Here is a 57,671-nt window from a genome sequence, read left to right on the forward strand (position 1 = left end):
TTCCCGAACTCAGAAGTGAAACCTCTTAGCGCTGATGGTAGTGTGGGATTACCCATGTGAGAGTAAGTCATCGCCAGCTCATTATTCTAAACACCCCAATCTCAAAAGAGGTTGGGGTGTTTTTTTATATGGGAAAGGGGTAAAAGTGGCTAGGTAATAAAAATAAACTGTGTATTATCTAACTGAACAAACTTAGCCTCAATCAAGCAAAAATAATGTAGCACTCAACAGAAGAAGGCTTCTTGAAGTATAAAGAGCTAACTTTGCAAGAAAGCTCTCTTTTAATAATAATTATTTCAACTGCCTGCGAGCATGTTTAAGGGCAGTACGCAGGCCTTCTTCTAGTGTTGGATGATAAAAAGGTTTCTCTAAAATATCATTTAAAGTTAGTTCTTCTCCAATAATCCAGCTTAATAGATGAGCCATATGTTCTGTAGCTTCGGTAAATAACTCTGCACCAAGCAATTTCTGACTTTCTCGCTCTATATAAACTTCAATAGCACCCTTATTTTTCCCGAGTACGATAGCTCTTCCTTGTCTTTCATAAGATGCTTCACCTGTAACAAAATCTACTCCATTATCTTTAAGTTGTTTATAACTTTGTCCCACAATTGCCATTTCTGGATGACTAAATACAATTCCTAATGGAGTAAGTGTCTTAACTGCGTTTACCTGTGGATAATTTAAACAGTTATAAACAACTTTTTTACCTTCATGGGCAGCTTCATGTTGTAAAGGCGTAGAAGTGTATGCATCACCAGCAATAAAAATTGGATAGTTATCTAGTTGTTTAGTTTTTGCATTTACAGGTAGTAATTTAATATCTTTAAAAGACTTATCAATATTTTCTAACTTTAGCGTGTCAAGTAAGCTCGAACGACCTGTTGCAGATAACACATACTCAGTTTGGATAGATTCCTCTTTTTCATCAATTTTATAATTCAATATAACGCCATCAGAAGTAGACTTAACCTCATGAGGCAATGTCTCGAATAAAAAATTTAACTCTTTACTCAGTTCTTCTTGAGCTAGCTGTTGTAGCTTAGGACTAGTAAATATCCCGATTCTTTTACTACGAGCAAATATAGTGGTTTCTACACCCACACGATGCATGGCTTGGGCAATCTCTAAGGCAATTACTCCACTTCCAATAATAGCGATAGACTTGGGTAGGATGTTTAATTCAAATATTTGATCTGTAGTAATAAGACGATCACCTAATTCTTGTTTCCAAGTTTGATCATAATTAGGTGTAGAGCCTACTGCTAAAATAAAACTTTTTGACTGATACCGTTTACCATTTACTTCAATAGTTTTTGCATCAATAAAATGAGCTTTACCCGAAATTTTATGTTCAGTGGGCCATTGTTCGACATCTTTTAATGTGGCCTTAGTAAAACGATCACGTAAGGTTCTCACATGCTCCATAACCTGATCAGTACTAATATCTGCTGAAGCACTCAGCCCAACCTCTTGAGCATTTTGTATATCATACATACGGTTTGCAGTAGAGATTAAGACTTTACTTGGCATACACCCTACACGTGCGCAAGTGGTATCCCAAGGGCCATCATTTATAATTAAAAGATTATTAGTGTATTTTACTGCTTCTTTATAAGCGCTAATACCAGCCGTACCCGCGCCAATGATAATAAGATCGAACATTATGAATCCTAATAACTATAAATTTTTCGTATAATAAGTTACATAATAAAACACAATGTAATTTATGTTTACAGAGTGCATCCAATATGATTACACTAATAATATAAATAATTAAAAAATCTTATACCTTTAGGAAAGATTGGGGAAATGAAAAGTATGTATAAAAAACAACTTACCTTGAAGTTGTCGGCTATTGCTGTATCAATTATGTTAGCAAGTTGTGGCGGGGGAGGTGATGGTTATTACCAGAATGGTTCATCAAATAGTAATAATCCTTCATCTGGAAGTAATAATAGCGGATCTCAGCAAGCGACTGCTACAGCTTTAAAGATAGAACTAGATAAATTATCAGTTGCTGCAACGAATGATACTTTAACTGTTACTGTTAGAGCTTTAGATAAGGATAAAGGCGGTGTTGCTGGTGCTAATGTCACTTTGGAATTAGATGATCCAACAAATAACGTATCTATAGAAGGCGTATCTACTCAAACTACTGATGCGGCAGGTAATGCTATATACATTATAAAAACACCAAAAACATCGAGTTCGATAAATGAGTTGGTGAAAAATGGTTTTAAATTAAAAGTCTCTACGAATAATGGTACGCTTACTCAAGAACAGACAGTGACAGTAACAGGTAGCAACAGTACTGTCGAAGCTGATACTACGAGTATTGTATTGTTTGATGCTACAAAAACCTCTCTAAATGTTAGAGGTGATCAAACAACCGTCACATTAACAGCTGTAGATGCAAATGGTGCAACTTTAGCAAACCAAGCGATTACACTTAAAGTTAGAAATTCAGTTTTAAATGGTGTCAAATTTACTCCTAATGCGACACAAACTGATGTAAATGGTCAGATCAGCTATACTTTATCTTTTAGTGAAAATCAAAGAACTTCATCATATAGTGCTGGTCAGTTCGTAACAGATGATCTTGTTTTAGAAGCAAACTTTGGCCAATCTACAAAAATTTATACTTATAAACTTGATGTGGTTAATTCTGATGTACCAGTAGCAGTCGGCGCTATTGCCGTAGCATATAATCCGACCACAATGGAAGATTCAAGTGATGGAGTCTACTACTATAAAAATATTTCAGTACAAGTGACTGATGTGGATGGTAAACCGATACCCAATCAAGATGTAGTCATGGGCGTTAATGCTCTTGCATATTATAAGGGTCGATATGGGTTTGTTGATACTTCTAATCCAACTGATGGTAAACCAGATGAATATCTTCCTGTTATTAGAACAGCCTGTACATCACCAGTCCAAGCTGTAAATGTGAATGGGGACGTTATTAATCAATTAAAGCCGCTTAAAGAAAATTCTACAGTCCAAGTTGTATCGTATATCAACAGTGCAGGTACCGCTGCAACCAATAATAAATATACAACAGATGCAAATGGACGTTTTGATCTTAAAATTCAATATCCTAAAATTTATGCATCATGGTTAACAGTTCAGTTAACGGCTAAATCTACAGTTTCGGGAAGTTTAATTAAAGGTTCTACATCCTTAACTTTAGGTTATTTAACTAAAGATGTCAGCCTTACGGATCTTAATGGTCCAAATATGGAAAGTCCATATGGAATAGATCCAGACTGTTCAAATGGTAATTAATATAAAAAGAAGCAGCCTTTGAGCTGCTTCTTTTTTAGAGTTGTGTTCCCATACTTACCCCGACAGTAGGGCGTACTTGCATAGATGAACACGCGCTGAGAATAAGGCAGCTTACTAATAACAAAATCAATTTATTCATAAAATAACTAAGAAAATAAAAAGTAACTTAACTACTTTAGCTGAAGACTGTTTGTATATCTGTTGAATTGATGCAGTTGTATATATTTTTTTATTAAAAAAAGCTCTATCTTTAAATAAAAATAGAGCTTATGAATTTATTTATTCATTTAATCATCTAACAAATCCATTTGTTTGGCTAATTGATAAAGATTGTTTGAACGGTTTCCAGTACGGCAGAACATGAGAACCGGTTTTGGAAGTTCATTATAGTGATTTGCAAAAGTACGAACATCAAGTTCAGTAATTTGGCCAGCTACAACAGGCTGATAAACATAATCTAGGCCAGCTTGGCGTGCTGCTTCTTCAATTTGGGCACTGGTTGGTTGTTCTGGACCACCTTCCATGTCAGGACGGTTATTAATAATAGATTTAAAGCCTTTTTCTACAACTTGACCCACATGTTCTGGGCCAATTTGACCTGCGAAACCAACATTCTCTGACATTTCGTCACTCCAAAATTTAATAAAACCTCTTATGCTGTATCATAGCATTAAGCTTAACCTGAGATACAAGACACTAAAACGTTGTTCCTACATAGATAAAATTTATGTAAAAGAACAGCTCTAGATTTTTAAAAGGCGATCAGGATGTTTTTTGTAAATTCATTACTTCGACCATAATGCCACGGAGCACATATGCACGCTTATACGGTTGAGCCTTTATATGTTCCATGTGATCAGGAAATGATCGCAGCTGACTTTTATATTCCAAAAACAAATAATAAATCTGCGGTAATTCTCATGGCACATGGTTTTGCCGGATTGCGTCAATTCAAACTCATCCAATATGCCCAGCGTTTTGCTCAAGCTGGCTATGCGGTTATTTTATTTGATTACCGATATTGGGGTGGAAGTACAGGTAAGCCCCGAGAGATGATTTCTATCAACTCTCAACTAGAAGATTGGAAGACCATGATTCAATATGCTTCCACGTGTAAATTTATAGATAACCGAAGAATTGTATTGTGGGGAACCTCCTTAAGTGGGGGATATGCTTTAAGCCTAGCTTCTGAATTAAAGAATATTCAAGCCATTATGGTACAAATTCCATATGTTGATGGCGCGGAAACAGCAAAATTATATCCACTACAGCGTTATCCCCAAGCTTTAAAGTTGTCGAGCCAAGATTATATGGGTTCAAAAATGGGCCTTAACCCTAAAAGGTTGCCTGTGGTAGATCAATATAAATTGTGCTTTATGCCAACAACAGATAGCTATTATGGTTATTTATCGATTGTGAATCCGGATTATTACTGGAGTGGAGAAGTCCCGGCACGCGTGTTTTTTAATTTGATGCGTTATCGCCCAATTCAACTTGTACGTCAAATTAATATTCCAGTTTTATTTATTGCGGCTCAGCATGATTCTTTGATTCCAATTGAGTCTAGTCGTGAAGCTGCGACTAATATTGCTCCTTTTGTGAGTTATCATGAATGGGATATGAAACATTTTGATATCTATCACGGTTCATGGTTTGAAAAAGCAGTGACGACCCAATTAGAATTTTTACATCAGCATATAGGAGTGATGTAAATGATTATTGTATGTGCATCGTGCGGTGCAAAAAATAGAGTACCAGAGGAAAAACTTACCGCTCAACCGAGTTGTGGACAATGTCATCAGCCATTACTCCCGCTTGCGCCAATTGAGTTAAATGAACAAAACTTTAGCAACTACATCACAAATAGTGATCTGCCTATTTTGATAGATTTATGGGCAGAATGGTGTGGACCTTGTAAAATGATGGCGCCACATTTTGCACAAGTTGCAAAACAAAATCCACGTGTCATTTTTGCCAAGATTAATACCGAAGAGTCTCCTCGCTTAAGCCAAGCATTTAATGTGAGAAGTATTCCTACCCTTGTATTAATGAATAAAACCACAGAAGTTGCTCGAATGAGCGGCGCATTACGCGCGCCTGAATTGCAGCAGTGGCTAGATCAACAACTTCAAACGAATTTCGGGAGCTAAGGTGTCAGAAGCTTATACCAAACCAGAAGGAATTTTATCCTTACAAACGATTGCCATGCCAGCAGATACAAACTGGAGTGGTGATGTGTTTGGTGGGTGGATCGTGTCACAAATGGACTTGGCTGGAGCAATTCACGCGGAGCGTTTTAGTCGTGGTCGCTGTGCTACGATTTCCATTAATCAGATGACCTTTTTGGTTCCGGTAAAAGTAGGCTTTGTCATTAGCTGCTATACCAAAATCCTAAAAGTGGGTAATACTTCTATTCAAATGCAAATTGAAGTTTGGGATAGCCATGATGACTCTCGTGCCCCAATTCGTATTACTGAAGGGGTCTTTACCTTTGTTGCAGTAGATGTAAAAGGCAACAAACGTCAGATTCCTGAGGAAGTGAAACAGAAATTTCTTGCCTCTCAAGAATCGTAATAAAAAAGCCCAAATTTAAATTTGGGCTTTTTTATATCTTTATTTCTTACGTTTAGGTAACCATGCCCATAACATTTGGCATTGAATCGGTTCATTACCTGCATCATCAATGACCGTAACTGGAATAACAAGTTCACCTTTCTCATGATCAGCAATATATTTTTGCTGTTCGGTAGAGAGAGTCGCTGTTGCTGTTAAACCACCTTCAACCACTTTTAAATAATCAACATGTAATGATTTGATTAATAAAATACGGTTATCTGGAATATGTAAACCCGTTAGAAAACCTGTTGCAGTTTCTGCCAAAAGCGCCATAGCCGCAGCATGCACACCTTTAATATGGTTCTGCATATTTTTTTGATTCTCTAAGCGAACCATCACATGGTTTACATCTACTTCCAGATAGCGAATATTTGCTGTACCCACCATTGGCACAATGCGGCCAAATGCCTTACTCCAAAGCGTACTCCGAATACCTTTAGGGAATTTTGAAGTTGCTTTTACCAGTTTTAATAGACGATTGGATTGAGACATGGGATTACCTTAATTGGGAATGTCATGCTAAGACATTAATCTTTAAAGTTATTAAATTGTAATGGCAGACCAAATTGTTGTTCACGTAAAAAAGCCATCACTTGTTGTAAAGTGTCACGCTTTTTATCAGTTACACGGATTTTGTCGCCTTGAATAGATGATTGCACTTTGATGCCACTTTCTTTAATGGCTTTATTAATTTTTTTTGCTGTATCAGAGTCAAGGCCATCTTTTAGTTTAATCACTTGTACAAAATTTTTGCCTGATGCTGTTGCTTTCTGTGGATCAAGCGCTTGCACATCAATTTTACGTTTATAAAAGTGATTTTCTAACATGTTATAAACTTGTTCACACTGGAAATCACTTTCTGTACTGATTTTTATCTCTTTATTTTTTTCATTTAATTCGATAGAAACATCATGACCACGGAAGTCAAAACGTGTTGCAATCTCTTTTTGGGTGTTTTGTACAGCGTGATTAACTTCAAATAACTCTAATTCAGAAACAATATCGAAAGAAGGCATAGTTTAGACCTTTACAAAGTGAAAGAATATTTGAGATGCTAAGAGGGTTTTCTTCATTTGCCAAGTGTTGTTTACATCAAAGGAGTGCACAATGATCCGTAAACAAGAAATTACAACATTTGAGTTCCCAGAAAATGCTGTTATCTGGGATGTCCGTGATTCAAGTGCTTATGCAGAAGGGCATGTTAAAGGTGCGGTAAGCCGCCCAATTAATGATTTAAATGCTGATATTTTGAACCAGGTCGCTGCGGATCAGCCGATTTATATTTTATGTGGTGGTGGTAGCAAAGCTCCTCGTGCAGCTGAGAAACTAGAAGGCTTAGATGCCTCGCGTGAATATGTCGTGCTGATGGGAGGGACGCGTGCAGCTCGTGACGCAGGTTTACCTCTAGAGCAGGGCGCATAAAAAAAGCACCTTCGGGTGCTTTTTTATTGGGACCAAATTTTCTCAAGTGCACTATTGAGATTTAAAATAAGGTTTCTTAGGTTTAACTTTCTTTTGAAAACGTTGGGCATCTAATTTCTGTAATAGGCTTTTGGGAACAGGACAAGCTTCACCTAAAATTTGGGCCACTAAAACTTCACTACAAAGCGGCGCAAATAAAAAGCCCTTTGAGCCTAAACCTGCAAAAGTAGAAATACGGCTTTCCTTCTGCATTTTTCCCACAACTGGAAAATAATCTGGACTTTGAGCGCGAACTGATGCTCGTCCTTGCCATTGTTCGACTGGCGGTAATTGTTTTGCGTAATGAGGAAAAACGCTGTGGATTAATTCAAAGTTATGCACATGGTCATCAAGCAGTACTTCTTGATCGTCTCGGTTTGGGTAGAAAGAAGCCCCTAGAATAAGTTCAGACGTATTCAGTTGCATACAATAACCGCCATAGCTATAGGCTTCGTGTAAAGGTAAGGTTGCAAAAGAATTATCAACCCAGCTCACCTGTCCACGTATAGGTTTTAATAGCGGATAATTTTCAAATAAAGCAGCACTTTCTCTGGCGCAGCACACCACGACATGATCAGCCTCTAAAGTAGTTTCATTACCACTTTTTAATTGAACTTTATTTTCAAAAGAAACAAGTGTTGTAATATTGGCAATTTTCAGTTCAATACCTGGATGTTGCAAAATTTCATCACGTAATTGGTGCGGAGAAACTGCTCCAGCTTCGGTCAATATAATGTGTGGATAGTCCGATTCAAGTGAGCTTGTTTGCTGTGTGACAATATCAGCAGGATATTGATTAGTAAGATCGAGAAGATCTTGTGCATTTTTTAAAGCCATTTGTTGTATTTGAATCGGGCGAAAGGCTTGAAAATTTTTATAGAAATTTAATGCATGTTGCCAGCTTAAAGTCATGAGATGCTCATGGCTTTGTTCAATTGGGCATAGTTTCGGATTAAGCAATGCCAACGGATTGCCAGAAGCACCCGATAACGGCGCTGTACGCTCAAATAGAGTGACCTGATGCCCACGTTGAGCAAATGCCCAAGCTGTGCTTAAACCTGCAATCCCAGCGCCAATTATGGCGATACGCTGCTGAGTAAAATGGAAAGTATCGCTAACTGGTTCAAATAAAATTTCTTCACTTACAGGTGCTTTCCAAATGGCTTTAAGCATTTCCCTTTTATGTCCAAAACCGCGAGGACGAGAAATATCGATTCCGTGAGTCTTTAGCCCACGTTTGAGGACACCAGCTACACTAAATGAGGCAAAGGTAGTGCCATAGTCGGAAAGCCGAACAATATTATTTAAAACATTTTGTTCCCACATGTCTGGATTACAAGAAGGCGCAAAACCATCTAGAAACCAAGCATTCACTGCCTTCGTTTTTACCATACCTGGAAAAATATCTTGTGCATCTCCTAACCATAGGTCGATGCTGAAGCGCTCTTCTGGAAAACTTAAACGATGGCAGCCTGCAAGAGGTAAGGGATATTGCTCAATAAGTTGTTTGGAAAGCGGTTTAAGTTCATCCCATACATTTAAAGCACGAATGAGATCAGCTTTGCTTAAAGGAAACTTTTCGACGCTAATTGCATGTAAATGACTGTGGTTATTTGGACGAACTTGTTGCCATAGTTGCCAGAGCGCAAGAATATTTAAACCAGTGCCGAACCCGGTTTCTCCTACACTGAAATATTCAAAATCTTGTAAATTGGCTAATCGTCCTGATAGGTCATTGCCATTTAAAAATACATGCCGTGTTTCAAGCAGACCATTATCTTTAGAAAAATAGACATCACCAAATTGTTTGGAAATGGGAACTTCAATACCATCAATAGATTCCCAATCCAGCTCAGCAGTTTGTATACGGTTTGATTTGTTCATTCGGTTTAATAAGTCGCTCAGGATTACCACTGACGTCGACGTTTGGTGTAAACATAACTTGCAATAAAGAAGCCAAGCAGTACGCCACCTGCAAGAGTTACTGCGCCATATAAGAACATTTGAGCACTACGTTCACTTTGTAAAACTTGTACCTGAACAGACAAGTTATCGTTCTTTAGCTGCAATTCTTGGTTTTGTGCTAGCGCTTCAAGGTTTGCATGTTCTAGCTGTTTTAGACGAGATGCTTGATCTTGAACTAAAGCCTTAATTTTTGCATCTTGCTGTTGCTTGTTCTTTGCGATTTGTTCTGCTGTAAGCGGTTGTGTTGTGGTTGGTGCTGTTGTAGTCGCGGGTTTAGCTACAGTTGCAGAAGTAGGTGCTGGTTTAGCATTTTGTGTCGACGCTGCAGTTGGAGGCGTTGCTGGTGTCGCAGCAGGTTCAACTGCTCCAGCAGTTGAACATATCAAACACAAGCCAAGAAAGCTTTTGGTTGCAAGCTGCATGCGTTTACCCTTTTGGAAATGCTTTATTAAATGGTTTGACATCAACATGACTATAGATGCCTTCTTTCAAAAATGGTTCTTCTTTTAACCATTCATCTAAGGCTTCACGTGTATCAAACTCTACAATTATGGTGCTGCCATAGAAACCAGCTTGCGGGTCATTAGGGTCTTTTGGCATCGCTCCAGCAGCAACTAGACGACCTTCATCATCAAGTTTTTGCAAACGTTCGATATGTTGAGGACGTACTGCTAAACGTTTCTCTAGAGTTCCTTCGTTATCGGTACAGCTTAGAACAAAAAAAGGCATGTCATCGTATCTCTATAATCAATCCGAAACCACATTAAGCATCTGGTGACTTAAAATGTTTACGTAAAATAATGAACTGAATAATGATAAATGAAAACATGACAATCATGTCACCAAATGCAGTAAATTCGCCCCAATATTTTCCGCCGTGGAATAAAAACGCAAAGAAAACATGTAAACCAGACATCACGACAAACATAGCTGCCCAAGCAAAGTTTAAATTTTTCCAACCTTTTTCGCTTAAGGCTAAAATCGGATCAAATAAACGTTGAATAAGAGGCTTACGGTCTTTACCAAACCAAGGTGAAACTAAGAAAGCACCTGCAAAAACTAGATTCAAAATAGCGGCTTTTAAGCGGATGTAAAAATCATCGCTCAACATAAGGGTAATACCACCAAAAATGACTGTCATGAACAGCACAATCCATTGCTGTTTATCTAGACGGAACTTTTGCATGATGAACAACGCACCATACACTACCAGCATTGAAATAATTAAACCGGTAGTAGCGACAAGAATATTATTATTATCAACACCGCCAGCAGACCCGATCAGTTTGAGTAAAGGATGCTGTGTATCGGCTGGATCAACTGTCTTATATAAATAAAAGAAAATAATTAATGGAACAAAGTCCAGTAGTGCTTTCATGTTAGAGTATCTGATCAGGTTTGGTGAATGGCATAGTATAAAAGATGCAAGGCATAGATTTACATACACATAGCAATATTTCTGATGGAACTTTGTCTCCGGAATTGCTAGTGCAAGCTGCTGTCGATGTGAAGTTGCATACTTTAGCGCTAACCGATCACGATACGATGGATGGATTACAGCGTGCAAGAAAGGCTGCACAACCCCATGATTTGCAAATTATTTCTGGTGTAGAGATTTCAAGCCAGTGGTCACGACCAAGCACGAAAAAAAGCTATGGCGTACATATTGTGGCTTTAAATATGCAAGATGAAGCTCCAATTTTAGAAGCATTAGAACAACAAAAAAGAATTAGAGCACAAAGGGCTGAAGTTATTTGTGAACTATTAAAAAAGTGTATTGGCTTTGATATTTATCAAGATGTGCTCGATAAAGTTGAAAATCAACCAGACCGGATTACCAGAACCCATATTGCTAAAACCTTAGTTGAAAAGAATGTAGTAAGTCGTCCTCAACAAGCTTTTGATCGTTTTTTAAAAGAAGGGAAGCGTGCTTTTGTAAAGTTTGAAGGATTGGGTTTAAAAGAAACCATTGAGGTTATTCATAACAGTAAAGGATTTGCAGTTTTAGCTCATCCAACCCGTTATGATTTATCGGCTACAAATACCCGGTATTTGATTGAGTTATTTGCAAGTTGTGGTGGAGATGCGGTGGAGTTGCCGCCTCCAGTAGATCCTTTATCTACTCGCCAAATGATTGATCGTATGATTGACCAGCATCATTTGGCTATTTCAATTGGTAGCGATTTTCATGGTGAAAATATGCCGTGGATTAAATTAGGAAACACCCCTAAACCAGTAACCAGCAAGGCATTTGGGAGCGTTTTATCTAATTGCATTTTAGAGCAAGTTGTTATCTTGAGCTTGAATTGGAGGAGGTGTGGGCTTACCAAGTGTCCCCAAAAGCTCAATTTCGATACTACGTACCATTGCATCTAAAGGTAAATCATTACTTTGCGTACCAAATGGTTCCTCAATTTCGGTACTTAAAGCATCAAGCCCTAAAAATGTATAAGCCAGAATTCCAACCAGTAAAGGCGTTGCTAAACCAAGTAAAGATCCTAAGCTAAATGGCAACATAAAACAGAAAAAATAAACGGTACGGTTAAGTAAAACTGAATAAGCAAAAGGAATAGGAGTATTTGCAATACGGTCACAACCAGTTTGTACGACACTTAGATCTGCAACATTCTTATTCATTTGAGCATAAATAATATCTGAAATTTCCCCTTCTTTAAGCGCTTGTAATAATTCCCATTGAATAAGGCTAAGTGTATATTGCGGCGCATTATTTTGTTGGTAAAGTTGGGTAAGTGCTTGTTGGCTCATGCCGCTGGTTTGTATTAGCTCGGTGGGGTTGGCTGTTTGACGGCGTAAACGGTCACGTAATACATTGGCAAATACAATAACGTGCTGAATGACACGTTCACGGCGGGCTTGAGTTAAAATCCGGCAGTCACGGTCGAAATGTCGCGAAGTCGCAATCAGGACCCCCCATAATTTTCGGGCTTCCCACCAGCGGTCATAACATGCAGTATTCTTAAAACCTAAAAAAATAGAAAGTACGACACCAATTAAAGTAAAGCCAACTAAAGGAATTTCTGGAAAACGATAGAGGTTAATATATTCAACCCCACCAATGATTGCCGAAATCAGCATTACTACCCCTAAAGAGGGCAAAATTTTAGGTAATATCGTCCCTCGCCAAGAGAATAAAACTTTAAAAATACTGGGCTGTTCACGAACAATCATTTTATTTTAAACGTCGCTATTTTTGTTTTGATATTCTAAGCTTAGTGAAGCTTTGTCAATATCATTGAACGGCTATTGAGGTAGGGTTGAGCAGTTGTTGTTCAGCAAATGAAAAGCTACCTTCTGGCGAGATAATAAAATGGTCCAGCAGACGAATTTCAACAAGCTGACAGGCCTGTTCAAGTTGCTGTGTGAGTTTAATATCTTCGAGAGAGGGCTGTGGGGAACCAAATGGGTGGTTATGTGCTATTACTAATTGGCAAGCGTGCTGTTGTAAGGCATAACGTAAGGTTTGATTCACTGAAACAGCGCAGTGTTGAACTGAACCAAAAAATAACTTTTTAAAATGTAGTTTTCTCAACTCGGCATCTAAGCAAAGTACCGCAAAGACTTCTTGTTTTTCACCTTTTAATTCATAACGCAAATAATCTAGAACTAAATGAGAAGAATGAAGGCTTAGCTCAGTCTGACTAAAATGATAGTCGAGATAACGCCGTCCAAGCTCTTTTACGGCCAGTAATTGGGAATACTTGGTAGCTCCAATACCATTAAATTGAGCCAATTCATTGAAAGATGCATCGAAAACAGCGTTTAGACTACCAAACTGTTGAATCAGTAAACGTGCGAGCTCTACTGCTGAATGTTGACGTGAACCCGAGCGAAGAAAGATCGCGAGTAGTTCAGAGTCAGAAAGGCTTTGAGGGCCTTGTTGTAATAACCGTTCTCTTGGCCGTTCTTGTTCTGGCCAATTTTTAATAGAAGTATTCATATTCCCCAGCAATATTCTGCTTAAAAATTTATTTTGTTTGCCCAATCAATCTTGGGTCTGCGCGTATTTAATGCTATTGTGAGCGCCACTGCAACAGAAAGGTATCCTGTTCGTGAGCTTTGATTTAAGTGTTATTCCTCATAAAAACATTGTTTTAGCTGTTACAGGTGGGATTGCTGCCTATAAGAGTGCCATTTTGGTCCGTCGTCTTAAAGATTATGGTTTTGACGTTCGGGTTGTGATGACACACGGAGCTCAAGCATTTATTACACCTCTAACCTTTCAGGCTCTTTCAGGAAATCCTGTACATACCGAGCTTTTAGATCCTGAAGCTGAAGCTGGAATGGGCCATATTGAATTGGCTCGTTGGGCTGATTTATTACTGGTTGCTCCAGCAAGTTGTGACACATTAGCTAAGTTTGCTAATGGTTTGGCAGATGACTTACTTAGTACTTTATTTTTAGCAACTAAAGCGCCTGTGTGGGTCGCTCCTGCGATGAACCAGCAAATGTGGGCTGCAAAAGCAACTCAGCGTAATTTACAAACTCTGGTTGAAGATGGCGTGCATGTGATTATGCCAGATGCAGGGGAGCAGGCGTGTGGTGATGTAGGCTTAGGCCGTATGCCGGAACCAGAAGAAATTGCAAGGCAAGTGGCGGGTTATTTCCATCAAGCCCAACGTGCAATTGCTGAAAAATTTGGGTTGTTGGCAGGTAAGCGAGTTGTAATTACTGCTGGACCAACCCGTGAGGCGATTGACCCTGTCCGTTATATCTCAAATCATAGTACTGGAAAAATGGGCTTTGCTTTAGCTGCGGCATGTTATGCAGCAGGCGCAAAAGTTACGTTAATTGCTGGTCCCGTAAGTTTAGATACTCCAAACGGTGTTCAACGTGTAAATGTTGCTTCGGCTCGACAAATGTTAGATGTCAGTATGGAGTCGCTTGAGACTGGCTGTGACATCTTTATTGCGACGGCGGCTGTAGCTGATTATCGCGTCGCCGAAGTGGCAGAGCATAAAATTAAGAAAGCAGGGGATGAGCTGAATGTTTCCCTTGTAAAAAATCCGGATATTGTGGCAACCATTGCAGCTCAGGAAAAACGTCCATTTATGGTAGGCTTTGCTGCCGAAACGCAGAATGTTGAAGAATATGCAGCAGGGAAACTCGTTGCTAAAAAGCTAGATATGATTGCATGTAACGATGTTTCTCGTGCTGATATTGGCTTTGCTTCTGATGAAAATGCGATGACAGTATTTTTTGCTGAAAGTTACCATATGAAAAAACGTGAGTTAGAAAAAGCATCTAAGCAAGAAATTTCTCAACAATTGGTTGAAGCTATTTCGGATGCATTACGCCGTAAATAATTTTTGAACCAAATAAAAAAAACCGCGAATAAATCGCGGTTTTTTTATAGTCTCATTTAGACAATCAAGGGATTTCATCTTCAAATTCAGGTTTGACCTGAACAATGAAGTCTTGACGGTTAAGACCACGCCATAAGGCAAATGCTGTACCGATATAAATCGAAGAGTAAGTACCGACAAAGACACCGACAAACATTGCAACAGAGAACCAGTGTAAACCATCACCACCCAAGAACATCATTGCAAGTACTACGAGCAATAAGGTCATTGAGGTATGGATGGTACGGCGTAAAGTCTCAGTTAATGCAATATCAACGATTTCACGTGGAGTTGCACCGCGAATTTTACGGAAATTTTCACGGATACGGTCTGAAACAACGATGTTATCGTTAAGCGAGAAACCAATCACCGCAAGTACCGCAGCTAAAACTGTTAGGTCAAATGGCCATTGGAATAAAGCAAATGCACCAATAATGATGATGATGTCATGGAATAAAGACATCACGGCACCCATTGCGAGTTTGAACTCAAAGCGAATGGTGACATAGATCAACATTAAAATCAGCGCAAGTGCAACAGCGCCAGCCGAACGAACATAAAGCTCGTTACCTACCTGACCGCCTACAGAGTCCACTTTATGAACTTCTGCTGCATTGTTTGGTAATTGCACAGCTTTGGTAATCGCATTATTAAGATCTTCAACCTTAATATCTTGTACTGGCATACGAACAAGTAAGTCTTTATTACTACCTAAAGTTTGTACTACAGCATCTTTAAAACCAGCTTTATCGAGAGCCTGAATAACTTCTGCCTGATTTGCTGGCTGAGCATAGTTAAGCTCAGCTGAAACACCACCTGTAAAATCCAAACCTAAGTTAAGACCTTTGGTCGCAATAAAGAAAATGCTCGCTAAAGTAATAAGGATCGAGAAGATTGCTGCAGGTTTAGCAATCTTCATGAACGGGATGATTTTTGCATCATCCGGACGACCATATTGTTTTGAAGGCTGTTGAGTCACTTTAGTCATCATAGATCTCCTTAAATGCTCAACTTTTTCAAGTTACGGCGTTTACCATAAATGATTTGTACAATCGCACGCGTTACTGTAATTGCAGTAAACATTGAGCAAATAATACCGATCATTAATGTCACGGCGAAACCTTTAATCGGGCCAGTACCGATTGCAAACAGAATGAATGCAACAAGGAACGTTGTTAAGTTCGAGTCGAAAATGGTGTTATAGGCTCGATCATAACCCGCTACAATGGCCTGTTTAGGTGAGGCCCCCCAGAGCATTTCTTCTCGAATACGTTCACATATCAGTACGTTGGCATCGACTGCCATACCAATGGTAATGACGATACCCGCAATACCCGGTAAGGTGAGGGAAGCACCTATCCAAGACATAATCGTTAAAATCATTGCCAAGTTAAATACAAGTGCAAAGTTCGCGATTAAGCCAAATAGACGGAAGAATACGACCATCCAGATTGCAACAAGCAAGAAACCGATTTGCGTTGATAGTACACCTTTATCAATGTTTTCTTGACCAAGGCTTGGACCAACAACACGCTCTTCAACGAAGTACATTGGCGCAGCTAAAGCACCGGCACGAAGCATTAACGCAAGTTCAGATGCTTCTTGAGGTGAACTTAAACCAGTAATACGGAAAGTTGAACCTAAAACGGCTTGAACGGTTGCGGCATTAATCACGACAGACTCGGTATATGGTGTACGAACTTCTGTTTGAGCACCAGTTTTTGGATCTGTAACGTAGCTAATCTTTTGTTTATTTTCGATGAACAATACCGCCATGCGTTTTCCAACTGCATTACGGGTTGCATCTGACATCAGCTTACCGCCAGCACTGTCGAGCGTAATATTTACTTCGGCACCACCAGAGTCTTGGCTAAAGCCAGAACTTGCATTTTGAACGCGTTCACCAGTCAAGATACGGTTACGTTGCAACAACAGTTGGCGACCACTATCTAAAGACTGATAAGCAAAAACTTCCGTACCCGGAGGTAACGGTTGACCATTATATTTACCCGTATATGGATCAATATATTGATCATTTAAGTCAGATACCAAACGGAATTCGAGGTTAGCAGTACGGCCTAAAACACGTTTAGCTTCTGCTGTATCTTGAACACCCGGTAATTCAACGACAATACGGTTGCTACCCTGACTTTGTACTAAAGCTTCTGCAACACCAAGTTCGTTAATACGATTACGTAGTGTTGTTAAGTTCTGATTAACTGCATAAGCCTGAATTTCTTGACGACGTACATCAGTATAAGTGAGCTTTAAGATTGAACCTGTCGTGCTCGCTAATGCCTGTTGGGTATATTCATTACCATTACGGCGTAAAAAATCCATTGCTGCATCACGATCCGCATTGTCAGCAAACTGAACAGTGATCACATTATTATTTAACGCAAGATTGTTAAATTTAATTTTGTTTTCACGGAACTGACGACGCAAATCAGTGGCAGAGGTTTCCATACGTTGGGAAATGGCTTTGTCCATATCTACTTCAAGCAAGAAGTGGACACCACCACGTAAGTCCAAACCAAGTTTCATTGGTTTCGCCCCAATTTTTTGCAACCATTCTGGAGTTGTTGGTGCAAGGTTTAGGGCTACAACATATTGATCACCTAAGTCACGGCGTAATACTTCTTTTGCTTTCAATTGCGCTTCAGAAGAGCTGACACGCAAGAGAGCAGCATTATTTGTAAAAGTATTATCGTGGCTTGCAATATTTGCTGTTTTTAAAATTTGCTCTGCTTTTTGCACCACACTTTGATCAATTTGGGTACCAGCTTTGGCACCGGAAATTTGAACGGCGGGCTCATCCGGATATAGACTAGGCAGTGCGTATAATGTACTGACTACCAGAACAACCAGAATCAGTAAATATTTCCATGCAGGGTAACGCATTCGCTTTCTTCTTAAATGAAAAAGCCGTGCTAAAGCACGACTGTTTTATGATTAAAGGTTATTTAGAGTGCCTTCTGGTAATACAGAAATTACGCTGGCACGCTGAATTTTTACTTCTACACCACGGTTAAGTTCAACAACCGCATAGTCACCTTCAAGTTTAGTTACTTTGCCCATTAAACCGCCAGCAAAGACAACTTCGCTACCAACACCCAAGCTTTCGATTAAAGAACGGTGTTCTTTTGCACGTTTTGCTTGAGGACGCCAAATTAAGAAATAGAAGATTGCAACGAATACAACAATCATCAAAATGTTTGGTAAAAGGCCAGGGCTTTGGGCTGCTGCTGGAGCTGCATGTGCAGTAGAAATGAACAAGCTCATTTTAATTTCCTAAAGTTAAAAAATATGAGTCAGATACCTGACATAATCCTAATTCGTTTTGCAATTTACCTTGTCTTGAGGTTGAGCGCAAATCTCGCTTATTCATCGACAGGGCATGGTGGAACTTCTAATCCGCGGCGGGCATAAAAGTCCTGAACAAATTCATCAAAAGTGCCATTGTCTAATGCATCACGCATACCTTCAGTTAAACGTTGGTAATAACGTAAGTTATGAATGGTACCAAGCATAGACGCCAACATCTCTCCACACTTCTCAAGGTGGAACAGGTAAGCACGAGTAAAGTTCTTACAGGTATAGCAATCGCAGTGTGGGTCAAGTGGTCCTTGGTCATGACGATATTTACTATTACGAATACGTACCAGACCATCAGTGACAAAATAATGACCATTACGTGCATTACGTGTTGGCATTACGCAGTCAAACATATCGACACCGCGGCGTACTGCTTCAACGATATCTTCAGGTTTACCTACACCCATCAGGTAACGTGGTTTGTCATGCGGCATCTTGTTTGGAAGATAATCTAAAACCTTGATCATTTCTTCTTTTGGTTCACCAACTGACAAACCGCCAATTGCGTAACCGTCAAAGCCGATTTCAAGTAAGCCATTTAAAGACTCATCACGTAAGTCTTCATACATGCCGCCTTGAATAATGCCAAATAACGCATTTTTATTTTTAAGTTCATCGTGGTGATGAGTTTTACAGCGTTTTGCCCAGCGCAAAGAAAGCTGTAATGATTTTTGTGCTTCTTCATGTGTCGCAGGATAAGGCGTACATTCATCAAAAATCATGACAATGTCAGAGTTCAATACATGCTGAATTTCCATTGAAATTTCAGGCGATAAAAAGACTTTTGAACCATCAATCGGAGAACGGAAAGTAACACCTTCTTCCTTAATTTTACGCATAGCGCCAAGACTAAATACTTGGAAGCCGCCAGAGTCAGTCAAAATTGGCTTATTCCATTTAATAAAGTCGTGCAAGCCGCCGTGTTGCTTGATCACTTCAAGGCCCGGACGCAAATATAAATGGAAGGTATTACCTAAAATAATTTGTGCCTGAATATCTTCAATATCACGTGGCAGCATGCCTTTGACTGTACCGTAAGTCCCCACCGGCATAAAAACAGGGGTTTCAACAACACCATGTTCTAAAGTTAAACGACCACGACGGGCACGACCCGACTGACCTAATTTTTCAAACTTCATTTAAAAATCCTGAACAATAGCAAGCAATGCCGTAGGGCAGTGCAAGGGCGAAAAAACAGTTCGCTGCTAAAAAGAGGGCTATTTTCCTTGATTCTGCGACGTAGTTCTACTACTAAATGTAGCTGACTATAAAATCGGTCAAATTTCTGGGTGATCGATTGCTTTTTTACTTCGACTAAAAGTTCGGTTTATAGTCAAAATTGTCAGTAGCCAAATTATCTCGAAAAGGACGAATTGTTTTTTTAGATAAAGTCATCGTATTGATAATATTATTTGGGAACACTTCAATCTGATTATTAAATACTTCGACGTTGCGGTTAAAAATGCTGATTGCCGCGCCGACATTTTCATTTTGTTCCTGAATATCATCCATCATTTTGCTATAGAGCGTATTTGCTTTTAGTTCAGGATAATTTTCAACCACGACATTTAGGCTACGGATTAGCTCCTTACTCATTTTTTCAATCTGTTGTAATTGAGCAATATCAGTATGATCGACATTCAAACTTAGAATTTGCTGACGTAAAGCAGTTACTTGTTCTAAAGTTGACTTCTCGAACTGAGTATATTGATTGAGTGTGGTTTCTAGTGCTTCAAGTGTTTTTACTTTCTGGCGTTCGAAATTGGCAACCTCAGCCCAAGCGCGTTTGGTCGCATTGAAATAACGCACAATGTTATTGCGAATGTGGATGCCCCAAGCAATCAGTACAACGAAAATCCCCAAGAAAATGAATAAGCCTGTCATTTTTACTCCTCTTATTGTTATTCCCTCATTATGCCCTCTAACTTCTTATTTTTTTAATAAGTTGCCAGTTCAGCAGTACGAGAGATTTATTTAATTAAATTAAGCATGAATTGCTGAAATTTTTCATATTGCGGCATAGTCATGGTACGTAAGTGACCACGTAATGCGGGAATATCATGAATTTCACTATGTTTACTGATGGTTTGAAAAAGATCTTGCTCACCGAGATAACATAATATTTGCTCTTCATGATGATAAATTAAATCCCCGCTAAAATTTTGAAAAAAATCATAAATTTTTAACGTTAGACTTGGACTCATTTCTTTAGCTAACTGGTGCTGGTCGGTTCCGAAAATACTCAGTTCTTGGTTAATGAGAATGTCGCTACTTTGCCATTCGCTTAAGTATGGTTCAAAAAAGCGAGAACGTTGATTACTTACAGCAATACCTAAAGCTGGTATTTGAAAAATAAAAGCGCCCCATAAGTCTTTATGAATCTCTTTTACTATTTTTTTATCGCTGTTCTGGTCTTGAAGAATAGGTAAATTATTTACATAGTGGTATTTAAATAGCAGGACTTGATGATCTGTAATGCCGTCATTCCATGTTACTGAAGCAAACTCGGTAATTTCATTCGCTTCATTGCCTCGGTTAAAAAGTGGAAAGTGTTGTTTTAATTTGCTTAAGACTAAAATGGGTTGGGCTTGTATTGGAAGATAAGCTGGTAACTGCTGAAACTTTAGGCCATAACGTAAAGCAGTCATACGCTGTTCTAAATAATGAATAACTTCAGTTAAAGGTTTTTGCGGTTCATAGAGCAAATAGGCGAGGAAACCAGTTAAAAATGCCCATAATAGACTCCAACTATATTGAATATGAGGATGAAAAAAATATCCAAATAATAGCGTCGTAATACTGCAAATACTTAATAAATAAGACAGGGTATTCACAAAACGAAGGTTATGATCTTCACGCCATGGATGTAACGCGTTTAAGAGTTCTTGATCTGTTTGTGACTTTTGTCCAGCATCCCAAAGTCGGGCAATATTACGAAAGACCTGTGTATTTTTTTTACGTCTTATATGAAGTGTTTGTTGTATGGTATCAATTGGCATGAAGGTAATGAGTTGATTATCATAAATTGCTAACTCTAGATTATCTTTTAAATTGAAAGAGATAAATAGAAATAAGTCTTAAATAATTACTTTTATGACTTCGGTATTTGAGTTTCATCAATGAAATGCTGCAATATATTTGCAAACTGCTCAAATTCTGGCATTGAAAGAGTTTCAAGGCATTCAGCAAGCTCACGTACACTAGTGCCATATAAACTTTGCTGGCGTAAAAGATTTACATTACAGAGCCAACATAATGCAGATGTTTCAGGGTGTACATAGAAATCCCCTGGGAACCCTTCCAACATTTTCTCTAATAATAACAACCGATCAGGGCTTAGAAATTTTACTAAGTCCAATTCATTAATTCCGCTTTGTTGGTATTTTTGATTAAAACGGATATCACTTGATTCCCAAGCTACTCCTACCTGTCCAATTTTTTAATGAATAAATAAGTATTTCGGGAGGTAATTGCTGATTAAGTAAATTTCTTAACGCTTCAATATTTTTTAAAGTAATTTTGTTATGTGTATTTTGATTGTCAAAAGCACTTTGAATTTTTTGAAAAAGCAGTTTCATAAATTTTATTATTAGTCGAAATTGTAGTTAGATCAGCTGGGTTAAACCTCGAATTAACTTATAAGATTTAACCCAGCTTTAGTTTTTAAACTTCTAATTTATCAATCAGCATTGCATCGCCATAACTAAAGAAGCGATAGCGATCTTTAACGGCATGTTCGTAAGCAGCCAAAATATTTTCTCTATTTGACAATGCTGAAACTAACATGAGCAGGGTAGACTCAGGTAAATGGAAGTTAGTAATTAATCGGTCTACGATGCAGAACTCATAACCTGGATAAATAAAGATTTGCGTATCACCAGTCCATGCTGCGATTTTTCCGCCATGCGCTTGAGCTGCACTTTCTAAAGCACGTGTTGCAGTTGTACCGACAGCAATCACTTTATTACCGCGTGCTTTAGTTGCCAAAATTAAATCAATAGTTTCTTGAGGAACATCACACCATTCACTGTGCATGACATGATTCGTAATGTCATCAGTACGTACAGGCATAAAAGTACCTGCACCGACGTGAAGAGTCACAAACGTTTTCTTAACGCCTTTTTGATCTAACTCTGCTAACAACTCTTCGTCAAAATGCAAGCTTGCTGTTGGGGCAGCCACACTGGCAATTTTTTCTGGATTATGGAAAACCGTTTGATAGCGTTCAGTGTCAATTTCTTCTGCTTCACGATTGAAGTAAGGCGGAATAGGTAACTGACCATATTGCTCAAGTACTGGCAAAATTGGTTGTGAAAACTCAACGACAAATAAGTTTTCGTGACGGCCACGCACAATCACGGGAATATTGTCCGCACCAACAAAAAGCTCAGCCCCTGCTTTAGGTGAATTGCTCGCTTTAATATGGCAATACGCTGTGGTGTGGTTCAGCATACGCTCAACCAAAATTTCAATAGCACCACCTGTAGCACGTTTCCCTTTAAGTCGAGCTTTCATGACTTTAGTATCGTTGAGTACCAATAAATCACCTTCTTCGAACAGATCAATAATATCTGTGAACATATGATCGTGATATTGGCCCTTAGCATCTAAATGCAATAAACGCGAAGCACTACGTGTTTCGAGTGGGTAACGGGCAATAAGTTCATCGGGTAGTTCAAAGGAAAAGTCAGACAGTTGCATATTCAGGAAAAACACCGCAAAAATTGCGCCTAGTATAAACTTTTTCGCTTTTTAATGGCTGTGCTTCTGGCCTAAATCATGAAAAATGTTTAAATGATCTAAAAGTGAACGATAATATTCACTTAGGGTTTGACAAGTTTTGCAAACGCGCTAATATACGCAACACAAACATACTTCCTCTCCCGAGGTGGTGAAATTGGTAGACGCGGCGGACTCAAAATCCGCTGTCAGAGATGACGTGTCGGTTCGAGTCCGACCCTCGGGACCAAGATTCAGAATCTTTTGATTCTACGAAAACCCCTAAACTAACGGTTTAGGGGTTTTTTGTTGGATATAAAAAGTTCCTAGACTTTAAAAAATTGTGAACTACTTACTTTGGTTCCGAGGGTCGGGATCAAATCGTTTATAAATTTAGAGCTATTAAAGGTCTTTTAATTTTTCAATTTAAGAAGACTTTATTTAAATATGAAATGCATTTGATAAAAGCAAAATTTGAGTCGAAGTTAAGGTTTCATATTTATAAGATGATTTAAGTTAATTTTTATCTCTTTTTTAGCTAATTTTGACTTCCTATTTCTTATTACTTACAACTCTTTCTTCCAAAAAAATTGTTGTATTTTTCTAAAGCATACCCACTTTATGTATCTGAAAACCTTTAATTGAAACTTCACATTTCTATTTCGAAAAGAAAGTTGCTCTTTTAATGTACTGTGTTAAAGTTTGTAGTAGATCATAATGATTATAAGTACATTCTTCAAAAGAGCGGTTCCGACCAACAATGACAAAATCTGTGAGGCGGGCATGACACAGCGATTAGAACTACATCAGGTAGAGCAGTTAACAGCTTGTAAAATATCACTATTACTTGGATTAAATGCCGAGCAGAATTATATTGAGCAATTTTTCCGGTTTAGTCTTCGCCTGTTGAAGTGTCAAAAAGCTTTGCTTACTTTTAATCAGGAACCTTATTTTTGGCATCATTGCCCGGATGGCATGACTGCAATTTCCTTTAAACCTTCAAGACACCTAAAACAATGTTTTGCTAAACAACAGGTGATTCATCACAATCATCCTTCTTATCAAAATTTAATCAACTATTTAAAAGAGCTAAATATTGAATGTGGGCGTGCCTTAGCTGTCCATTTGGTGCAGCCTGACCAGACATCTATGGGATTTGCAGTTTTCTTCGATGACGATGAAAATTGTTTTGAAGATGATCAAATTCAGTTGCTTCTCGATTACTGTTCTAGTTTTATGCAACAAGTCGAGTTGAAGTTTAATTATGAAGAATTAAATGAACTCTATGAGCAGCAAGTCGCGCTGAACTCGAGTAAAACAAAGTTCTTTTCCATTATTTCACATGACTTGCGGGCACCATTTCATGGCTTGTTAGGTTTCTCCGAAGTGTTAGCTAAAGAACGTGAAACACTGGATGAGTCGAGTATTCAAAACATTGCCGATTATTTATACGACACTTCTCAATCGACCTATAACTTACTTGAAAGTTTGCTGACATGGGCAATGGCCGAAGGTGGTCGCTTTGTTTATCACCCAATTAATTTTAAGCTTAGACAAGTGAGCAATATTGTTTGTGATGTGCTGCATACTTTGGCTTTAAAGAAAAATATTGAATTGGTAAATGCGGTTTCCGAAGATTTAAAAATCTATGCCGATATCAATATGATGACTTCCGTGATCCAAAACTTGGTGTCAAATGCATTGAAATTTACCGATGTTGACGGCTCAGGAAAAGTATTCATTGAAGCGAAGCAGGTGGGTACAAATGTCGAAATCACTGTACGTGATACAGGGCTTGGCATGACTGAACAGCAAATGGCAAATTTATTCCATCCGCGTATTACAGCAAGCTTTAAAGGTACCGCTGGGGAAAAAGGTGCGGGTTTAGGTTTGAGCTTATGTAAGCGTTTTGTCGAGATTAATCAGGGGAAAATTAGTGTAACTTCCCAAAAAGGAGTGGGAACGACATTTAAAGTTTTATTACCCTCTGCTCAAGAAGTCCCTGAACATCATGTAGAACAACAAAATACATCTGAAGCAAAATTGGTTTAATCCCTTTTCCTACTACTACTTGAACTGCTATAACTAAAAAGAGAGTCTGAGGAAAAGAGCTTTTTTATATGAATGCGGAGCAGTTACAAAAAACATTGCGTGCCAGCCAATATGCTGAACAAGTTTTAGGGTTACATCAGGCTGTTTTAGAAAAAGATTATCAAATAGATCAATTTGCTGCACCGCTCTCAACAGAACAAATTTACCAACTTGTAGACACCACCCTTGACGGAATTGGCGATGAAATAACGTGGATGCGTGCGCTTCGTATACTGCGCAGTCGTTTAATGTTTCGCTGGATCTGGCAAGATGCCAATCAACTGACGGATGTCGTTACACTTACTCGTGAACTTTCAGACTTTGCCGATGCAAGTATTTGTGCCGCAAAGGCTTTTGCTCGTGTTGCATTGGTTGCTAAACACGGCGAACCATTAAGTTATTCAGGCAAAGTTCAAGATTTGATTGTGGTTGCCATGGGTAAGCTTGGGGCACAGGAATTAAATCTATCAAGTGATATCGACCTGATTTTTGCCTTTGATGAGCAAGGCGAAACTAACGGTCGTAAATGTATTGATGTACAGCAGTTTTGTATTTTGTGGGGACAAAAACTTATTTATTTACTTGAACATATCACCGCCGATGGTTTTGTGTTTCGAGTAGACATGCGCTTACGGCCTTGGGGCGATGGCTCAGCATTAGCGATTAGTCATGCAGCTTTAGAAAAATATTTAAGTCAGCATGGCCGTGAATGGGAACGTTACGCATGGATTAAGGCACGCGTAGTTACTGGGGGTAAAGAAGGGCAAGACTTATTAGAAATGACACGTCCTTTTGTATTCCGTCGTTATGTCGATTACACCGCTTTTGCTGCTATGCGCGATATGAAAGCGATGATTGAGCGCGAAGTATTACGTCGGCATATTGAAGATGACATTAAGCTCGGGGCAGGCGGTATACGCGAAATTGAGTTTATTGTTCAGGTGTTCCAGCTTATTTACGGCGGTTCTAAACGTGAGCTGCAAGACCGTCAATGTTTAGTCAGTCTTGAGCATATTGGTGAGGCAGGCTTGTTAGAAAAACAGGCCGTACTAGAGCTTGAAGATGCTTACCTATTTTTGCGCCGTGTTGAACATGCAATTCAAGCCTTGAATGATCAGCAAACGCAACTATTACCAGAAGAAGCAGATTTACGACAACGCATTATAGATACCTTGGGTTTTACGAGTTGGAATGAATTTATTGATGTTCTTAACGAGAAACGCCAAAAAGTAAAAGTCCAGTTTAAGCAGCTCATTGAAGACACAAGTTCCAATGCAGCTACCGAGAACTTTGGACAGTTAGAGCAGCAGCTAGATGAAGTGTTAGATGATAATGCAAAAAATCTAATTCATGAGTTCTGGCATGGTCATGCACTTAAAAAACTTCCTTCCAATGCGGTGCAGCGTTTAAAAACGTTTTGGCCCCATTTAATTGAAGCCATTTTACAGTCTGAACAACCACAAACTGCATTATTACGTTTAATGCCACTGATTGAATCAGTCATGCGTCGAACCGTCTATTTGGTAATGCTGATTGAAAGTAAAGGGGCATTACAACGCTTAGTAAAAATGGCGACAGTGAGCCCGTGGATTTGTGAAGAGTTAACGCAATATCCGGTATTGCTGGATGAGTTCTTGTCGATGGACTTTGAATTACCAAAACGTAAGGACTTGGAAGACTCATTACGTCAGCAATTACTTCGTATCGAAATTGATCAGGTTGAAGATCAAATGCGGGTACTTCGCCTGTTTAAAAAGAGTAATGTGTTAACGGTCGCTGCAAGTGATGTGTTAGCTGAAAGCCCTCTTATGAAGGTATCTGATGCTTTGACAGATATTGCAGAAGTCAGTGTTAATGCAACTCTTAATTTAGCTTATCAGACCGTAGCAAAGCGTCATGGTTACCCAAAAGATGTCGAGGGAAAACGTTGTTCACTCGATTATAAAGCTTTTGCTGTCATTGGTTATGGCAAGGTGGGTGGCATTGAACTGGGCTATGGTTCGGACTTAGATCTGGTCTTTATTCACTATCTAGATGAACAAGCCGACACGGATGGTACTAAGTCAATAACTGGTTTTGAGTTTGCTATGCGTGTCGCTCAAAAGTTTATGTCTTTAATGACCACTCAAACGCTTGATGGCCGCGTTTATGAAATTGATACACGTTTAAGACCTTCAGGTGAGGCTGGTTTATTAGTGACAAGCCTGAAAGCCTATGAGCATTATCAGTTGAAAAGTGCATGGCTTTGGGAGCATCAGGCATTAGTTCGTGCCCGTTCTATTGCAGGTGATGAAGCGCTTTGCCAAAAATTTGAAATATTTCGCCGCGAGATATTGACTCAATCTAGAGATGAGGCTTATGTTCGTGAGGAAGTGCTGAAAATGCGTCAGAAAATGAAAGACCACTTAGGTTCATCTTCTGAACAAAAAAAACATGGTATTTTTCATTTAAAACAGGACGCAGGTGGTATCGTAGATATCGAATTTATGGCACAGTATGCTGTACTTGCATGGAGCGGGACGAAACCCGATCTCGCCCATTATTCTGATAATGTAAGAATATTAGAAGATGCTGCTAAAGCAGACTGCTTATCCAGTGAAGATGCCACAGCATTAATTCGAGCCTATCTTAGTGAACGTGCCGAAAGCCACCGCTTAGCCCTTGCGAATCAATCCATGCAAGTAAGCGCAGCGGATTGGCGTAGTACCCGTGCGGTCGTTTGCAATTTATGGCAAAGATTAATAGACCCAACCGCCTCGGTTGAGTTGGATAGTGAATGATTTTATAACAATTTGGAGTGTTCCATGAATTTGGCTGATCGTGATGGTTTTATTTGGCAAGATGGACAATTAATTGATTGGCGTGATGCAAAGATTCACGTTTTAACCCATACTTTACACTACAGTATGGGCGTATTTGAGGGTGTTCGTGCTTATGAAACTCCTAAAGGTACTGCAATTTTCCGTCTTCAAGACCACACAAAACGTTTGTTAAATTCAGCAAAAATTTATCAAATGAAAGTGCCATATGATCAAGCAGCGCTTGAACAAGCACAAATCGATGTTGTTCGTGAAAATAAATTAGCTTCTTGCTATTTACGTCCACTGATCTGGATCGGTTCAGAGAAACTTGGTATTGCAGCAACAAATAACACTATTCATGCCGCTGTTGCAGCATGGGCATGGGGTGCATATCTTGGTGATGAAGCAATGGCGAAAGGTATTCGCGTTAAAACTTCATCATTTACTCACCATCATCCAAACGTGACCATGTGTAAAGCAAAAGCATCTGGTAACTACACGTTGTCAATTCTTGCTCACCAAGAAGTTGCACATTCGGGTTACGATGAAGCAATGCTTATGGACCCACAAGGTTATGTATGCCAAGGTTCTGGTGAAAACGTATTCTTGATTAAAGATGGTGTTTTACACACTCCAGATATTGCGGGTGGCGCACTTGACGGTATTACACGCCAAACAGTGATGACGATTGCTAAAGATCTTGGTTATGAAGTTGTTGAGCGTCGTATTACGCGTGACGAATTCTATATTGCCGATGAAGCATTCTTCACAGGTACTGCTGCTGAAGTAACACCAATTCGTGAATACGATGACCGTCAAATCGGTGCGGGTTGCCGTGGCCCAATTACCACTGAAATCCAAAAGACTTTCTTTGATGCAGTTCAAGGTAAAAATCCAAAATATGAACACTGGTTAACTTACGTAAAATAAGTTAATCCGTTAACATGAAAAGGCGAACGTTGGTTTCGCCTTTTTATTTTTGGGTTAGGGAGCTTTTATGCATATTGTCTATGTCTCTGATGGTAAAGCAGGGCATCGCTCACAAGCTTTAGGCTTGTTTCAGGCGATGCAAAGACAGCAGGCAAATGCAACTTTTGAAGAAGTCTCTATTAATGACTTGCCTGTTATGTCCTTAATCAAAGCGCTTTTTTCTTCAAAAAAATCTCTATTTCAACAGGCGCCCAATTTTATATTTGGTGTTGGAAGTCATACGCATTTTCGTGTCTGGTTGCTCGGTAAAATTTTCAAAAAGGCTAAGACCATTATTTTAATGAAGCCAAATTTACCGACGGTTTGGTTTAATTATGCTGTGATTCCAGAGCACGACGGTATTCCTGCGAATAATCGAGTGATTGTTACGCGTGGGGCATTAAATCCCATTCGTAATGAAAAACGCCATCAAGCTTCTAGAATTTTAATTGCATTAGGTGGTTCATCAAAACGGCATCAATGGAACCAAGAAAAAGTATTATTAAGCGTGCAAAAGATTGTTGAGAATAATCCGGATGCCGAAATCATTCTAACGACTTCACGTCGAACACCAGCAGAGTTTATTGATATTTTAAGACAGCAAAGTTTTGCCCAGCATTTACAAATATTTCCGGTTGAGCAAACACCTCAAGGCTGGATTTTTGAAGAGATGCAAAAAGCAGAAGCTGTATGGGTAACAGAAGATAGTGTTTCTATGGTTTTTGAAGCACTTACTGCGGGTTGTCGCGTAGGGGTCATAGCAATCGATCGGTTGAAAGACGATAGAATTACGCACTCGATTGATAAAATGATAGAATCACAACTAATTTCACAGAATACTTGTGTCGTACAGTTGCCACAACCTTATGCTTTTAAAGAAGCAGACCGTGTGGCAACATATCTTTTAGCGAAATAATGAGTTTGGCATTGTGTTTTATATCCTGATTTTACTGGTCTTGCTTATTGTGTTATTTAGCTATAAGTATGCGTGGTGGAAGCCAGCAGTGGATTGGAATCGACCACGTGTATTGATGTATCACATGGTACGAGACCATATTAATGGTGCCAAATTTAATAAGCTTCGGGTCAAGCCCGCTGAGTTTGAAAAGCAAGTTGCCTGGATGAAAGCGCAAGGCTTCCATTTTGTAACGATGCAGGAATTGCAAGAGAACTGGGGAAAGCACCCAGCCAAAACAGTTGCCATTACCTTTGATGATGGTTATTTAGACAACTTACAAAATGCTTATCCCATTTTAGAAAAATATCAGGCCAAGGCAACCATATATGTGGTGGTTGATCGTCATGATCGTGATTGGTCAACCTATAAAAAAGAACATCATAATAGTGGTGAACTCATGCGTGAGGGTAAGTTGAATGATGCTCAAGTCAAGCAACTGGCAGATAGCGAACTGATTGAAATTGGTTCACATACGTTAACGCATGCTAATTTAAACAAACTGGATGATACGGATTGTTTAAAAGAACTATCAGATTCAAAGCAGTGGCTTGAACAACTGATAGAAAAACCAGTAACCAGTTTTGCTTATCCATTTGGTATTTACTCAGACCGAGATGTTAAACTGGCAAAACAGTCAGGGTATAGCAATGCAGTGACCACAATGGAAGGCATTGATGATGAACAGCCAGACTTTATGCAACTACAACGTATTAAGATCAGCGGAAAAGATTCATTATTCGCCGTCAAACTTCGTTTAAAACTTGGTACGCGTGAGGGCTAATCATGAAAATTACGCTTGTGATGGCAAGTGATGAGGAAGGTGGCCTAGAAAAGCATGTACTTGAGCTGGCTGCTGGTTTATCACAAGCACATGAAGTTTCTTTAATTGCACATCAGAAATATCAAAGTCAGGTGGAAAGTTCGGTAAACTTTGTTGCTTTTGATATGAGTGGCAGTCGTTATAACCCGTGGACGAAATATCTGCTTAAAAAAACAATATTGGGGACAGAACCACAAGTGCTACATGCTCATGCTTCTAAAACGGCCAAACTGTTGCAAGGCATGATTGTAGGTTTTGATTTCCCTTGTGTGGTGACTATCCATGGTGCAAAGAAAAAGATTGATTCTTACTTGGCATTTGATCATATCATTTGTGTGAGTAAGCGACTCGCGCAGATTGTGGGGCAGCCGGAAAAACTCAGTGTGGTCTATAATGGTATTTCTTTGAATATGCCTGCTCAATCATTTGTAAAAAATAGAAAATTTATTGCCATTGGGCGTTTAAATGAAGTGAAAGGTTTCGATCTTTTACTGGCTGCTTGGCGGAACATTTCACACCAATTAACTATTGTTGGTGATGGTGAAGAACGAGAAAAGTTAGAGCAATTGATTCAAGAGTACCAATTAGCTGATCGGGTTCACTTGTATGGGTATAGCGACAATATTCACCCATTGATTACAGACCATGAGGCTTTGATTGTGTCTTCCTTGCGTGAAGGGGGGCCGTATACACTTGCTGAAAGTTTATTGCTTCAACGTCCTGTGTTAGGAACTGATGTCGGAATGATGGCTGAGTTTATTCCTGTTGAGTTTCTATGTGAACCAAATAATATTGAAGCATTGCAACAAGTGATTCAAAACTATTTGGATGTGGTAGTCCCTGAAGCAAGTTTTAAAAAGGCTTATGCTCTGGCACAGGAACAACTGACTTTTACAAAAATGATTGATCATACGGTCCAAGTCTATCAATCATTACTATAAAATTCATACCATTTATTTAGGTTTTTCAAGATATATCAACTAAAAAATATCTTGAATGTAATAATATGTTTTTTTTAATTATAAATTGTTGTTGTAATTATATAAGAGGATTTGTAAATGTTATTGTTAAATTTTCTAAGAAGTTGTGAAAATTAATATTCTCTTAAGAGTTTAGTATTAACATAAATAAAATAATCTAAATGTAACTGAAAATTTCTTAAAAGGTTTCATCTTTTTTAGAACCTTGAGATAAGTTTTAATTTTGAATTTTAAGGATCTAGCTTGAAAACGCAGCAGCTTTCTTCCTCAAAACAAGTAATTTTAGCCCTGACAGATGATAAGGCTGGTCATGAAACACAGACCCAAGGAATTATTCAACTTCTAAATCAAAATCAAGAATATAAAGTTGAGTGGATTCATTTGGAACAACCCAATCACTGGTTGTATCGTCTGCTTCGCTGGCTATTAAATTTTCACATTGATATTAATTGGTTACGTTATTTTGTGTCTGATGAGATGCTTCAACGTTTAGATGATTTGCCTGTCGCGTATATTATTTCCTCAGGAGGTAATACTTTAATACCAAATGTTCTATTAAAAAAGTACTTTTTGATTAGAAAATATAATGTAAAAAATATTGTGGCAAGTTCATTGAGAGGAATCTCACCAAAAAAATTTGATGTGATTTTTACAGTACGTGAGCAACAAGCATCATTAGAGCATTATTTATATTACCCTATTGCACCGAATAAAATGACTAGCCTTCAGCTAACTCAAGATCAAGCAAGGAAGAATCTGGAAATCAGTTCTCATGAACAAGTAATTACAGTACTCATTGGTGCTGATAGTGAAAAAGTAGGAATTTGTTCGCCATTACAGTGGGCAAAGTTACTACAAAATATTCGTTTACAATTCCCAGAGTCCCGACTACTTCTAACCACTTCAAGAAGGACATCAATGAAATTTGAAACTGAGTTGAGGAACTATTGTGAAAAAATGGAGATTTTTAAAGCACAAGATAAAATGACATGGGTAGCTAAAGGGCAAGCGTGTGATATTAAAAACTATATTAAGGCTGCAAACTGGGTGGTATGTAGTCAGGATTCTACCTCAATGATGGCTGAAATCATGATGGCTGAAAAGCCTCTTATAGTTGTATATAATCAGACTGAAATGAAGGATCCATTAATTGATTCACAGTTATCAATGCTTGAAGAAAAAGGATGGTTATTTAAACTGGATATCGAACATTTATCAGAAATCAATCAATATCTTGACCATTACCATCAAGTGGTTCATAGCCATAATTTATATAAAGCCTTAAATAATCACTTAGCTAGTGAAAAATTATAAAATACTTACTAATTTTTCTGATGATAAAATTCAAAATGATTGGTTATTTATTGTTTACTATAGTTAAATAACCAAACAATTTTTTCTTTAAACTTGTTTGTAATTAATAAGCATAATAAATTTCTTAAAAAATGGTTGGATAGCCATTGGCATGTATGCAGAGCTAATAAATTTAGTGCTAACCTCATGAATATTAAACATTTTGCAGAACATAATGCGATGATGGCCTTGATTTAATTTATCTTTTACCCCCATAGATCGACACAGCATGATATGCATTGGATGTGCAAAATTATATCCATCAGTTTGAAATGATTGAAGAAGTTTTTTATATCGCTCATTACGTTTTTCTTCGCTTAAGCGCCAACGCGGATTAGTCCAGTTATAAGCTGTTTCTGGTGTTTTGATATTTCTTTCTAAATGATTTTCCGTGATATCTGTAAGTAGGATCCGGTAAGATTCACTACTAAAGTTTTGGCGGCGTGAACGAATTCTTTTGATAAATGAACCAAAAAAGTTGAAAATAAATCCTTCAGACTGGAAAAAAAAGCGGGTAGCGATAAATTTTTTATCGAGTATATCTGGACCTTTTAAATAAATAATTGTGTCTTTATTTTGTGTTTGTGTGCATGCCAGTAAAACAACTACATCACAGTCGATAGAGGCAAATGGTAAATTGAACTCTTGTTGAGGAAGAGGTGCGAGACTTTCTCTATGTACATGATATATCTCAGAAGATTGTCCTAACGATGTGTACATAGATCCTCACAAATATAATATGGAATAATATAGCATTTATGTTTTTCACAATAATGTAACATATGCCTCTTTTGTGGCTTATAATAACCTCATTCAATCTCTTTGGGAAATTCCGATGACTCAACTACGTTATATTGCTTTAGGAGGGTGTAATACAATCGGAGAAGTTAACAATATTGGGGCTGCCTATCCTGAGCGAGTTGCTCAAGCAAAAGGGTGGCAATTGAAAAATTATGGTTACACCATGTGTAGTACTCGTGAAGGGGTGCAATTTTTTAATCATAAAGCGGATGTACGAACTGCGGATATTATTAGTATCCAATATGGAGGGGTTGATAGTTGGTTAACGTTTAAAGGTTCTCCTTTTGTTTTATACTACCCAGATAGTCCATGGCGTAAATTCTTGCGTAAACTTGTTAAAAAGTTAAAAAAATATGCACGTAAATTTCATTGGCATCGATTGGTTGGTACAGAGAATGTTGTCCCTTTAGAAGAATATATGGCAAATATTCGATATATCATTGAACATAGTCAAGCTAAATATATTTTGTTAATTGATACTTATCCGAATTTAGATAAAAGTCGTGAACCTAGAATTCGTGAATATAATCAGGCTTTAAAAGCCTTATCTGATGGTAAGCGTGTTTTATATGTTCCAAATTATGAGCGTTTGAGTTTAGATGAAACTAGAAATTATGACGATCAAACCCATTTATCGGCAGTGGGCCAACAGGTTGTTGCAGATGCCATTATTGAAGTTATAGATAAACTCAGTGCTAATGGTAGGCTGGAAACAGGTAAGTAAGAGTTGTAATAAAGTATTATCACTATTCACTCACTAAGTCTATTGTTTAAACTAAACATAGTGAATACTTTTAATTTTTAGTACCATCACAAATTGAAAGGCGAGCTTATTCTCTCTTTAACATGTTTGTCTTTTAAATTTAGGCAAAAATTTATGAAAATTATTAATACTGTTTATGGTGATGCAACAGGCGGTCGTTGGCAAGCCATGTTGAATATAGCTGATACATTAGAGCTTAATGGTCATCAGGTTGTTCTGCTGCGTGGTGTTGAAAATGAACACCTCAGTAGTGGGTCACGTCCAATTCATGTCATTCCTAATACCGGTTTTTATAGTATTAATGCTGCTCTAAAAGTTAGAAAATTTTTGAAAGAACAACAACCAGATGTAATTATTGCCCATAGTGGAAAGGCTGTTTGGCTATTTAAAAATGCTCAGATCGGCATGTCAAAAAAGATACCTGTTATTGCTGTGAATCATAGCCATAATGTAAAAAGGACGATCAGAGCTGATGCATTCATTCATATCACACCTCATATTCAAGAGCTGGTGAAATCTCTATTAACAGAAAAGCAAAAATCAATAAAAATGCATCGTGTAATTTCTAATCTGATGCATCTGCCGGAGGAGCCCGCACTTCCTCAACCTTTTAGGAACCCGGTTACTATAGCAATGCTAACCCGTATGATACCAAATAAGGGTGTCCATGTCCTAATTGAAGCTATTCATTTATTGAATCAAAAGAATATTCAGGTTAAAGCAATACTTGCTGGTGATGGAGAAAATAAAGCCGAGTATGAAAAAATGGTTCAGGATTTTGGTATTGAACATTTAGTTCAATTTCCTGGATGGGTAAATGCGCAGCAAAAAATTGAGATTTACCATACAGCAGATATTATGGCTATTCCTTCTCTAAATGATATTCAGCCACTTGGAATACTTGATGCTTTTGGTTGGGGAAAGGTTGTCTTGAGTAGTGATCATGTTGGCCCTTTACAAGTATGTAAGCATCGAGAAAATGCTTGGGTTGCCAAAGTGGGCGATGCTCAGGATTTGGCAAATGGCATTGAATATTTAATCAAAAACCCAGATCTTGCATTACAGCTCGCGCAGCAAGCCAAGAAAGAAGCATTAGAAAAGTATTGCTTTGAACAAATAGCAAAAGAGCATAATGACTTTATCCATGACGTTTATCATTACTATAACTAGTTGATTAGATGAATTAACTATTTTTAGAAAGATATTATAGTGAGTGCAAAAAATCTTAAATGAAGATATTTAATCAATTCAGAAGGGGAGACCGCGTAATATCCATTAATATTAGCAAACTTACTCTGCAGGTTTTCTGTAGGTGGCTGTTATCGGTATACCCCATTGTATAAAAGTAAGTATATAAAAAATGGAATGAGTTAAGCTAATTATGAGCTAATAATTTTTTATCTGTTAATTGAAATGGTAACTATGTTGATTTTAAAGAATCAAGTAAAAATAATTAAGATTTTTACTAGATATGAGTATATTAAATGCAGCCTTTAGTTTCGGTAATTATACCTTGTTATAATCATCGCCAGTATATTCTTGATAGTATCAAGTCTGTTATAAATCAAACTTATAAAGCTATTGAACTCATCGTTATTGATGATGGTTCAAAAGATGGTTCATTTGAGGAAATAAAAAAAATAGAGTCAGAATGTCGAGGAAGATTTAAACGGTTCGAATGTTACACACGTGAAAATAAAGGTCTGAGTGCGACACTAAATGAAGCAATACAATGGTGTCAGGGAAAATATGTATCTCTGATTGCGTCAGATGACATAATGTTCCCTGAGAAAACATTCAGACAAGTCGAATACCTTGAAAATACTCCTGTTATTGGGGTATTTAGTGCAGTAGCAATTATTGATGCGAGTGGAAATGCAGTTACTACGAGGATCTCTAATAAGACATCATTTTCATTTGAAGATATTATTCTAAATAAGCATGATTTGCCCGCATGTACACAAATGCTTCGTTTGAGTACTTTAAAAGATGTAAATGGGTATGATAAAAGTATAAAAGTTGAAGATTGGTACTTGTGGTTAAAGCTAACAAAGAATGGTGAAAGACTCGACTATATACCAGAAGTCTTTTGTGGTTACAGAGTACATGACTCTAACTTTTCTCATAATCATTTAGCAATGTATAATGATATGAAAAAAATTATACAAGACTATAAATTTCATTTTTTATATCCTCTGGCTGAATATAAAATTAATAGACAAATAACAAAAGCGCTTTTTAAAATAAATAAATCTTTTTCTGGATATTTATGGCTAAGAGTAAGTAACTGGTTTAGATATTATTTATTGAAGTTGAAAATCTGGAAATGAAGAAAATACTTTTTATTGTTGATAACTTAGGTAAGGGTGGTGCTCAAAGCATTACAAGTGCTCTCGCAAACTTTTTAAGCCGCTCTTCATTAATTAAAGTCACAGTTTGTGCACTTGATAATACGAATCAGGAATGTCATCTTGAACCATCAGTTGAACTTATTAGTTTAAATATTCGCCATGATTTTTCTTATGGTAAATTGTGGAAAAGGAAAAATTTAACAAAAGCTGAACAGGTTATGGTTGAAGAAAAAATTAATAAGAGGAATTATAATTTAATTATTTTAGGATTTCACAATGGATATTATCTTTATGACTATCTTAGACAAAAAGATAAAATCTGGTTTTGGGTACATGGGGAGATATTAGAGAGAAGAGCTTTTAAGGATATTTGGGGGCAGTTGCGTAGTTATTTACGTTACGAACGTCATAAAATTTATTTTAAACAATTACTTAAGGGGAAAAGAATTGTTATTGTCAGTAAGCATCTCGAAGAAGCATATAAAAAGATCTTAGAATCATCAGAGTTTGTAACAATTCCAAATGGTATTGAATTACCAGAAAACACAAACCGTTTTAATTCAAAAAAGTGGGATGCTTTATTTTTAGGGCGTTTAGTGAATCTTAAGCAGGTTGATCATACTATTAAGGCGTTCAATAAAGCAAACGTGAGCGGAAAACTTGGAATATTAGGTGATGGTCCTGAAATTTTACCTTTAAAAAATTTAGTGAATAAATTAAATCTACAAAATCGTGTAGATTTCCTTGGTTGGTCCAGTAGTCCGCAAGATTTTATATGTCAATCTCGGTGTGTGGTTATGAGCTCATCAAGTGAGGGAAGCCCGATATCTTTATTACAAGCTTTGAGTTTGGATGTACCAATAGTAAGTTATAACTCAAGTAGTAGCATCGCATTACTCTTTGATAATCCGATTATGAACCGCTATCTAATTCCAAAAAATGACATAGAGAAGTTAGCCATTGCTTTAAAAGAATGTATTAATCATCCTTATGACATACCAAAAGAAGTCAAAAGTATTATAGATATGGAAACAATGGCTAAGTCTTTCATAAACTTGATTCAAGATTAAGTTTATGAATTTTATTTTTGGTCCGCATTACCTTTGAGCACCATATAAATCAGTGCAACAAAGATAAGTAATGCTCCGATTAAACTACTTACACAGAAATAAAGAATACGTTGGTTCGTCGTGAGGTTAAATAATTCATTCGCAAGGATGTAGCGCATGAAAAACCATTGTGCGAGGGAGAATACAATCACGACTAAAGCATGTCGACGTACATCTGGGCGCATAGCCATAAAGCTGACCTCTAAATTAAAAGCACCTTATTATGCCACTGACCAGCATATTCGCAAAGCATAGCTTAGGTAAGTCGAATATATATCTTATTTCTTAATAAAAAACCCTGCAATTGCAGGGTTTTTTATTAAAGAGCAATTAAGCTTCTTTCTTTTGTTGTTCACGTAAGCGGATGCCCAAGTCACGAAGCTGGTTTGCTTCAACAGGAGCCGGTGCTTGAGTAAGTGGACATTCAGCAGTTTTCGTTTTAGGGAACGCAATAACATCACGAATTGAAGTCGCGCCAGTCATAAGCATTACTAAACGGTCAAGACCAAATGCCAAACCACCGTGAGGAGGTGCACCGTAACGAAGCGCATTGAGTAAGAAGCTGAATTTTTCTTCTGCTTCTTCATCAGAAATACCAAGCGCTTCAAAAATCGCTTTTTGCATTTCTAATGTGTAAATACGAAGTGAACCACCACCAACTTCAGTACCGTTCAATACCATGTCGTAAGCAACAGAAAGTGCTTCGCCTGGATTGCTCTTCACATCTTCTACGCTAGATTTAGGTAATGTGAATGGATGGTGAACAGAAGTCCATTTGCCATCGTCAGTTTCTTCAAACATTGGGAAGTCAACAACCCAAAGTGGAGCCCACTCACAAGTCGCAAGGTTCAAGTCATGACCGATTTTGACACGAAGCGCACCCATTGCATCATTTACAATTTTAGCTTTGTCCGCACCAAAGAATACGATATCGCCATTTTCAGCGCCAACACGTTCAAGCAATTGCATTACGATTGGTTCGATGAATTTAACGATAGGAGATTGAAGACCTTCAATTCCTTTTTCGATTTCATTGACTTTAATGTATGCTAAGCCTTTTGCACCGTAGATACCGACAAATTTAGTGTATTCGTCAATCTGACTACGTGTTAATGAACCTGCACCCGGTACACGAAGTGCTGCAATACGGCCTTTAGGGTCTTTAGCTGGACCTGCAAATACTTTGAACTCAACTTCTTGCATTAAGTCTGCAACATCAACGAGTTTTAACGGAATACGCAAGTCTGGTTTGTCAGATGCATAATCACGCATTGCTTCGCTGTATGGCATACGGCGGAATTTTTCAAATTTTACGCCAAGCAAGTCGTTAAATAATTTAACAGTCATACCTTCCATCAAATCCATAATGTCATCGTCGTTTAAGAACGATGTTTCAATGTCGATTTGAGTGAATTCAGGCTGACGGTCAGCACGTAAGTCTTCATCACGGAAACATTTCGCGATTTGGTAGTAGCGATCAATACCACCAACCATCAACAATTGTTTGAACAATTGTGGTGATTGTGGAAGTGCATAGAAGCTACCATTTTGTACACGGCTTGGTACTAAATAGTCACGCGCACCTTCAGGGGTTGCACGAGTTAAAATCGGAGTTTCAACGTCTAAGAAACCATGGTCGTCTAAATAGTTACGAATCAAGTTGGTTACTTTAGAACGGAAGCGTAAACGCTCTAACATTTCTGGACGACGGATGTCCAAGAAACGATATTTTAAACGGTGTTCTTCAGACACGTTAATTGTGTCGTCATTTAATGGGAATGGTGGAGTTTCAGATGCAGCAAGAACTTCGATTTCTTTGCCTAAAACTTCGATTTGACCACTCACCATATTTGGGTTTTCAGTACCTTCATAACGGCGACGAACACGACCTGTAATTTTTAATACATATTCAGAACGTGCTTTATCTGCAGTTGCAAATGCTTCTGGAGTATCTGGGTCAATAACCACTTGAACGAGACCATCACGGTCACGCATATCAAGGAAAATAACACCGCCATGGTCACGGCGACGATGTACCCAACCGCATAATGTAACGGTCTGGTCGATTTGGGCTTCAGTTAAAGAGCCACAGTAATGAGTTCGCATCATGATGAAGATTATCCAAACTATATTGGCTGAAAAGACGGATGCGTAAACCGCGCACCATCAAAAAAATAAGTTTTCGATTATGCCCTGTTGAATGGCATGCCACAAGAACTAGATCAAAAAACAGCTATAATTTAGCTAAAAATGAGCAATTTGGCAGCAAGTTTAGCTATTTAGCCCATTCTTTGTTGTCCATCTAAAAATAAGAATAATAGACATCCCAAACTAAACGTACTTAACCAACCTTGCATAAACTCATTAATAGAGCGGCCAGTAAAATAATAGGTATCAGAATGCCAAACCTCATGGGGAATATAACGGGCATAGTCCCAAAATGAAAATAAGCCTAAAAGTGTAGATAAAGCAAATAAAGACCAAGCAAAAATTTTAATTTTATAATTTACTTTCCAATGCTGTTTATGGCGCTGATAGTAATGAATACTCATCCAGCCTAAAAAAGGTAATGCCAGAGCAGAAGAACCGAGTTGAAGAAGGCGATGCAATGGATAAGGACGGCCAAACAAGTGAACAGTTTGCGATAAAAAGTCTTGAAATATAAAAGTTCTAAAGTCTGAGTGGGTAAGCCCATCCCAAATGAGATGTGTTGCTATACCAATGAGTAGAGCAATTATAATTCCAATAAAAAAGCTAAAAAAATGTCTAAAAGAATCTAGTTTTAAATCGTGTTGGATACCAAAAAAACGGTAAACCACAGGTCGGTAAAGTAAATACCAAATGACACAGAATAATAACCCTAATGCAAGGTTTGGGTAGAAAAGCCCCTTCCATTGATGAGTCAGCATACCTGATTGCATTGTAAATAAGCGGTAAAGATCGGGCGTCATACTGCCAATTGCTAAGGCGGCAATGGGTAACGTGTTTCGGCTCAATTTAGCAAGTGGAGGGGCGATAACGGCATGAGAGATGGTAAAAGGCATTATAAAACAGGAATTACTCACATCATTTAATTGGCCAGTCTAACGAATCATCTGATTAGAAATGTTTTTTATTGCAAAACAACTGAAATGTTATAATATAACAAAACAAAAGGCGTAGCGATCAGAGAATCACCTCATGTTGTTCTATAAAAATATTTTGACCATATCCATTTTGGCTGCCATATCCATACCTGTATTTGCAGCAGAAAGTGAAAATGTTGAAAAGCTAGAAACTATCCGAATTAAGGCTCACCCACTTGAGCAAACGTCACAAGATTTTGCTGTTGCAGATACTGTGGTTGATCAAAAGCATTTGACTGAAGGGGCCGCCACTATTGGGGATGCGCTCAATAGTGAGGTGGGGATTTATGCGAATCAGTTTGGGGCTGGTTCAAGTCGCCCGGTGATTCGTGGCCAAGATGGGCCACGTGTTAAAGTTCTTCAAAATTCATCTGAAAATGTGGATGTCTCAACTTTGTCTCCTGATCATGCTGTAACAGTAGATCCAGTTCTCGCAAAACAAGTTGAAGTGATTCGTGGTCCCTCTACTTTATTGTTTGGTGCGGGAACTGTTGGTGGTTTAGTCAACGTTATTGATAACAAGATCCCTACACAAATGCCTGAAAATGGTTATGAAGGACAAGTTGGCTTACGTTACAACACTGGAAGTGATGAAAAGCTGGCGAGTGCTGGGGTAACTGTAGGGTTGGGAAGCCAAGTTGCATTACGTGTTGAGGGGTTAACACGTGATGCGAATAACTATATTGCACCAAACTATATTCATGAAGGTGAAAAAGAGCGCCGTGTAGACAATACCTTTGCACAAGGTGATTCAGTGAATGTGGGGTTGTCTTGGATTTATGATCGCGGTTATACGGGTATTTCGTATAGTAACCGTCGAGACCAGTATGGTTTACCGGGGCATAGCCATGAATATGAAACCTGTAGCGCTCATTTAACAGGTAGACCACATTTACATTGTGATGCTCATGAGCATGATCATGAAGAGGGTGAAGAGGCTCATGCCCATGAAGAACATGAGCATGAACATGGCGGTCCATGGATTGACTTAAAGTCTGAGCGTTATGATTTTAAAACCGAGTTAAACGATCCATTTGCAGGCTTCCAAAAGTTACGTGCCCAAGCGAGCTATACAGATTATCAGCATGATGAGATTGAAGAAGGGGCAATCGCAACTCGATTCCAAAACAAAGGTTATGATGGGCGTATTGAGTTAGTCCATAACCCTATTGCTGATTGGGAAGGGGTAATTGGTACCCAGTTAGGCCAACAAAAACTAAATTTAACTGGTGAAGAAGCATTTATGGCACCAACCACTACCAAAAAGTGGAGTATTTTTGCTTTAGAACATAAACAATGGAAAGGTGTTCATTTTGAACTTTCTGCTCGTGCAGATCAGCAAGAAATCGATGTAGATGATAACTCTAAACAAGATTTTGACGGTTCTGCTTTTTCCTATGCAGGCGCTGCTAACTGGGAGTTTGCGCCAAATTATAAGCTTTCATTTGTAGCATCACACCAAGAGCGTCTGCCTCTTGCTCAAGAGTTGTATGCAAATGGTGCCCATTTTGCGACCAATACTTATGAGTTAGGAAATGATCAACTCAGTAAGGAAAAATCAAATAATGTTGAGTTAGGTTTGCATTTTGATCATGACAAACTTGATTACCATCTTCATGTTTACCATAACTGGTTTGATGACTACATCTATGCGCAAACCCTTGACCGTTATAAAGACTTCCGTTTAGTTCAATACACTCAAGATAAAGCTCGTTTCTATGGTGCAGAGGGTGAAATTGGTTATCAAATTACGCCAATGTACAAGATCAGTGCTTTTGGCGATTACGTGCGCGGTAAGATTGATGCCGAGGGCAATGCTCCACGTATTCCGGCTGGGCGTTTAGGTACTAAAGTTGATGCAGATTTTGGTGACGGTTTTAGTGGTTCTGCTGAGTACTATCATGTCTTTAATCAAGATAAGATTGCGGCTTATGAAACCGAAACAGAAGGCTACAACATGCTCAATTTAGGGGTAGCATACTCTGGACAATATGGTGCAAAAACAGATTATCGCGTTTATTTAAAAGCGAATAACTTGTTAGATGACACGGTTTATCAACATGCGTCGTTCTTATCAAATATCCCGCAAGTTGGACGTAACTTTACCGTCGGTGTAGATTTTAGTTTCTAAAGCTTCAACACGAAACTAAACTTGAAAAATCAAGCCAAAAGACCTAATTTGAAACCATCAAGTTAGGTCTTTTTTATGCGTATTTTTCAGCGAATTCATCAAAAGTTAAATTGGTCAGGACGTCGTTATATGGCGGTCATACTTTGCGTTGTTGCTATTGCATATCTTGCATCGGCAATTTATCACACAGTGAAACCATTGCCGCAAGGAATTAACTTTAGTGGCAAGCTCAGACATGCCGATGTTAAATTTTTAGCCGATAAAACGTATATTGATGCGAACGGGCAACAACAGGTTGATCAGCACATCTTTGATGAAATCTTGAAAATGATTGATGAGGCAAAAACCACAATTGTGGTGGATATGTTCTTATTTAATTCAGAAGTAGGCGATTCAAAACTAAAGCAACGACCATTGATGCAAGAGCTCACTGATGCATTAGTGAGTAAAAAAAGACAAAACCCTCAAATTCAGGTTGTTATGATTACCGACCCGATTAATTCGGTATATGGTGGACTAAGCCCTGAACACTACCGTCAATTACGCCAAGCTGGTGTTGATGTCATCGAAACGAATCTGGCACCTTTACGTGCTTCTAACCCATTCTGGTCAGGGTTTTGGTACATCTGTTGCCAAAATATTGGCAATAATCCAGAGAAAGGCTGGTTACCCAACCCATTTGGCGATGAAAAAATTACGCTACGTAGTTATTTGAACTTATTTAACTTTAAAGCAAACCATCGTAAAACTGTTGTCGTTGATACCGATGCGGGTTGGAAGTCATTGGTGACCTCAGCAAATCCGCATGATGGTAGTTCGCGCCATTCTAATGTGGCATTGGTGGTAAATGGAGCCACAGCTGCTGATGTACTTCAAACCGAAGCTGCTGTTGCGCAAATGTCAGGAAGTAGTTCACCATCACTTATTTTAGGCGATTTTGAAAAAGACGTTAGCAAGCCTCAAATTCAAGTGCTAACTGAAGGGGCAATCTATGAAGCTGTATTAAAATTAATTAATACGGCTAAACCTAAAGAACATCTTGATTTAAGTATGTTCTATTTGTCTGAACGTAAGATTATTAAAGCTCTAAAAAGTGCCCAAGAACGTGGCGTTATTGTTCGTGTTTTACTCGATCCAAATAAAGATGCGTTTGGTAGACAAAAGAATGGTATCCCAAACCGTCAGGTAGCGTCAGAGTTACATGCTGCTGGCATTCCAATTCGTTGGTGTGATACTCATGGCGAGCAGAACCATAGCAAAATGATCTTGAAATATAATGCTCAACAAGCTGAGTTAATTGTAGGATCTGCCAATTTTACAGCCCGTAATTTAAAAAATTATAACCTTGAAACGGATATGTTGGTTGTAGGCAAAGTTCAAGATCAAGTCTTTAAAGACGCTCAGAATTACTTCAATACCTCTTGGTCAAACCTACAAGGTAGACAGATGAGCGTGGACTATGCGAAGTATGCCGATGAGTCTAAAGTGAAGTATTGGATTTATCGTTTTATGGAATGGTCAGGTTTATCGACTTTTTAATTACTATCTTGAAGTTTTCCAAAAAAATGGCTTGTGCTTAGAGTCATCCACAACCTGAGCGAGGGAAAGCAAACATCGTTTGCTTCGAGCGCAAGACAAACAAAGTGCGTAGTTCAAACACAAGCATAGCTTTCGCCTTGCGGTACGGCAAAGATTATTAATCTTTGCTATCTGTACCTCAGGTTTTGTGGATGACAAATGCTTTTGGTTACTTTGGGCGAAACCAAAGTAACGAATTAGCTACTACAAATAGAAATTAAAGCGGTAAGACCCCGTCGTGCTAATTAAAAATAGAGAATAAAACTTTGAATATTTTAAGGCGCTGGCGGAATCAACTGATCCAACGCTTTATCATCTAACTTTTCTATTTCACTCAAATCCGTCTTAATTTTCCACTGCGACTCATCATCTACAGGATTCGGCAAACGCGCTTCAAGCCAATCACAAACCACATCTGGAGAAAACTCAGGGTGATTACACTGAATAACCCATGATAAAAAATCTTTTGCTTCACCATTCATGTAAGGTGGTGGAGACACAGGAAAGAATAAAGTAGGTAAACGTTCATTCGTCGACAGGTAATTTAAAACATGACCTAGTTCTTGAACGGTTTGCCATGCGAGAGGGTGTTGTACATCAATACTGAACTTAAACCACCAAGCGTGTTCGCCATCTGCTCCATGAGCCATGATACGGGCTTCTTGTACACTTGGAACTTTGCAGAAAAATTGATGAAGACGTTCAAAACTGATTTCAGACACAGCAATTGACCTAGCTTGAAAAATGCTAATGGTAGCACAGATACAGATTCTTCATATTTTCTTTATAGTCATTACAAACAATATCAATCAAAGCCATTTTATTCATGGTTTCTCCTTGACTCTCTCTTAATCTAGCTTCAGATCAAGATAAAAAGGAATACTCCATGAAAAAGCCTATTGTTCTCGTACTTTCAACATTAATGTTGGGTATGTCGGCAACTGCGATGGCCGATTCAAATCATCGTTGGGATAACTATCACGGTAAAGACCATAATCGCTATGAACAGCGTCATGATTATCGTTATGACCACCGCAATGATCATAGAGCTCCTGTTTGGTCACATTCTGAGCGTGGCAACCATTATGGCCGATATGTAGCCTTTAAGCGCGGTGATCGTATTCCTGTGGAATACCGTAATAGCCATTATTATGTTTCAGATTGGCATGCACATCGCTTATATGCACCACCACGTGGATACCACTGGGTGAAAACTCCTAACCAATACTTATTGGTTGACTCGAAACATCACATTTATCGAGTTCGTTAAATGTAAAATAAAAAATGGCCAGCTTAGGGCCATTTTTTTATGCCAACTCGTCATCTTGCGGTTGGGGTGTTTTTAAAGAAGTAGACGTTTTTGAATGTTTTTCTTTCATAACAGATGGGTAGTGCCAAGAAGCAAAACGGACAACTAAAATAGATAAGGCTAAAATAAGAATTGAGCCAGTAATAATGACTTGATCAAGGTCAGCTTTATGGTCATGTTGGATATCAGAAATCAGTAAACGTGTTAGGGCTGTAATGGCGACATAAATAAGAAAACGTACAGGCATATGATTGGTTTTAAAGTAAATTCCAACCATTGCCCCAAGTTCTAGGTAAATAAATAACAATAAGATGTCATCGATTGATGCATATTTTTTGACGGTCAGAATTTCAAAAACGGTATGAGCAGCAGACCAAGCAATCATACAGCCTATAATAAATAAGGCTAAATAATGAAAAGCCTCAACAGCATAATGTCCAAACCGATCAAGGGTTCTTTCAAACTTTTTGGGATCAGGCATAGTAAAATCTTTTTTGATATGAGAATGTTTAGAAATTAAACAAATTTTGTGCCAATGGAAATAGTAAATACAAAATAAAAAACGCCTGATTATTCAGGCGTTTTTATAAAAAATTTAATTACGCTTGGTTTGTAAAGTAATCTTCACTAAAGCCCATAATTAAGTCTGAACCTGCTTTGATTTTAGCAATACGTGCATCAATATCTGGCAAGATACGTTCAACAAAGTATTGAGCCAATGCAAGTTTGTTCTGATAGAAATCACCAGACTTATCTTTAGCAGCGGCAGCAATTTTTGCAAACATATAAGAGAAGCTGAGTAGACCCACTGCATGTAAATAATCAACCGCAGCTGAGTTCGGGAACTCTACGTTCTCTGCAGCTTGCTCAATAATAAACTGAGTGATTGCTTCGATTTCAGTTGCAGCATCTAAAGTTGCATCTTTAATGAAGTTCAAGTCAGTGTCTAGGTCATTTGCAAAGTCACGGATTTCAGTGATGTATTCAGCAATGAATGCACCGCCACATTTAATGGTTTTACGACCAATTAAATCTTGAGATTGAACGCCGTTGGTTCCTTCGTAGATTTGAGCAATACGAAGGTCACGAATACATTGTTCCATACCCCATTCACGAATATAACCGTGACCACCAAATACCATTTGAGCATCTAAAGTTGCTTGGAATGCTGTATCTGTGAGGTAAGCTTTTGCAATTGGAGTTAAAAGCGCAACACGGTCATTGGCTTTTTTCACGGCTTCTGCATCAGTTGAGAATTTAGTGATATCGAGCTGCTGGCCTACATAAACTGCAAAGGCACGAGAAGCTTCGTTGTTTGCACGTACATTTAACAACATACGACGTACATCGCCGTGGACTAAAATGCTATCAGCGGGTTTGCTTGGTGACTGAACACCAGCTGCACTACGACCTTGTAAACGGTCAGTCGCGTATTGAGCAGCATTTTGATAAGCAAATTCAGAAGCACCTAAACCTTGAATACCCATTGATAAACGTTCGTAGTTCATCATAACGAACATGGCAGCAAGGCCTTCGTTTTCTTTACCAACGAGGTAACCTTTCGCACCGTCAAAGTTCATCACACAAGTTGCAGATGCTTTGATCCCCATCTTATGTTCAATAGAGCCTGGACCAACATGGTTACGGTCACCTAAAGAACCGTCTTCATTTACAAGGTATTTCGGTACAATAAATAGCGAGATACCACGTGAACCAGCAGGAGCATCTGGAGTTTTAGCAAGTACCAAGTGAATGATGTTTTCTGCTAAATCATTGTCACCGCCAGTGATGAAGATTTTAGTACCTGTAATGTTATAAGTACCATCTTCATTGCGCTCGGCTTTAGTTTTGATAATACCTAAGTCAGTACCGGCATGTGGTTCAGTCAAACACATGGTACCTGACCATTCACCTGAATAAATCTTAGGTAAATACGTTTCTTTTTGCTCTTGAGATGCATAGCTACTTAAAGCCATACCTGCGCCTACTGAAAGAAGTGGGTAGAGCATGAAAGATGGGTTTGTCGCGAATAACATTTCATCGGCAAGAACGGTAAGCATTTTTGGCATGCCTTGACCGCCCCATTCTTCATCTGCACCTAAGCCAATCCAACCACCTTCTGCATATTGACGAAATGCATCTTTAAAGCCAGCAGGAGTAAAGACTTCGCCGTTTTCGTAGCGAGCGCCTTCTTCATCACCAGTACGGTTTAATGGATGAGTCACGTTCTGAGCAAATTTAGCCATTTCTTCTAAAATTGCTTCAGCTGTTGCAGCATCTACATGAGCGAGTTTCTCATTAGCCTGCCAAAATTGTTCTGCTTTAAATACATCATTTAAGATGAATTTCATATCAGCTAAAGGAGCATTGTAAATTGGCATAATCGTTCACCTTTTTTGTGCACATCGGCCTGTGCTAGATATCCTGTAAAACGAAATGGATATTGAATTTAAAATCTAAATTTATCATTGATTTTATAAAAAAAGGACCGTCAAAACTGAGCAGTCCTTTTTTGGTTTTTAACATTGCATATCGCAACTAACTATGATTAGAAAGCGAAATGTTCAGCATCTAATGCCATCAATGGGTCTAAACCACCTGCGATAACGTCTACATGAGAGCGTACACGCGGTAAAATTTTCTTGAAGTAGAAGCGAGCAGTAGTTACTTTCGCATTGTAGAAATCAACATCGGTTGTACCCGCAGCTAATTTCTCTTGTGCTACAAGCGCCATACGAGCCCATAGATAAGCTAAAGTAACGTAACCAGAGAAGTAGAGGTAATCTACAGCCGCTGCACCCACTTCATCCGGATTTTGCATTGCACGCATACCGATTTGCATAGTGAGGTCGCCCCATTCTTTGTTCAGCGCAGCAAGTGGCTCAACAAATTCTTTCATGGCAGCATTATCTTTGTTTGCTTCTACAAACTTGTGAACAATCTTAGTGAAATCACGAAGCATAGCACCTTGAGTTTGTAAAACTTTACGGCCTAACAAATCAAGTGCCTGAATTTCAGTTGTACCTTCATACAAACAAGCAATACGTGTATCACGTACGATTTGCTCCATGCCATGCTCAGAAATGAAACCATGACCACCGAACACTTGAACACCGTGCTTAGCAGATTCAGAACCTGTTTCAGTTAAGAATGCTTTTGCAATTGGAGTCAATAAAGACAAGATGTTGTCAGCAAACTTACGCTCTTCTTCAGTTTCGCCTTTTTCAACGATATCTGCATATTGAGCAAGTAAGTACACAAGTGCACGACCACCTTCAGCAAACGCTTTTTGAGTTAAAAGCATGTTACGAACGGCAGGGTGAACGATAATTGGATCTGCTTCTTTTTCTGGAGCTTTAGGACCAGAAAGTGAACGCATAGCTAAACGTTCTTTCGCGTAAGTTAAAGCACCTTGGAAAGAAGACTCAGATGCAGATAAACCTTGAACCGCAGTACCAATACGTGCTGTGTTCATGAAGGTGAACATACAGTTCAAACCACGGTTTTCAGGGCCAATTAAATAACCTTTTGCTTGGTCAAAGTTAATGACACAAGTCGCGTTACCGTGAATACCCATTTTGTGTTCAATTGAACCACAACGTACGGCATTACGTTCGCCTAGAGTTCCGTCTGCATTGACATTGAACTTAGGAACGATGAATAACGAAATCCCTTTAGTCCCTTTTGGTGCGCCTGGTAGACGAGCAAGAACGATATGGATAATGTTTTCAGCCATGTCGTGTTCACCAGCAGAGATAAAGATTTTCTCGCCAGAGATTGCATAGCTACCATCTGCATTTGGTTCTGCTTTAGTACGGATAATACCTAAGTCTGAACCTGCATGAGATTCAGTTAAACACATGGTACCTGTCCAAACACCTGAAACAAGGTTTGGTAAGTAAGTATTTTTTTGCTCTTCAGAACCGTGATGTTCTAATGTACGTACTGCGCCGTGAGACAAACCAGGGTACATACCCCATGCCCAGTTAGAGCTACCTACCATTTCTGAAATTGCGATACCTAAAGAGTTAGGTAAGCCTTGACCACCGTATTGTTCTTCTGCTGATAAAGACGGGAAGCCAAGTTCGATGTATTTTTGATAAGCTTCTTTAAAGCCTGTTGGTGTAGTTACAACACCATCATTCCAAGTACAACCTTCACGGTCGCCAACTTGGTTTAAAGGAGAAAGTTCATTTTCACAGAAGTCTGCCGCAGCTTCTAAATATTGATCAACCAATTCACGGCTTACGTTACCTTGAAAGTCAGGTAATTTTGCATAGTGTTCTTCAGCATTTAATAATTCATGCAAAACGAATTGCATATCACGTAAGGGCGCTTTGTATTGTGGCATATCGGGTTCCTCAATACTGGTGAAACCAGAGTTATAATCCTAATCTACGATAATGTGCCATAAGGCACCTTGAACTATTACATCGTGCAACAACTTGCATAACTGTACAAGCACCTCGGGGCCTTTACTTTGTGACTGCAAAGTCAAGAAAAAAATACTTGAACTATGTAAGTGCTTTGAGTGTAAACACTTTTGATGAAGTTTAGATGAGACAAATAGTCAAAATCGTAAATAGTTATGTATAAACAAAAGGCGCCTTCTGGCGCCTTTTGTTTTACTGTTTTTAGAATTATTTTGCTTAAGATGCTACTGGAGCAGGGGCATTGACTGGTGGTTGAGGACGTTTTGGCTCAAAGCGGAGGTTACATGTACCTTCAAGTGTTTTATCTCCAACTTGAACATTGACAGTTTGTCCAACAGCTTTACCTTCACATGCTTTTTGAATTTGCTCAAAACGAGCTTTACGCTCTGCACGGTGTTGTTCCCATGCTGCTTTTTGTTCAGGCGTAAATTCACGGTGTTTCATACGATGGTGGTGACCATCACGTGGGCCATCTTGCATCATGCCATGTTCTGGCTTAGGTGGTTGAGTTGTTGATTGACAAGCAGCCAAACTACCCATAGTTACAATTGCTGCACTGAATAATGCAATTTTAGCCGTCATTTTCATGGTTAAAACCCTTTAATGTTTGTTTTAAGATGACTTAAAGATTAGATAATAAAGATGAAGAAACAATGGAGAGTTTTTCTTTTCGTTGTTGGTTACAATGCAAAATATAGAGTAAAAATGAGAGAGTGCTTTTGAACGTTCTACGTGTTCCCATAGCCTTGCGGTTATTTTTAACGGTCTTGCTTACCACGCTGTTAATTGCAACTGCGAGTTTGAGTGTACTGCACTGGACGATGCAAAAGAACTTTGCCAAATATGTAGCCGATGTTGAAATGCAAAAGCTAGATCGGCTCATTACTAATCTGGGAAATGTATATACCGTTTATCATGATTGGGGGAATGCGATTCAGGCGCAAATCTTACAAATTGAAGGAACGGCAGCACCAGATGATTATGACCGTCTTTCCCAGTGGTGGTTACGCCGTCAATATGATATTGCCATTCAGCAGCATTCTTTCGATGAACACACTCTCATTAATATTTCTCCAGATGCGGGAACGGTAAATAAGAACTCTATTTTTAGTGATGAAGAACTACGTACGCTTGAGCAAAACTTACCTTCGGAATATCAACCGTTTGAAGGTTTAAGATTCCCGCTAAGTGCAAACCAGTTTCGTCCAAGCGATGATAAAAACAAATCAAAAAAAGGAAGCCTCAAAGACATTGAGACGCAAAATGGTAAGAAGCGTTTTATTGCTTTACCAGACCGGCTGGGCTTAAGTTCTCGTTTATCTTTATATGATGCCAAACACCAGTTCGTAGTGGGTGAACCGCCGTCTTCGGATCAGATGTCTTATCGCCCAATTATGGTTAATAGTCAGGTCGTAGGTTATTTAGGTCTAAAACCAGTTTTAGATAAAGAAGATGCATTAAGTATTAATTTCTTCAGTAATCAAAAGCGCTATTTACTTTTAATTTATGCCTTAACATTACTGTCGAGTTTAGTTGCAGCACTTTTAATGGCAACTTATTTTAAAAAGCCAATTCAGCGTCTATTAAATGCAACAAATGAGTTAACAAAAGGTAATTATCAACACCAAGTTGTGATTAAACGAAATGATGAGTTAGGTGATTTATCTACTCAATTAAATCATTTAGCTGAAATTTTACATCAGCATGAAGAATCACGACGTCAATGGGTTGCAGATACCTCTCATGAATTGAAAACTCCATTGGCTGTTTTGCAAGCGCAGATTGAAGCGATGCAAGACGGTATCCGAAAGGCAACACCTGAACATCTTGATGCCATGATGCGACAAGTTTCGAGTTTAAAGAAATTGACACAAGATTTGGCAGACTTGGCTCAGGCTGATGCTCAACAACTTAAATGTTATTTGAGTTCGGTTAATCCTTGGGAAGTTATACTGCAAGAAGTCGAAAATTTCAGACCTAAACTCGAACAAGCAGGGTTAGAAATTGAGGTGGAAGGTGAAGGTGCTTCTTTATTGTTAGACCGCGATCGATTTAAACAAATTATTGTTAATTTGATTGGTAATAGTATTCGCTATACCGAAACAGGTGGAAAGATTCATATTCATACAAGTCAAACGCCTCAGGAGTGGACTTTATATGTTGATGACAGTCCATTTGGTTTAAGTGATGAGCAATTATCACGTTTAGGTGAACGTTTTTATCGTGTCGATGATTCGCGTACGCGTAGTACAGGTGGAACAGGACTAGGCTTAGCTTTATCTTGTAAAATTGCGCAGGCGCTTGGTGGTACACTCAGTTTTGAACACTCACCATTAGGTGGTTTACGTTGTGTACTGACCTTTAAAAAGCAGAGTTAAATAAAAGGAAAAATGGCCCATGAAACATATTATGTTGGTTGAGGATGAAGTCGAGTTAGCGCATCTGGTGCGTGATTATCTTGAGGCTGCTGGATTCGAAGTAAGCATGTTTCATGATGGTCAGGATGCTTACACGAGCTTTCAACAACGTAAACCTAATTTAATGATTCTGGACTTAATGGTTCCAAGAATGGATGGTTTAACGATTTGCCGTAAGGTACGTGAACAGTCAGATTTACCGATTATTATGGTGACGGCACGTACCGAAGAAATTGATCGTGTCTTGGGTCTAAACATGGGGGCAGATGATTATGTGTGCAAACCTTTTAGTCCAAAAGAACTGGTTGCTCGTGTGCAGGCCGTTTTACGCCGTTTAGAACGTAAGGCTGAGCCAGAGCAAAATGATTCTTTCCGTATTGATAAAGCACAGCAAAGAATTTGGTATCAACAAAAATCTTTAAGTTTAACGCCAACAGAATTTCGCCTACTTGAGTTATTTTTAGAACATGTGGGGCAAGTTTATTCACGTGCACAATTATTAGATCATATTAATCCGGATAGCTTTGATGTTGCCGACCGAGTTATTGATAGCCATATTAAAAACTTGCGTCGAAAAATCACGGAAGTGGCCGAAACTGGTAACCGTCATGAGTGGATTCAAGCTGTTTATGGAGTAGGTTACCGCTTCGAATATCCAGAAGAATAATTGCTTAGAAAAGTTATGCTGTGGATAACCACAATGTTATCCACAGAAAATGTGGATAAAAAATTAAGAAGAACAGCTCACCGCTACATCAGGTACATCGCTTGGTAACGGACCTAAATCTTCCGGTTTTTCCAAATCTGGTTGTCTTGTATAGGGATGGTTGAGTAGCTTAAATAAGCGGTCAACCTCACTAAAATCATCTCGCTCCGCTGCCTCAATAGCTCGCTGTGCCATATGGTTACGTAAGATATAAATTGGATTTACCTGCTGCATGTTTGCATCAAGCTCATCAATATCTTGATATTCACGGATGTTTTGATACTGCGTAAGGAATGCATCAAATTGTCGAATATCAAGGCAGTCATCACGTAAAGCTTTGTATTCTTTATTTTGAAGGCGAATGAAGCTTTGGGTGTAATCGAGCTGCTCCGCTTGCAGAATACGCAAAAAGCTTAAGCCGCATTCAGTACTGTCTTTATGAAAATGAGGAAGCCCCATTTTTTGACATAACCCAGTGGTGTAATGCTCAATAAAAGTCGGCTCAAATTCTTCTAGGCAAGCGGCCAGCGCTTCTTTGAACTGCTCTTTATGCTCAGGTTCGGCAAGTGGAATGAGATTATTTAACCAAGTCCATAAGTTCCAGTGCGCAATACTAGGTTGGTTTTGATAGGTGTAACGCCCTTGGTAATCGGAATGGTTGTTAATCCAATTTGGTCGGAAACGTTCCATAAAACCGTATGGACCAAAATCGAGTGTAGAACCCGTAATATTTAAGTTATCGGTATTCATCACACCATGAGCAAAACCGACCAACTGCCATTTGGCGATCATAATGGCTGTATTTCTAATCACAGCTTTAGCAAAAGCTAAAATAGGTTGCTCTTCTTGTTGGCATTCTGGATAGTGCCATTCAATACATTTTTGTGTGAACTCGGCCAATAGCTCAGGTGCATATTGATTGATCCATTCAAAATGGCCTAAACGAATATGACATTCAGATGTTCTAAGTAACATTGCGCCAGGTTCTAGCTTTTCACGCTGTACACCTTGAGTGGAGCTTGTAAAACCTATTGCGTGACTAGAGGCAACCCCTAAAGCATTTAAAGCATGTCCTGCTAAATATTCACGAATAACAGAGCGTAAAACTGCTCGCCCATCTCCCATACGCGAATAGGGTGTAGGGCCTGCACCTTTTAAATGTAAATCTATAGTTTGGCCTTTTTTATTAAGAATCTGCGCAATGAGTAAGCCACGTCCGTCGCCTAGTTGACCGGCCCATTGCCCAAACTGATGGCCTGCATACACCATAGCCAAAGGCGGGAATTCCGAGAAGGTACGCTGACCACTGCAAATTTCTACCCAAGCCTGTTTTTCTTCATCTGTCCATTGTAACTCTTCGGCTAAAGCTAAATTAAAGTGTCCAGCCTTTGCACCACGAAGCGGAGAAGGTTGCTGGATATGAAAAAGCTTAGGATTGAGCGATGAATAAAGCGGATTAAATTGCATAGGCTGGACTAAATATTTGAGGCAAAATTCACTATACCATAGTTAAAAACAAGCCAAAAAAATAGCACCTGCAAAGTATGGCTCTACAGGTGCTATTTCGGGATAAAGACGTATTAGTCTGGTACGACGTTTGTGTTCTTTTTAATGTTACGCATTAAAGTTTCTAAACACTCACGGTGATGACTCAAACGATGTTCAAGCAATTGGAAATCAACTTTTAACTTGTGATCCATTTTGTGAATCTTTTCAGCCATTGCTGCTTTCTTTGCTTGTAACTCTTGTTCTTTGAGTTTCGCCCAGTCATTTAAAGTATGCGTAAATGCTTCATACTCTTGAGCAATACGTTGCTTCATTTGACTAATGTCGGCATTTACATCATGACCATAAATAGCCAAGTCTTGTTCAGCATATTTAAACTTCATTGCCAATTCTGCTTTTTTAATATTAAAGCTTGGAATACGACGTAGGTTCTTTGCTAAACCGATCTTAGAGCATGTCCAAATGAGCCATTTTGTTGGATCATATTGCCACCATTTCACACCATTACGATAATCGTACTGGAAAATATGGTGATAGTTGTGGTAACCCTCGCCCCAAGTTGCAATCGCTAACCAGAAGTTATCGCGTGCTGAGTTTTCATCAGTATAAGGACGTTTACCGAACATGTGGCAAAGTGAGTTGATGAAGAATGTAACTTGATGACTAATGATTAAACGTAATAGACCACCAAGAAGTACAACACCCCATAAATCGCCAGTTGCCCAGCCAACCAAACCTAAAATACCAACGTGAACTGCTACGACCATCAAGGCATAGTATTTATGTTGGAACATCACCAGTTTGTCATTGAGTAAGTCTGGTGCATTTTTAAAATCTGGTTCAGATGGAGAATGATCGCGGATCATCCAACCCATATGGGCATACCAAAAGCCACGTTCAATTGAATATGGATCTTCATCTACATCGTCGACATGACGGTGATGGGTACGGTGACCAGATGCCCAAAACAGAATACTGTTTTGTACAGCAAATGTGCCGCCAATCATTAAAAGAATTTTAAGTGGTAACGACGCTTCATAAGCACGATGTGCCCAAAGACGATGGTAACCAGCAGTAATCCCCATGCTACTTAAAGCTAAAAGAAAAAATAAGCTTACCCATGCGCTTACACTAAAATCATAATAATACGCATAAATCGGGATTATGATTGCAGCAAGAATTGGTAAACCAATTAAGGTAATGCTAGCGGTCCAGTTAATTGGGGCCTTGAGTGGGGCGGAAGTCATATCCGGCAGCGCTCCTAGAAACCTTGTCATACAAGGTAAAAAGACAAATCGACATAGCAAAACCAATCTTCAAGATATATTGCTATTTTGCACATCATATTAGCACGTGCTTAGTGAGAATCACTAGCATTATTGTACAGATGTATTGAAAGAACCGTAACAGAATTAAACCATGCCTGACAACATTTCAGATAGGAGAAGTTGTGTAATGAAAATACAGCGATTGAGAAAAAAGAATAGCATTGATATTGCAAGGAAATTGCCATTGAAATGTCTTTTCATCGCAATCAGCCTTGTATTGGCAGCATGTCAAAGCACGCCGCAACCAAATAATCACAAAGGCCAAGTAAAACCAACACATCGTGTACAAACGCCAGTTGTGAAAAAGAAAGTGAGTCCAGATGGTGTTCAAGATATAGATTGGCAAATTACCCAGATAAATGGTCATAAGGCAAAATTCTTTAACCAGTGGCCGACTCTTTCATTGAACTCTACAGTCAAAACAGTAACTGGTCATACAGGATGTAATCGTGTTTTTGGACGATATACTTTTGATTTCAGCCAAAAGAAACTTGATATGGAAGTTAACGCAGGTCATTCGAGTTGTGATGGCGCGTTGGCTCAAGAAGCAGAATTGGTCGATTCTTTACAACGTATTAAACGCTTCCAGTTGGTAGGTAATACCTTATATCTACTTGATCAAAGCGGTCAGCGTTTGATTCAGGCCGAGAAAAAATAAAAGGTGGTCAGTACCACCTTTTTTATATTTAAAGAGCTTCAAGCATTGTGGTTGGAGTATCTGTAATTAAGCCCTGAATATCTAAATCCCGTAGTCTTTTTGCTCTTTCTACATCGTTCACTGTCCAGACACTAATGTTCAAACCAGCTTGATGCGACAATTGAATCATTTCATCTGTTGCAAGTTGATCATGCCAGCCAATATGACAGCACCCATATTGATGAGCAAGTTCAATCGCTGTTGCTCCAACCGGAAGTTCAACTAACAATCCGCGTTTAAATTGAGAGTTGATATCACGTAAAGCGGTTAGAATTTGAAGATCAAAACTTGTGATGGTCACGACTTTCTCGAAACCTTGTAACTCAGTCTCAAGCTTTTGAATTAACTTTTCTGCTAATGCCATATCTCTTACAGCTTTAACTTCAACTTCAATATGATCAAAGTTATCAAGTAAATTTAAAACGCCTGTAAGAGTAGGGGTTGGTTCAGAGGTTGGCCAGTTAGGCCAATTTTGACGATGATCAAATGATAATGCTTGAGCCAAAGTTGATAGCTCTACAATTTGGTCGACACCTGCCGTGCGCAAAAAATTATCATCATGAATGACGACCAACTCTTGATCTTGCAGCTGACGAATATCAAATTCGACACCACGAATACCTAAATTTTTAATGTGCTGAAAACCACCTAATGT

Annotated in this window: 52 protein-coding genes, 1 tRNA gene and 2 pseudogenes (1 of these 55 running past the window's edge); 25 read left to right on the forward strand and 30 right to left on the reverse strand. The window is 38.6% G+C overall.

The genetic code is table 11. The features are described from left to right. Window positions 1–291: 291 nt before the first annotated feature. On the reverse strand, window positions 292–1,665 hold the full coding sequence (locus C1642_RS04480; RefSeq protein ID WP_103235974.1) for a dihydrolipoyl dehydrogenase: 1,374 nt from the start codon (window positions 1,663–1,665) through the stop codon (window positions 292–294). Between the two features lie 147 nt (window positions 1,666–1,812). On the opposite strand from C1642_RS04480, the gene C1642_RS04485 reads away from it, so the two are divergent. Continuing rightward, window positions 1,813–3,291: a hypothetical protein gene (locus tag C1642_RS04485; protein ID WP_086374501.1), complete on the forward strand. Its 1,479-nt coding sequence runs from the start codon at window positions 1,813–1,815 to the stop codon at window positions 3,289–3,291. A 287-nt stretch (window positions 3,292–3,578) separates the two neighbouring features. Here the strand turns inward: C1642_RS04485 and C1642_RS04490 are convergent, their stop codons facing one another. Next, a complete protein-coding gene (locus C1642_RS04490; RefSeq protein ID WP_001293924.1) occupies window positions 3,579–3,914 on the reverse strand; it encodes a TIGR01244 family sulfur transferase in 336 nt (111 codons plus the stop codon). Window positions 3,915–4,106: 192 nt separating this feature from the next. Between C1642_RS04490 and C1642_RS04495 the strand changes: the two genes are divergently transcribed. From C1642_RS04495 to C1642_RS04505, 3 genes are read left to right on the forward strand one after another with little or no spacing between them, the layout of a single operon-like run. Continuing rightward, the gene (locus C1642_RS04495) at window positions 4,107–5,003 is read left to right on the forward strand and encodes an alpha/beta hydrolase (RefSeq protein WP_103235975.1); all 897 of its coding nucleotides are present in this window, start codon (window positions 4,107–4,109) and stop codon (window positions 5,001–5,003) included. After that, window positions 5,004–5,441 (forward strand): thioredoxin TrxC, encoded by a 438-nt coding sequence (gene trxC, locus C1642_RS04500; protein WP_000587649.1) that lies wholly within the window; start codon window positions 5,004–5,006, stop codon window positions 5,439–5,441. It begins immediately after the preceding gene. Between the two features lies 1 nt (window position 5,442). Then, window positions 5,443–5,865 carry an acyl-CoA thioesterase gene (locus tag C1642_RS04505; RefSeq protein WP_002133830.1) on the forward strand — a complete coding sequence of 141 codons (423 nt, stop codon included), beginning with the start codon at window positions 5,443–5,445 and terminating at the stop codon, window positions 5,863–5,865. A gap of 39 nt (window positions 5,866–5,904) precedes the next feature. On the opposite strand, the gene C1642_RS04510 is transcribed toward C1642_RS04505, so the two are convergent. Together C1642_RS04510 and C1642_RS04515 are read right to left on the reverse strand one after the other, a co-directional pair. After that, window positions 5,905–6,399, reverse strand: coding sequence for a DUF4442 domain-containing protein (locus C1642_RS04510; RefSeq protein WP_000083564.1), 495 nt, complete (start codon window positions 6,397–6,399; stop codon window positions 5,905–5,907). A 35-nt stretch (window positions 6,400–6,434) separates the two neighbouring features. Further along, entirely contained in the window at window positions 6,435–6,923 is a 489-nt protein-coding gene (locus C1642_RS04515; RefSeq protein ID WP_001138893.1) for a YajQ family cyclic di-GMP-binding protein, read from the reverse strand. A 91-nt stretch (window positions 6,924–7,014) separates the two neighbouring features. On the opposite strand from C1642_RS04515, the gene C1642_RS04520 reads away from it, so the two are divergent. Next, entirely contained in the window at window positions 7,015–7,329 is a 315-nt protein-coding gene (locus C1642_RS04520; protein ID WP_000619820.1) for a rhodanese-like domain-containing protein, read from the forward strand. Window positions 7,330–7,380: 51 nt separating this feature from the next. Here the strand turns inward: C1642_RS04520 and mnmC are convergent, their stop codons facing one another. From mnmC to C1642_RS04540, 4 genes are read right to left on the reverse strand one after another with little or no spacing between them, the layout of a single operon-like run. Beyond that, window positions 7,381–9,252 carry an FAD-dependent 5-carboxymethylaminomethyl-2-thiouridine(34) oxidoreductase MnmC gene (gene mnmC / locus C1642_RS04525; protein ID WP_103235976.1) on the reverse strand — a complete coding sequence of 624 codons (1,872 nt, stop codon included), beginning with the start codon at window positions 9,250–9,252 and terminating at the stop codon, window positions 7,381–7,383. A gap of 23 nt (window positions 9,253–9,275) precedes the next feature. Further along, complete coding sequence (locus C1642_RS04530; protein WP_001175201.1) at window positions 9,276–9,755, reverse strand: hypothetical protein; 480 nt, start codon at window positions 9,753–9,755, stop codon at window positions 9,276–9,278. A gap of 4 nt (window positions 9,756–9,759) precedes the next feature. Next, entirely contained in the window at window positions 9,760–10,062 is a 303-nt protein-coding gene (locus C1642_RS04535) for a YciI family protein (RefSeq protein ID WP_103235977.1), read from the reverse strand. 34 nt (window positions 10,063–10,096) lie between these two features. After that, a complete protein-coding gene (locus tag C1642_RS04540; RefSeq protein WP_000645707.1) occupies window positions 10,097–10,711 on the reverse strand; it encodes a septation protein IspZ in 615 nt (204 codons plus the stop codon). Window positions 10,712–10,755: 44 nt separating this feature from the next. On the opposite strand from C1642_RS04540, the pseudogene C1642_RS04545 reads away from it, so the two are divergent. Then, window positions 10,756–11,603: pseudogene (locus C1642_RS04545) on the forward strand (PHP domain-containing protein). Between the two features lie 7 nt (window positions 11,604–11,610). On the opposite strand, the gene C1642_RS04550 reads toward C1642_RS04545, so the two are convergent. Continuing rightward, entirely contained in the window at window positions 11,611–12,522 is a 912-nt protein-coding gene (locus C1642_RS04550) for a bestrophin family protein (RefSeq protein ID WP_000637023.1), read from the reverse strand. Between the two features lie 61 nt (window positions 12,523–12,583). Next, window positions 12,584–13,303, reverse strand: a complete 720-nt coding sequence (gene radC / locus C1642_RS04555) for a RadC family protein (protein ID WP_086242026.1) — start codon at window positions 13,301–13,303, stop codon at window positions 12,584–12,586. A gap of 100 nt (window positions 13,304–13,403) precedes the next feature. Between radC and coaBC the strand changes: the two genes are divergently transcribed. Next, a complete protein-coding gene (gene coaBC, locus C1642_RS04560) occupies window positions 13,404–14,657 on the forward strand; it encodes a bifunctional phosphopantothenoylcysteine decarboxylase/phosphopantothenate--cysteine ligase CoaBC (RefSeq protein WP_000006958.1) in 1,254 nt (417 codons plus the stop codon). 64 nt (window positions 14,658–14,721) lie between these two features. Here the strand turns inward: coaBC and secF are convergent, their stop codons facing one another. The 8 genes and pseudogenes from secF to queA form a co-directional block, all read right to left on the reverse strand. After that, window positions 14,722–15,687, reverse strand: coding sequence for a protein translocase subunit SecF (gene secF, locus C1642_RS04565; RefSeq protein ID WP_001984787.1), 966 nt, complete (start codon window positions 15,685–15,687; stop codon window positions 14,722–14,724). An 8-nt stretch (window positions 15,688–15,695) separates the two neighbouring features. After that, the gene (secD, locus tag C1642_RS04570) at window positions 15,696–17,597 is read right to left on the reverse strand and encodes a protein translocase subunit SecD (RefSeq protein ID WP_001270222.1); all 1,902 of its coding nucleotides are present in this window, start codon (window positions 17,595–17,597) and stop codon (window positions 15,696–15,698) included. A 51-nt stretch (window positions 17,598–17,648) separates the two neighbouring features. Beyond that, on the reverse strand, window positions 17,649–17,978 hold the full coding sequence (gene yajC / locus C1642_RS04575) for a preprotein translocase subunit YajC (protein WP_000051669.1): 330 nt from the start codon (window positions 17,976–17,978) through the stop codon (window positions 17,649–17,651). Window positions 17,979–18,076: 98 nt separating this feature from the next. After that, window positions 18,077–19,210, reverse strand: a complete 1,134-nt coding sequence (tgt, locus tag C1642_RS04580; protein WP_000667231.1) for a tRNA guanosine(34) transglycosylase Tgt — start codon at window positions 19,208–19,210, stop codon at window positions 18,077–18,079. Between the two features lie 175 nt (window positions 19,211–19,385). Then, window positions 19,386–19,955 (reverse strand): LemA family protein, encoded by a 570-nt coding sequence (locus C1642_RS04585; RefSeq protein ID WP_000147162.1) that lies wholly within the window; start codon window positions 19,953–19,955, stop codon window positions 19,386–19,388. A gap of 86 nt (window positions 19,956–20,041) precedes the next feature. Further along, the gene (locus tag C1642_RS04590; protein ID WP_103235978.1) at window positions 20,042–21,070 is read right to left on the reverse strand and encodes a hypothetical protein; all 1,029 of its coding nucleotides are present in this window, start codon (window positions 21,068–21,070) and stop codon (window positions 20,042–20,044) included. Window positions 21,071–21,162: 92 nt separating this feature from the next. Continuing rightward, window positions 21,163–21,649 (reverse strand): annotated as a pseudogene (locus tag C1642_RS20125) (hypothetical protein). A gap of 85 nt (window positions 21,650–21,734) precedes the next feature. Next, window positions 21,735–22,772 carry a tRNA preQ1(34) S-adenosylmethionine ribosyltransferase-isomerase QueA gene (gene queA, locus C1642_RS04600; RefSeq protein WP_001177136.1) on the reverse strand — a complete coding sequence of 346 codons (1,038 nt, stop codon included), beginning with the start codon at window positions 22,770–22,772 and terminating at the stop codon, window positions 21,735–21,737. A gap of 181 nt (window positions 22,773–22,953) precedes the next feature. On the opposite strand from queA, the gene C1642_RS04605 reads away from it, so the two are divergent. The 8 genes from C1642_RS04605 (at window position 22,954) to C1642_RS04640 (ending at window position 32,723) form a co-directional block, all read left to right on the forward strand. Next, window positions 22,954–23,040 (forward strand) — tRNA-Leu (locus C1642_RS04605). A 533-nt stretch (window positions 23,041–23,573) separates the two neighbouring features. After that, the gene (locus C1642_RS04610) at window positions 23,574–24,842 is read left to right on the forward strand and encodes a sensor histidine kinase (RefSeq protein WP_000194112.1); all 1,269 of its coding nucleotides are present in this window, start codon (window positions 23,574–23,576) and stop codon (window positions 24,840–24,842) included. Window positions 24,843–24,910: 68 nt separating this feature from the next. Continuing rightward, complete coding sequence (gene glnE, locus C1642_RS04615; RefSeq protein WP_098729526.1) at window positions 24,911–27,661, forward strand: bifunctional [glutamate--ammonia ligase]-adenylyl-L-tyrosine phosphorylase/[glutamate--ammonia-ligase] adenylyltransferase; 2,751 nt, start codon at window positions 24,911–24,913, stop codon at window positions 27,659–27,661. A gap of 24 nt (window positions 27,662–27,685) precedes the next feature. Continuing rightward, window positions 27,686–28,612: a branched-chain amino acid transaminase gene (locus C1642_RS04620; RefSeq protein WP_001046506.1), complete on the forward strand. Its 927-nt coding sequence runs from the start codon at window positions 27,686–27,688 to the stop codon at window positions 28,610–28,612. A gap of 67 nt (window positions 28,613–28,679) precedes the next feature. After that, window positions 28,680–29,567, forward strand: coding sequence for a mitochondrial fission ELM1 family protein (locus C1642_RS04625; protein ID WP_103235979.1), 888 nt, complete (start codon window positions 28,680–28,682; stop codon window positions 29,565–29,567). Between the two features lie 13 nt (window positions 29,568–29,580). After that, on the forward strand, window positions 29,581–30,390 hold the full coding sequence (locus C1642_RS04630; RefSeq protein ID WP_103235980.1) for a polysaccharide deacetylase family protein: 810 nt from the start codon (window positions 29,581–29,583) through the stop codon (window positions 30,388–30,390). A 2-nt stretch (window positions 30,391–30,392) separates the two neighbouring features. After that, window positions 30,393–31,370, forward strand: a complete 978-nt coding sequence (locus tag C1642_RS04635; protein ID WP_046879447.1) for a glycosyltransferase — start codon at window positions 30,393–30,395, stop codon at window positions 31,368–31,370. A 282-nt stretch (window positions 31,371–31,652) separates the two neighbouring features. Beyond that, window positions 31,653–32,723: an ELM1/GtrOC1 family putative glycosyltransferase gene (locus C1642_RS04640; RefSeq protein WP_000857007.1), complete on the forward strand. Its 1,071-nt coding sequence runs from the start codon at window positions 31,653–31,655 to the stop codon at window positions 32,721–32,723. An 87-nt stretch (window positions 32,724–32,810) separates the two neighbouring features. Here the strand turns inward: C1642_RS04640 and C1642_RS04645 are convergent, their stop codons facing one another. After that, window positions 32,811–33,482: a hypothetical protein gene (locus C1642_RS04645; RefSeq protein ID WP_000288747.1), complete on the reverse strand. Its 672-nt coding sequence runs from the start codon at window positions 33,480–33,482 to the stop codon at window positions 32,811–32,813. Between the two features lie 115 nt (window positions 33,483–33,597). On the opposite strand from C1642_RS04645, the gene C1642_RS04650 reads away from it, so the two are divergent. The 4 genes from C1642_RS04650 (at window position 33,598) to C1642_RS04665 (ending at window position 37,747) form a co-directional block, all read left to right on the forward strand. After that, on the forward strand, window positions 33,598–34,287 hold the full coding sequence (locus tag C1642_RS04650) for an SGNH/GDSL hydrolase family protein (RefSeq protein ID WP_000192776.1): 690 nt from the start codon (window positions 33,598–33,600) through the stop codon (window positions 34,285–34,287). 153 nt (window positions 34,288–34,440) lie between these two features. Further along, window positions 34,441–35,496, forward strand: a complete 1,056-nt coding sequence (locus tag C1642_RS04655; RefSeq protein WP_000691781.1) for a glycosyltransferase family 4 protein — start codon at window positions 34,441–34,443, stop codon at window positions 35,494–35,496. Window positions 35,497–35,810: 314 nt separating this feature from the next. Next, entirely contained in the window at window positions 35,811–36,656 is an 846-nt protein-coding gene (locus tag C1642_RS04660; protein ID WP_001182910.1) for a glycosyltransferase family 2 protein, read from the forward strand. Further along, window positions 36,653–37,747, forward strand: a complete 1,095-nt coding sequence (locus C1642_RS04665; RefSeq protein WP_000721802.1) for a glycosyltransferase — start codon at window positions 36,653–36,655, stop codon at window positions 37,745–37,747. Before C1642_RS04660 ends, C1642_RS04665 begins: the two co-directional genes overlap by 4 nt. An 11-nt stretch (window positions 37,748–37,758) precedes the next feature. Here C1642_RS04665 and C1642_RS04670 read toward each other — a convergent pair whose 3' ends face one another. From C1642_RS04670 to C1642_RS04680, 3 genes are all read right to left on the reverse strand, one after another. Then, on the reverse strand, window positions 37,759–37,977 hold the full coding sequence (locus C1642_RS04670) for a hypothetical protein (RefSeq protein WP_001251488.1): 219 nt from the start codon (window positions 37,975–37,977) through the stop codon (window positions 37,759–37,761). A 139-nt stretch (window positions 37,978–38,116) separates the two neighbouring features. Beyond that, window positions 38,117–39,895, reverse strand: coding sequence for an aspartate--tRNA ligase (gene aspS / locus C1642_RS04675; RefSeq protein ID WP_000986451.1), 1,779 nt, complete (start codon window positions 39,893–39,895; stop codon window positions 38,117–38,119). 170 nt (window positions 39,896–40,065) lie between these two features. Beyond that, entirely contained in the window at window positions 40,066–40,830 is a 765-nt protein-coding gene (locus tag C1642_RS04680) for a DUF4184 family protein (protein ID WP_045900295.1), read from the reverse strand. A gap of 136 nt (window positions 40,831–40,966) precedes the next feature. Here C1642_RS04680 and znuD point away from each other — a divergent pair, with 136 nt between their 5' ends. Beyond that, window positions 40,967–43,042, forward strand: coding sequence for a zinc piracy TonB-dependent receptor ZnuD (gene znuD / locus C1642_RS04685; protein WP_103235981.1), 2,076 nt, complete (start codon window positions 40,967–40,969; stop codon window positions 43,040–43,042). Window positions 43,043–43,117: 75 nt separating this feature from the next. After that, a complete protein-coding gene (locus C1642_RS04690; protein ID WP_065708330.1) occupies window positions 43,118–44,581 on the forward strand; it encodes a phospholipase D family protein in 1,464 nt (487 codons plus the stop codon). Between the two features lie 314 nt (window positions 44,582–44,895). Here C1642_RS04690 and C1642_RS04695 read toward each other — a convergent pair whose 3' ends face one another. Then, window positions 44,896–45,342, reverse strand: coding sequence for a hypothetical protein (locus C1642_RS04695; protein ID WP_001290064.1), 447 nt, complete (start codon window positions 45,340–45,342; stop codon window positions 44,896–44,898). A gap of 164 nt (window positions 45,343–45,506) precedes the next feature. Between C1642_RS04695 and C1642_RS04700 the strand changes: the two genes are divergently transcribed. Beyond that, window positions 45,507–45,890, forward strand: coding sequence for an RcnB family protein (locus C1642_RS04700; RefSeq protein ID WP_103235982.1), 384 nt, complete (start codon window positions 45,507–45,509; stop codon window positions 45,888–45,890). A 37-nt stretch (window positions 45,891–45,927) separates the two neighbouring features. Here the strand turns inward: C1642_RS04700 and C1642_RS04705 are convergent, their stop codons facing one another. The 4 genes from C1642_RS04705 to C1642_RS04720 form a co-directional block, all read right to left on the reverse strand. Continuing rightward, window positions 45,928–46,410, reverse strand: coding sequence for a phosphate-starvation-inducible protein PsiE (locus tag C1642_RS04705; RefSeq protein ID WP_001113294.1), 483 nt, complete (start codon window positions 46,408–46,410; stop codon window positions 45,928–45,930). A gap of 118 nt (window positions 46,411–46,528) precedes the next feature. Beyond that, entirely contained in the window at window positions 46,529–48,310 is a 1,782-nt protein-coding gene (locus tag C1642_RS04710; protein WP_001123422.1) for an acyl-CoA dehydrogenase C-terminal domain-containing protein, read from the reverse strand. Between the two features lie 167 nt (window positions 48,311–48,477). Beyond that, the gene (locus C1642_RS04715) at window positions 48,478–50,280 is read right to left on the reverse strand and encodes an acyl-CoA dehydrogenase C-terminal domain-containing protein (protein ID WP_001136744.1); all 1,803 of its coding nucleotides are present in this window, start codon (window positions 50,278–50,280) and stop codon (window positions 48,478–48,480) included. A 298-nt stretch (window positions 50,281–50,578) separates the two neighbouring features. Beyond that, window positions 50,579–50,950: a hypothetical protein gene (locus C1642_RS04720; RefSeq protein ID WP_000784266.1), complete on the reverse strand. Its 372-nt coding sequence runs from the start codon at window positions 50,948–50,950 to the stop codon at window positions 50,579–50,581. A gap of 131 nt (window positions 50,951–51,081) precedes the next feature. Here C1642_RS04720 and baeS point away from each other — a divergent pair, with 131 nt between their 5' ends. Both baeS and C1642_RS04730 read left to right on the forward strand, forming a co-directional pair. After that, window positions 51,082–52,740 carry a sensor histidine kinase efflux regulator BaeS gene (gene baeS, locus C1642_RS04725; RefSeq protein ID WP_005119692.1) on the forward strand — a complete coding sequence of 553 codons (1,659 nt, stop codon included), beginning with the start codon at window positions 51,082–51,084 and terminating at the stop codon, window positions 52,738–52,740. Window positions 52,741–52,759: 19 nt separating this feature from the next. Further along, on the forward strand, window positions 52,760–53,446 hold the full coding sequence (locus tag C1642_RS04730; protein WP_000680577.1) for a response regulator: 687 nt from the start codon (window positions 52,760–52,762) through the stop codon (window positions 53,444–53,446). A 63-nt stretch (window positions 53,447–53,509) separates the two neighbouring features. Here C1642_RS04730 and C1642_RS04735 read toward each other — a convergent pair whose 3' ends face one another. Both C1642_RS04735 and C1642_RS04740 read right to left on the reverse strand, forming a co-directional pair. Next, window positions 53,510–54,952 (reverse strand): protein adenylyltransferase SelO, encoded by a 1,443-nt coding sequence (locus tag C1642_RS04735; RefSeq protein ID WP_065708328.1) that lies wholly within the window; start codon window positions 54,950–54,952, stop codon window positions 53,510–53,512. Between the two features lie 113 nt (window positions 54,953–55,065). After that, window positions 55,066–56,238 carry an acyl-CoA desaturase gene (locus C1642_RS04740; RefSeq protein ID WP_000199593.1) on the reverse strand — a complete coding sequence of 391 codons (1,173 nt, stop codon included), beginning with the start codon at window positions 56,236–56,238 and terminating at the stop codon, window positions 55,066–55,068. A gap of 208 nt (window positions 56,239–56,446) precedes the next feature. Between C1642_RS04740 and C1642_RS04745 the strand changes: the two genes are divergently transcribed. Beyond that, window positions 56,447–56,977 (forward strand): META domain-containing protein, encoded by a 531-nt coding sequence (locus C1642_RS04745; protein WP_000701693.1) that lies wholly within the window; start codon window positions 56,447–56,449, stop codon window positions 56,975–56,977. Between the two features lie 28 nt (window positions 56,978–57,005). Here the strand turns inward: C1642_RS04745 and C1642_RS04750 are convergent, their stop codons facing one another. Further along, a protein-coding gene (locus C1642_RS04750) for a glycerophosphodiester phosphodiesterase (protein ID WP_103235983.1) crosses the window boundary here: on the reverse strand, window positions 57,006–57,671 show its 3' portion. It continues 48 nt past the right edge of the window; only the last 666 of its 714 coding nucleotides appear in the window; its start codon lies beyond the right edge, outside the window — the gene reads right to left on this strand; the stop codon is at window positions 57,006–57,008.

The sequence above is a fragment of the Acinetobacter sp. AKBS16 genome (assembly GCF_002899995.1).
Classification (GTDB): Bacteria; Pseudomonadota; Gammaproteobacteria; order Pseudomonadales; family Moraxellaceae; genus Acinetobacter; species Acinetobacter baumannii.

What these genes read in the sequence shown, in the direction of transcription:
- C1642_RS04480 (WP_103235974.1), bottom strand. Translation starts at nt 1,665, where the DNA reads ATGTTCGATCTTATTATCATTGGCGCGGGTACGGCTGGTATTAGCGCT.
- C1642_RS04485 (WP_086374501.1), top strand. Translation starts at nt 1,813, where the DNA reads ATGAAAAGTATGTATAAAAAACAACTTACCTTGAAGTTGTCGGCTATT.
- C1642_RS04490 (WP_001293924.1), bottom strand. Translation starts at nt 3,914, where the DNA reads ATGTCAGAGAATGTTGGTTTCGCAGGTCAAATTGGCCCAGAACATGTG.
- C1642_RS04495 (WP_103235975.1), top strand. Translation starts at nt 4,107, where the DNA reads ATGCACGCTTATACGGTTGAGCCTTTATATGTTCCATGTGATCAGGAA.
- trxC (WP_000587649.1), top strand. Translation starts at nt 5,004, where the DNA reads ATGATTATTGTATGTGCATCGTGCGGTGCAAAAAATAGAGTACCAGAG.
- C1642_RS04510 (WP_000083564.1), bottom strand. Translation starts at nt 6,399, where the DNA reads ATGTCTCAATCCAATCGTCTATTAAAACTGGTAAAAGCAACTTCAAAA.
- C1642_RS04515 (WP_001138893.1), bottom strand. Translation starts at nt 6,923, where the DNA reads ATGCCTTCTTTCGATATTGTTTCTGAATTAGAGTTATTTGAAGTTAAT.
- C1642_RS04520 (WP_000619820.1), top strand. Translation starts at nt 7,015, where the DNA reads ATGATCCGTAAACAAGAAATTACAACATTTGAGTTCCCAGAAAATGCT.
- mnmC (WP_103235976.1), bottom strand. Translation starts at nt 9,252, where the DNA reads ATGAACAAATCAAACCGTATACAAACTGCTGAGCTGGATTGGGAATCT.
- C1642_RS04530 (WP_001175201.1), bottom strand. Translation starts at nt 9,755, where the DNA reads ATGCAGCTTGCAACCAAAAGCTTTCTTGGCTTGTGTTTGATATGTTCA.
- C1642_RS04535 (WP_103235977.1), bottom strand. Translation starts at nt 10,062, where the DNA reads ATGCCTTTTTTTGTTCTAAGCTGTACCGATAACGAAGGAACTCTAGAG.
- C1642_RS04540 (WP_000645707.1), bottom strand. Translation starts at nt 10,711, where the DNA reads ATGAAAGCACTACTGGACTTTGTTCCATTAATTATTTTCTTTTATTTA.
- C1642_RS04550 (WP_000637023.1), bottom strand. Translation starts at nt 12,522, where the DNA reads ATGATTGTTCGTGAACAGCCCAGTATTTTTAAAGTTTTATTCTCTTGG.
- secF (WP_001984787.1), bottom strand. Translation starts at nt 15,687, where the DNA reads ATGATGACTAAAGTGACTCAACAGCCTTCAAAACAATATGGTCGTCCG.
- secD (WP_001270222.1), bottom strand. Translation starts at nt 17,597, where the DNA reads ATGCGTTACCCTGCATGGAAATATTTACTGATTCTGGTTGTTCTGGTA.
- yajC (WP_000051669.1), bottom strand. Translation starts at nt 17,978, where the DNA reads ATGAGCTTGTTCATTTCTACTGCACATGCAGCTCCAGCAGCAGCCCAA.
- tgt (WP_000667231.1), bottom strand. Translation starts at nt 19,210, where the DNA reads ATGAAGTTTGAAAAATTAGGTCAGTCGGGTCGTGCCCGTCGTGGTCGT.
- C1642_RS04585 (WP_000147162.1), bottom strand. Translation starts at nt 19,955, where the DNA reads ATGACAGGCTTATTCATTTTCTTGGGGATTTTCGTTGTACTGATTGCT.
- C1642_RS04590 (WP_103235978.1), bottom strand. Translation starts at nt 21,070, where the DNA reads ATGCCAATTGATACCATACAACAAACACTTCATATAAGACGTAAAAAA.
- queA (WP_001177136.1), bottom strand. Translation starts at nt 22,772, where the DNA reads ATGCAACTGTCTGACTTTTCCTTTGAACTACCCGATGAACTTATTGCC.
- C1642_RS04610 (WP_000194112.1), top strand. Translation starts at nt 23,574, where the DNA reads ATGACACAGCGATTAGAACTACATCAGGTAGAGCAGTTAACAGCTTGT.
- glnE (WP_098729526.1), top strand. Translation starts at nt 24,911, where the DNA reads ATGAATGCGGAGCAGTTACAAAAAACATTGCGTGCCAGCCAATATGCT.
- C1642_RS04620 (WP_001046506.1), top strand. Translation starts at nt 27,686, where the DNA reads ATGAATTTGGCTGATCGTGATGGTTTTATTTGGCAAGATGGACAATTA.
- C1642_RS04625 (WP_103235979.1), top strand. Translation starts at nt 28,680, where the DNA reads ATGCATATTGTCTATGTCTCTGATGGTAAAGCAGGGCATCGCTCACAA.
- C1642_RS04635 (WP_046879447.1), top strand. Translation starts at nt 30,393, where the DNA reads ATGAAAATTACGCTTGTGATGGCAAGTGATGAGGAAGGTGGCCTAGAA.
- C1642_RS04645 (WP_000288747.1), bottom strand. Translation starts at nt 33,482, where the DNA reads ATGTACACATCGTTAGGACAATCTTCTGAGATATATCATGTACATAGA.
- C1642_RS04650 (WP_000192776.1), top strand. Translation starts at nt 33,598, where the DNA reads ATGACTCAACTACGTTATATTGCTTTAGGAGGGTGTAATACAATCGGA.
- C1642_RS04655 (WP_000691781.1), top strand. Translation starts at nt 34,441, where the DNA reads ATGAAAATTATTAATACTGTTTATGGTGATGCAACAGGCGGTCGTTGG.
- C1642_RS04660 (WP_001182910.1), top strand. Translation starts at nt 35,811, where the DNA reads ATGCAGCCTTTAGTTTCGGTAATTATACCTTGTTATAATCATCGCCAG.
- C1642_RS04665 (WP_000721802.1), top strand. Translation starts at nt 36,653, where the DNA reads ATGAAGAAAATACTTTTTATTGTTGATAACTTAGGTAAGGGTGGTGCT.
- C1642_RS04670 (WP_001251488.1), bottom strand. Translation starts at nt 37,977, where the DNA reads ATGGCTATGCGCCCAGATGTACGTCGACATGCTTTAGTCGTGATTGTA.
- aspS (WP_000986451.1), bottom strand. Translation starts at nt 39,895, where the DNA reads ATGATGCGAACTCATTACTGTGGCTCTTTAACTGAAGCCCAAATCGAC.
- C1642_RS04680 (WP_045900295.1), bottom strand. Translation starts at nt 40,830, where the DNA reads ATGCCTTTTACCATCTCTCATGCCGTTATCGCCCCTCCACTTGCTAAA.
- znuD (WP_103235981.1), top strand. Translation starts at nt 40,967, where the DNA reads ATGTTGTTCTATAAAAATATTTTGACCATATCCATTTTGGCTGCCATA.
- C1642_RS04690 (WP_065708330.1), top strand. Translation starts at nt 43,118, where the DNA reads ATGCGTATTTTTCAGCGAATTCATCAAAAGTTAAATTGGTCAGGACGT.
- C1642_RS04700 (WP_103235982.1), top strand. Translation starts at nt 45,507, where the DNA reads ATGAAAAAGCCTATTGTTCTCGTACTTTCAACATTAATGTTGGGTATG.
- C1642_RS04705 (WP_001113294.1), bottom strand. Translation starts at nt 46,410, where the DNA reads ATGCCTGATCCCAAAAAGTTTGAAAGAACCCTTGATCGGTTTGGACAT.
- C1642_RS04710 (WP_001123422.1), bottom strand. Translation starts at nt 48,310, where the DNA reads ATGCCAATTTACAATGCTCCTTTAGCTGATATGAAATTCATCTTAAAT.
- C1642_RS04715 (WP_001136744.1), bottom strand. Translation starts at nt 50,280, where the DNA reads ATGCCACAATACAAAGCGCCCTTACGTGATATGCAATTCGTTTTGCAT.
- C1642_RS04720 (WP_000784266.1), bottom strand. Translation starts at nt 50,950, where the DNA reads ATGAAAATGACGGCTAAAATTGCATTATTCAGTGCAGCAATTGTAACT.
- C1642_RS04730 (WP_000680577.1), top strand. Translation starts at nt 52,760, where the DNA reads ATGAAACATATTATGTTGGTTGAGGATGAAGTCGAGTTAGCGCATCTG.
- C1642_RS04735 (WP_065708328.1), bottom strand. Translation starts at nt 54,952, where the DNA reads ATGCAATTTAATCCGCTTTATTCATCGCTCAATCCTAAGCTTTTTCAT.
- C1642_RS04740 (WP_000199593.1), bottom strand. Translation starts at nt 56,238, where the DNA reads ATGACTTCCGCCCCACTCAAGGCCCCAATTAACTGGACCGCTAGCATT.
- C1642_RS04745 (WP_000701693.1), top strand. Translation starts at nt 56,447, where the DNA reads ATGAAAATACAGCGATTGAGAAAAAAGAATAGCATTGATATTGCAAGG.